Source organism: Micromonospora sp. NPDC049523 (assembly GCF_040676775.1).
Taxonomy (GTDB): domain Bacteria; phylum Actinomycetota; class Actinomycetes; order Mycobacteriales; family Micromonosporaceae; genus Micromonospora_G.
Window position 1 is genome coordinate 285,100 of record NZ_JBFAPP010000005.1, and the last position, 57,671, is coordinate 342,770.

A 57,671-nucleotide genomic window follows, 5' to 3' on the forward strand; every position below is an offset into this window, starting at 1 on the left:
GGTGCTCGCCGCCGCCTGCCTGGCGGTCGTGATCGGGCTGGGTACGGACCAGCTGCTCGGAGGCAGTCCGGGGACCCCCGAGGCCGCCCCGCCCAGCGCCAGCCCGACCACCACCGACGTGCAGGTACGGATGGTCGCGATGGAGCCGGTGGCCGGCGCGGTGCCGGTACGGGCCGAGATCGGACTCAACGGCACCAGGTGGGGTACGGAAGTGATCATGCGCTGCGAGTACATCAGCAGCGGCACCCACCCGAGGACGTACACCTACCGCCTGATGGCGTACGGACCGGACGGTGCCGCCGAGCAGGTCGGATCCTGGCTGGCCGCCCCCGGCGAGGAGGTCACCTTCACCGGGGCGACCCGGTTCTCCGGCCTGGACCTGGTCCGGCTGGAGGTGCTCCGGTCCAACGGCACCCCGCTGCTCGGCTACGACGTGCGCTGAGCCCACTCGGCTACGACGTGCGCTGAGCCCACTCGGCTGCGAGGTGCGTCGAGTTCTCCGTCCCACGGAGTGCCGAGTTTCGGCTTCACCGCGCCGCATCCCGTACCCTTGGTCCTTCAGGTCGAGAGGCGCTGCAACGGGCGAAGACGCCCGCCACGCTCGACCCGGCTTCACCGCAGACTGCAAGGGCGCCTCCGTTGAACAGCGGAGGTGGCCTATGCACACGACTTCGAGCCGCGACCACGATCGGGCGTCCCGTACGCGGGCGCTGCGTGAGCTGCTGGACCAGCGCATCGTGGTGCTGGACGGGGCCTGGGGCACGATGTTGCAGGGTGCCGGGCTCACCCCCGCGGACTACCGGGGCGAGCTGCTGCCGAACCATTCGCACGACGTGACCGGCGACCCGGACCTGCTGAACCTGACCCGGCCGGACGTGATCCTCGACGTACACCGGCAGTACCTGGCGGCCGGCGCGGACATCACCACGACGAACACCTTCACCGCGACGAGCATCGCCCAGGCCGACTACGGCCTGGAGTCGCTGGTCCGGGAGATGAACCTGCGCGGTGCCCAACTGGCCCGGCAGGCCGCCGACGAAATGGGCGGGCGGTTTGTCGCCGGCTCGGTCGGCCCGCTGAACGTGACCCTGTCGCTCTCGCCGCGGGTGGAGGATCCGGCCTACCGGGCGGTGTCGTTCGACCGGGTCCGGGACGCGTACGCGGAGCAGATCCGGGCGCTGGCCGACGGCGGCGTCGACATCCTGATGATCGAGACGATCTTCGACACGCTCAACGCCAAGGCGGCGATCGCGGCGGCCCGTGAGGTCGCGCCGGACCTGCCGCTGTGGATCTCGGTGACGATCGTCGACCTGAGCGGCCGAACCCTGTCCGGGCAGACCGTCGAGGCGTTCTGGAGTTCGATCGAGCACGCCGAGCCGTTGGTGGTCGGGGTCAACTGCGCGCTCGGCGCCGCCGAGGTGCGCCCGCACGTCGCCGACCTGTCCCGGCTCGCCAACACCTACGTCGCCTGCCACCCGAACGCCGGCCTGCCGAACGCCTTCGGCGGCTACGACCAGCAGCCCGAGGAGACCGGTCGGCTGCTGCGCGAGTTCGCCGACGACCGGATGGTCAACATCGTCGGCGGCTGCTGCGGCACCAGCCCGGCGCACATCGCGCAGGTCGCCGCCGCGGTCGCCGGGCGCCCGACCCGGCCGGTACCGGCACCGCCGGCCCAGACCCGGTTCAGCGGGCTGGAGCCGTTCGCGATCGGTCCCGACACCGGCTTCGTCATGATCGGCGAGCGGACGAACGTCACCGGCTCGGCCCGGTTCCGCCGGCTGATCGAGGCCGGCGACCACCAGGGCGCGGTCGACGTCGCCCTGGAACAGGTACGCGGCGGCGCCAACATCCTCGACGTCAACATGGACGCCGACCTGCTCGACAGCGAGCGGGCGATGACCACCTTCCTGAACCTGATCGCGACCGAGCCGGAGGTCGCCCGGATCCCGGTCATGATCGACAGCTCGCGGTGGAGCGTGCTGGAGGCCGGGCTGCGCTGCGTACAGGGCAAGGGCGTGGTCAACTCGATCAGCCTCAAGGAGGGGGAGGAGTCCTTCCTCGCCCAGGCCCGCCGGATCCGCGACTACGGAGCCGGCGTGGTCGTGATGGCCTTCGACGAACTCGGCCAGGCCGACACGGTCGAGCGCAAGGTGTCGATCTGCGCCCGCGCCTACGACCTGCTCACCCAGCAGGCCGGCTTCGCGCCCGAGGACATCGTCTTCGACCCGAACGTACTGGCCGTGGCGACCGGCATCGCCGAACACAACGGGTACGCGAAGGCGTTCATCGACGCGCTGCCGCTGATCAAGGAGCGCTGCCCCGGGGCCAGGACCAGCGGCGGCATCTCCAACCTGTCGTTCTCCTTCCGGGGCAACGACGTCGTACGCGAGGCGATGCACTCGGCCTTCCTGCTGCACGCCGTACGGGCCGGGCTGGACATGGGCATCGTCAACGCCGGTCAGCTCGCCGTCTACCAGGACATCCCCGCCGACCTGCTCGAACTCGTCGAGGACGTGCTCTTCGACCGGCGCCCGGACGCCACCGACCGGCTGGTCACGTTCGCCTCCACGGTGACCGGCTCCGGCACCCAGCGCACCGTGGACCTGTCCTGGCGCGAGACGCCGGTACGCGAACGCCTGTCGTACGCACTCGTGCACGGCATCGTCGACTTCATCGAGGCCGACACCGAGGAGGCCCGGCAGCAGGCGGAACGCCCCCTCGACGTGATCGAGGGGCCGCTGATGGACGGCATGAAGGTCGTCGGCGACCTCTTCGGCGCCGGCAAGATGTTCCTGCCGCAGGTGGTCAAGAGCGCGCGGGTGATGAAGCGCTCCGTCGCCTACCTGGAGCCGTACATGGAGGCGGAGAAGGAGCAGGCGCGGCTGGCCGGGCGCGTCGACACCGGACGCGGCCAGGGCAAGGTGGTGCTGGCGACGGTCAAGGGCGACGTGCACGACATCGGCAAGAACATCGTCGGGGTGGTGCTCGGCTGCAACAACTACGAGGTCGTCGACCTCGGCGTGATGGTGCCGGCCGCGCGCATCCTGGACACCGCAGTGGCCGAGGGCGCCGACGTGATCGGCCTGTCCGGACTGATCACCCCGTCGCTGGACGAGATGGTCTCGGTCGCCACCGAAATGCAGCGCCGCGGGCTCAAGCTGCCGCTGCTGATCGGCGGCGCCACCACCTCACGCCAGCACACGGCGGTACGGATCGCGCCCGCGTACGACCACAGCACCGTGCACGTGCTGGACGCGTCCCGGGTGGTCGGGGTGGTGTCGGACCTGCTGCACCCCGAGCGGGCCGGGGAACTCGACCTGCGCAACCGGGCCGAGCAGGAGCGGCTGCGGGTGCAGCACGAGGGACGGGAACGGGTGGCCCTGCTGACCCTCGCCCAGGCACGGGAGAACCGGGAACAGGTTCCGTACGACGAGTTGCCCGTACCCGCGTTCACCGGCGCCCGTACGGTCCGACCGGAGCTGACCGAACTGCGCGAGATGATCGACTGGCAGTTCCTCTTCTTGGCCTGGGAGTTGAAGGGCAAGTTCCCGGCCATCCTCGACCAGCCGGTGGCGCGGGAACTGTACGACGACGCGAACACCCTGCTCGACCAGATCATCCGGGACGGCTCCCTGCGCGCCGAGGGCTCGTACGGCTTCTGGCCGGCGCACGCCGACGGCGACGACATCGTGCTCGCCGACCAGGGCGACGGAGTGACCGGGCCGCACTTCCCGATGCTGCGTCAGCAGACGGCGAAGCCCGCCGGCCGACCCAACCGGTGCCTGTCTGACTACCTGGCTCCGGCCGGGGACCACCTGGGCGGCTTCGCGGTCGCCGTGCACGGTGCCGAAGAACTGGCCGCGACCTTCGAGGCGCAGCAGGACGACTACCGGGCGATCATGGTAAAGGCGCTGGCCGACCGGCTCGCCGAGGCGTTCGCCGAGTACCTGCACCTGCGCGCCCGGCGGGACTGGTTCGAGCCGGACGCCGAGCCCGCGATCGAGGACCTGCACGCCGAGCGGTTCCGGGGCATTCGCCCCGCGCTCGGCTACCCGGCCAGCCCCGACCACAGCCTCAAGCAGCGGCTGTTCGACCTGCTCGGCGCCGAGACCATCGGCATGGGCCTGACCGAGTCGTACGCGATGACCCCGGCCGCCAGCGTCAGCGGCCTGATCTTCGCCAACCCGGCGTCGCGCTACTTCACCGTCGGCCGGCTCGGCCGGGACCAGGTCGAGGACTACGCGAAGCGGCGCGGCATGGACCTGTCCGAGGTCGAACGGTGGCTGCGCCCCAACCTCGGCTACGAACCCGGACAGTGAGCCGGCCGAACCCGTGGATCCGGATGAACACCCGGGTCCACGGGGTGGCGGCTAGACCGGTTCGGCGACCGGGGTGATCGGGGCGGCGGACCGGGCGGGACGACGGGCGTTCCGGATCGCGTCGACGGTGAAGACGATCAGCGCCAGCCACACCAGGGCGAAACCGGCCAGCCGGGCCGGCGGCATCGGTTCGTGGAAGACCAGTACGCCCAGGCCCAGTTGCAGGATCGGCGCGGTGTACTGGAGCACGCCCAGGCTGGTCAGCGGCAGCCGGTTCGCGGCACCGGCGAACAGCAGCAGCGGGATGGCGGTGGCCGCACCGGCGAACACCAGCAGCAGGGTGTGTCCGGCCGAGCCGTTGCCGAAGCTCGACCCGGAGTGCCAGGTGAGCCAGCCGAGGTAGCCCAGCGCGGGGAGCGCCAGCAGCGCGGACTCGACGAACAGTCCCTCGGCGGCGGGCAGGCCGAGCCGCTTCTTCAGCAGGCTGTAGCCGCCGAAGCTGAGGGCCAGCGTGAGCGCGATGTACGGCGGCTGGCCGTAGTCGATCGCGAGGACCACCACGGCCAGGCCGCCGATGCCGAGCGCGGTCCACTGCACCGTACGAAGCCGCTCGCTCAGCACGGTGACGCCGAGCAGGACCACCACCAGCGGGTTGATGAAGTAACCGAGCGCCGTCTCCACCACCCGGTCGGAGTTCACCCCGTAGATGTAGGTGCCCCAGTTGATCGCGATCAGCGCGGCGGCGGCGGTGATCCCGGCCAGCAGCCGGGGCTGCCGGACCAACCGGCGCAGGAACGCCCAGTGCCGGGTGACGGCCAGGACCAGCGCGACGAACACCACCGACCAGATCACCCGGTGGGCCAGGATCTCCACCGGCCCGGACGGCCGGAGCAGCTTGATGTAGAAGGGGAAGAAACCCCAGAGGACGTACGCGCTGAGTCCGAAGACATAGCCGAGGCGGAGCTGGCTCACTCCCTCACCGTAAGGGGTGAACCCGCCAGCTCCTCCTTATCGGTGACTGGTGTCACCAGATCGGCGGTGGACCCCGGTGACCCGTCTGTCAGCCGGGGCCGGATCAGTTCCATCAGCATGTGCGGCGTGGCCGGCGGGGTGAAGCCGATCCTCGCGTACACGTCGTGCGCATCGACGGTGACGAGCATGATCCGGTGCACGCCGAGTTCGAACACCGCGTCCCGAGCCGTCTCGGCCAACCAGCCACCGAGCCCGCGCCCGCGATGCGCCGAGTCCACGAAGACGTCACAGAGCCAGGCGAAGGTGGCCCCGTCGGTCACGATCCGACCGAACGCCACCTGCGCCCCGTCACCCGGGCGGTACACCCCGAACGGCATCGAGCCGGCGACGGCGCGGACCGTCACCTCGTACGGCCGACCCAACGCCCAGTAGGACTCGGTGGACAGCCAGTGGTGCACCCGGTCCAGGTCGAGCCGGTCGGGATCGCTGGAGATTTCGTAACCGTCGGTACGGGTGATGGTCAACACCGGCAGACCGTATCGCTACCACCGGTGGTGCGCGCCAGGCCAATTCCCGAACTCTGGACCGGCCGGGCGCTCAGTCCCGGTTGGTCACCATTCCCAGCACCCAGGTCACCACGCTCACGAACAGCGCACCGAGTACGGCGGACGGCCAGAACCCGTCGACCGAGAACGGCAGGTCCAACTGGCCCGCGATCCAACTGGTCAGCAGGAACAGCAGCCCGTTCACCACGATCGCGATCAGACCCAGGGTGAGCAGGTAGAACCCGCAGCCCAAGGTCTTGATGACGGGCTGGAGCACCCCGTTCACGACCCCGAAGATCACGGCCACCAGGAGCAGGGTGAGCACCGCCTCGCCGATCGAGTCGGTACCCAGGGTGATGCCCGGAATGACCAGCGTCGCCAGCCAGAAGGCGAACGCGGTGGTGGCAAGCCGAATCAGCAGCCCGGTCAGGAAATTCATGCCGCGGATCGTGCCACGACCGGCCGCGCTCCGCTGCCCTGGCCCCGGCCAGTCACGCCGTCGGCGGGTCGATCGTCAGTTGCGCGTGGGCGGACCGATCAACTGGACCTCGATCGGGGTCGCTGACAGCAGCGCCCAGCGCAGCGCCCGCCGGTTGACCACGCCCACCATGTCGCCGCGGATCCGGGTCAGCCACTCCGCCGAGTCACCGAGCCCGAGCGCCACCCCGGCCAGCGCCGCCTCGTCCGGCCGCAACGGCTGCAACACCACCAGGTCGGCGCGGGAGACTGCATCGGTGTCGGCCGGGGTCAATCCGTCCCGGACCACCAGGCTGGCCTGCCAACCGGGTCCGGGCTGGGCGTCCGCGTTGACCGGCCCCACGTCCACCACCACCAGCAGCGGATGCAACGGGGTGCCGGCCGGGCCGCCGAACTGCCGACCCGGCGGGATCAGCGGGATCGTCTCACCCGGCGCGCTCACCGCCCGTACGAACGGTTCCCAGGCGCGTGGCCGGGCCGTCTGCACCACCACCCGCGCACCCAGGGCCATCGCCCGCAGCGCGATGAGCTGTGCCGCAGCCACCCCACCGATCAGCATCACCCGGGTCGCCTCGGCCCGGAACAGGCGGACCGTCACCGCCGCCCCGTGCCGGTTCGCGCCGATCATCAACCCGGCCGTACCGAAGGGCAGGTCGAGGACGTCCATCAGGGCGTTCGACGACTGCCGGGGTGGACCGGTCTCGGCCGTACCCATCGGCAGGGTGGCCGAGAAACCCTCCAGGTGCTCGCCGTCGAGCCGCCGGCCGGTCGCGTTCTCGGCGGCGAGCAGCCTGCGCATCGCCTGCATCGCGGTGGACAGACCGGCCGCGTTCTCGGCGGCCAGCCGTACGGTCAGGTCCAGCGGCAGCGGGTCGGTGGCGGCGCCGACCCGCGGACCGGCGCTGATCGAGACCGTGGTCGCGGTGGCCGGCAGCGCGAGCAGCCGCGGCACCAGCCGGCGCGCGGTCTCCGAACGGGCCTCGGGCCAGCGGCGCAGCCGGAACGTCGTCTGCAACAGGCCGCCCAGCCGCACCGCCTGCCAGCTTTCCTGGGCCGGTGACGCGCCGTCGTGGTGGGCCAGTTCGGCGAGTACGCCCAGCGCCGCCCGATCCCCCAGCGGACGCGCCGGCACCGGGGCGAGCCGGCGGCGTACCTTGCGGACGGTGCTCGACAGGGCCCGGCGCAGGTCCGTTTCGGACCAGCCCTCGGCCCGCAGTACCCGGACCGCGAGCAGGGCCCGTTCGTGCCCGAGCAGCCGCCCGTCGGTGAGTTGCCGGTACGACGTCGCCGGGGTGCCGCCACCGGCACGCAGGGTCGGTGCCGGTGCTCCGGTGAGGACCAGTTGGATCCGGATCGGCGGGGTCTGCGCGCCGGGAGCCGGCAGCAGGCTCGCCGGACTGGGCAGGGACAGGGGTGTGTCGGCGAGCAGCCCGGTCGGATCCCCGAGTTCCAGTACGGCGGTCAGGCCGTACCCGTCGCTGATCACCGCAGCCGCGTCACCACCGAGCTCGGCCGGGAACACCAGCGCACCGGGGACCAGCAGGTCGAGCAGGGCCGCCGGCTCCGCGGTCGGGGCGAGGGCGTGCCGGCGCAGCGAGTAACGCACACCGATGCGGATCCACTCGAACAGCCACCGGCGGCGCAGCCGCAGCCACGCGGTGAGCAGCAGCACGGCGGCGCCGAGCACGGCCGCGACCATGGCGAGTGGGCCGCGTCCGGCGGCGGCGAGCAGCAGCGCCACCGCGGTCTGGGCGGCCACGATCTGTCCGGCCCGGACACCAAACGACCGGCGGCGGACCGGACCCGACGCGGTGGCGGTCCGGACCGGGTCAGCCGCCCGAGGGTCGCCGCTCCAGCCGGTCGCGCCGGACCCACCGGTCCGGGCCACGTCGTCCGCCACACTCACCGTCACCGCGATAGCCTCCCGTGCATGGGCCCGCCCCACGGGCGTCCCCCCGCGACACTCCCGCAGGGGCCTATCGTATGGGCCGGACACACCGGGGAGGGGCCCGCATGCCGTCTCGGCAGGACCAGTTGCACTCTTACCAGTTCATGGTCCAACGCGTGGTGGCCGCACTGGTCATGCGGGAGACCGACCCGGCGCAGTCGCCGTTCCGGCGGGCGGCCGGTGCGACTCTGGCCAGCGTGCTGATCGCGGCGATCGCGCTCGGCGGGGTCACCGTGTACGGCGCGATCGTCGGCGGTGGCGGCAAGAGCTGGCGCGATTCGGCGGCGGTCATCGTGGAGAAGGAGTCCGGCGCCCGGTACGTCTACCGCGAGGAAAAACTGCACCTGGTGCTCAACTACGCGTCCGCCCTGTTGATTGTCGGCGGGGCGCAGCCGAAGACCGTACTGGTGTCGCGTAAGTCGATCGAGGGAGTGCCGCGCGGGAACACGCTCGGCATCAGCGGCGCCCCCGACTCGTTGCCAGCCGCCGACCGGCTCTCCACCGCACCGTGGACGGTCTGCTCCACCCTGGTCACCAGCGACGGCCCGGTGGCGCCCCGATCGGCGCTGCTGGTCGGCGGCGACATCGCCGGTGGTACGCCACTGGGCGACAGCGGTGTGCTGGTCCGGCACCCGGATGGCAGCCTGTACCTGATCTGGCACAACCGCCGGCACCTGATCCGGGACTCCGACCTGGTGCTGCCCGCGCTGACCTGGGCGAGCGAGCGTCCGGTGCCGGTCGCCCCGGCGTTGCTCAACGCGCTGCCGGCCGGCTCGGACCTGGGCCGGGTGCCGATCGCCGACCAGGGCCGGCAGTCGCAGATGGTGGACAACGCCCGGGTCGGTGAGGTTTTCGTGGTGGAGAGCCAGGGCGGCGGTCGCCAGTACGCCGTGGCCAAGCGCGAGGGTCTGGCCGGGATCACCCAGGTGCAGGCGGACCTGCTGCTCACCGCCGGGCGTCAGGACGACCCGACGCAGATGTCCCAGGGCACGTACGCGCGGGTCCCGAAGGTGGCGTCGTTGGTTTCCGAGGATCCGGGCGCACCGCCGGCGAACCGGCCGGAACTGGTGCCGGCCGAGAGCGGCGGGCTCTGCGCCCAGGTCCGCGACGACAGCGGCGTACAGCAGATGCTGGTCGGGGCTGACCTGCCGGACCTCACCGACGCCGCGCGTACGGCTGCCCAGTCGGCGCAGGGCGCGGCGCTCGCCGACCACATCCTGGTGGAGCCGGGCCGGGGCGCGGTGGTGGAGGCGGTGGCGGCGCCGGGTCTGTCCGGTGGAGCCATCTCGGTGGTCACCGACCTGGGCCGGCGGCACGCGGTGACGAGCGCGGAGGTGCTCGGCATGCTCGGCTTCGGCAACGCGAAACCGCTGCGCCTGCCGGCGAGTCTGGTGGCGCTGGTGCCGGCCGGCAAGGCGTTGGATCCGGCCGCGGCCCGCTCACCGGCCACCCAGGACTGAGCCGCTGATCGGCGCTCCCATCCGTGACGCCGATGCGGCCATGAGGGCCGGAGTTTTCCACAGGCCGCTGGCAGGGGCTACCGGGCATGGTCCCGGCCCGCTACGGTCAGCGACGGAGTTCGCCGTACCGGCGCGGGTGCCGGTCGACGGGCGGACCGAAACGCCGCGGCGTCCACAGTGGTCGCCGGGGGTGCCACGATCGAGGGAACGGGGTGACGTCCGGGGTGTCCCAGACGCAGGCAGAAGCCGCGGTGATGCAACAGACCGCGAAGAAGTTCGAAGAGGTCGACCAGTCTCTCCAGTCGATGCTCAACAGCCTGATGAGCGAGCTGGAAGGGCTCCAGCAGGCCTGGCAGGGCGCGGGTGGCCGCTCGTTCGGGCAGGTCAAGCAGCAGTGGGCGAGCGACCAGGCGAAGCTGGGTCGGGCGCTGCGGGAGACGGCGGGCGCGGTCCGTACCTCCGGTCAGCAGTACGACGCGTCCGACAGTGAGGCGGCCAGCCGGGTCGCCAACACCAACCGCGGCATCACGCTGCCGCTCTGATCCTCGGGGGAGGACAAGACCGATGAACGATGGCGTACTTGTTGTCAGTTTCACCGCGCTGCAGCAGGCGAGCGCGGACATCCAGCGGGCGCTGAACACGCTCGACTCGCAGCTCGGCCAGCTCGAACGCGACGCCGCACCGCTCGTGGCGAGCTGGAGCGGCGAGGCCAAGGAGGCCTACGAGCAGCGGCAGGCGGCCTGGCGTTCGGCCTCGCAGGATCTGCAGAGCATGCTCCGGGACATCAAGATCGCGGTGGACGACTCCGCGGCCGACTACCAGAGCACCGAGAAGAAGAACACCAGCCTGTTCCAGTAGGCGGATTGGCGGACCGGCCGGCGTCGCTTATCCGCGCCCGGCCGGCTGCCAGCCCCGCCGTGCACCCCGGGGTAGCACCACGGCCAGGAACAGTGCCAGCGCGGCCAGCCCGCCGGCCACCCCGGCGAGCCAGAGCGACCGCACGCCGGCCTGGTCGCGTCGCTGCTGCACCGCGACGGCGACCGGATCGCCCTGCTCGGTCGGCAGCGCCGCGGCGGTCGGCGCCGCCCCCGCGGGCCTGGTGTCGGTGAGCGCACGGTACGGGTTGAGCACGCCGCTGCCGTACGCGTCGCTGCGCCCACCGTCCGGTGCCGGATCGGTGCTGGCCACGATCCTCGCGACCACCTCGGCGGCCGGCAGTTGTGGCTGGTACTGCCGCAGCAGCGCGGCCGTGGCGGCGACGAACGGTGCCGCGTAACTGGTGCCGTCGTGCTTGCTGTGTCCCGGGCCGGCGGTGGCCGCCAGCACCCCGACGCCGGGCGCGACCAGGTCCACCCACGGGCCGGTCTGCGAGAACGACGCCCGTACGCCGTTCTCGTCGATCGCACCGACGCCCAGCACCCCGTCGTAGGAGGCGGGGTACGGGCGCGCGTTGCCCTTCTCGTACCGGTTGCCCGCGGCGGCGACCACCACCACGTCCCGTTCGAGCGCGTAACCGATCGCGCCGCGGATGGCCGGGTTGTCCTCGTAGAGCACGACCGAGAGGTTGATGACGTCCGCGTCGTGGTCGACCGCCCACCGGATCGCCTGGGCGAACCCCTGCTGGGTGACGTTGCGCGCCTTCTGCTCGCCGTCGAGGTCCTGTTGCTCGCTGACCCGTACCGGCAGGATCCTGGCCTGCGGGGCGAGCCCGCGGAACCGTACGCCGTCACGCGGGGTGGCGGCGATGATGCTGGCGACCGCCGTGCCGTGGTAGACGCAGTCGTGGGTGCCGTCGCCGCCGGAGTCGAGCAGGTCGGTGCCGTCGGCCACCCGCCCGCGCAACTGGGGATGGTCGACGTCCACCCCGGAGTCGATGACGGCCACGGTGACCCCGGCACCGGTGGCGAGCGGGGCCAGCCGGTCCGGCGGATAGCGCCGCTGGGCCCAGGGTTCCTCGGCGACGAACTTGGCGGGGGTGGCCCTGGTGTCGCAGGCGGGTGCGGCCCGGCGGGTCACCGGAGCCGGTACGGCCGCCGCGGGCGCCGGGCCGAGGGGGAGCACGACGGCCGCCAGCGCGACGTACGTGAGTGCGAGAAATGATCCGCGCCCCGGCATCGTCCGCCTCCGAATGTGTGTCGGTTTCGCGACCGGATGCTATCTGTGTGCCACTGCGTACGGCACCCACCGCCGGGCTGACATCGTGATCTTGTTCCAACCTTGTAGGTTGTACGCGATGCCTGTGGCCTCTTCGTGGAAAGGAAGGTGGCCGTGACGGAATGGGAGCCGGCCACCGAGGCCGAGGCGGCAATGCGGGACGCGCTCCGCGCGAATGACCAGGAGCGCTACTTCCGGATTCTCGCCCGTACGGAGCTGCTGTTACCCGTCTCCGCGAACGCGTTGGCCGGACACGCGCCGATGGGCTGGGGCACCTGGACCACCAGCGGGCGGACGCACGTGCTCGCGTTCACGTCCGTCAACTCGTTGCGCGCCTGCCTCGGCGAGAACGCGGGCTCGACCCGGCGGACCCCGTACCACGAGTTGGCCGGTAACTGGCCGAATCTGGAGTGGTGGCTGGCGGTGAACCCCGGCCTGCCGGTCGAGGGATATCTGCCCGCCTGGTTCGTCTCACAACTCGCCCGGGGCGACGTCCGGTTGCCGGGGCGCACCATCGGTGCCCGCGCACGGTTGGAGCGCGCCGAGAGCGCCGCACGGGCGCGCGCGACCGCGGTCGTGCCGGGCCGTCCGCCGCACGAGCAGGCCGAGCAGCTTCCGGCCGCACCGGACCAGCAACCGGCGCTGCCGACACGGCAACCGGCCGCCGACGGCCTCAACGGTACGAACGGCGGTTACGCCGGCCAGCGACCGGACTCCGGATACGCATCGGGCGGTAGCTTCGCCGCTCCCGGTAACGGGCGTGGTCCCGCTGCTCCGGAACGTACGACGGACTTCTTCACCGCCGCGCCGCGTCAGCCGAGGGTCCCGCCGCCCCCCGCCCCGGTGACCCCGGCCGCCGCGGTCACCCAGGAGCTGTCCGGCTGGTACGCCGCAGCCGCGAAGGCGACCGGTCAGGCCCATGCGCCGGACCCGGGCACGACAATGTTGCCGGCGATCACTCCGGCCACCGGCCCACTCGTCGAGGCCGAGGCGACGATGGCCCTGCCGCCGCCGGCCGCACCGACCTTCCGCGACTACGCCCCGGCCGATCCGGCCTTCGCCGACTACGCCGTGCCCGACCACACGGTCACGCCGCACGGCCCGGCCGATCCGGCCTTCGCCGACTACGCCCCGGCGGCCACAGACCCTGCTCCGGCGGTGTCGGACCACGCACCGGCCGACCAGGGCATCACCGACTACCTGCCGGCGGATGCGGCCGTCACCGACTACCTGCCGGCGGATGCAGCCGTCACCGACTACGTGCCGACGCAGCAGGGTGGCACCGACTACGTACCGGCGGAGTCGGTGGCGCAGCGGCAGGCGCCGGCCGTCGGTTACATCCCCACGGCCGCCGGTCACGTCCCGGCCGACCTCGGTACCGCGGAGTACAACCGGGTCGATCCCGTGGGAGCGGACTACACCCAGGTCACGCCCGCGCCGCCGGCCGAACCGGTCTACCCGGACTTCTCGTCGGCGGCTGCGCCGTACTCCGACGTCGCCCCGGTGCAGCCGGAGCCGGTCGCGCCGGCCCAGGTGTTCCCGCCCGACTTCATTCCCGCGAACGATGTCGAGGAGAGTCTGCTCACCGCCGCCGGTGACGGCAGCACGGACACCTTCCTCTCCACGTTGCTGCTGGCCAAGGTGTTGTTGCCGGTGTCGGCCGTCGCCGTGCCGGGCAGCCGACCCGGTGACGACGGGTTCGTCTGGAACACCGAGCGGATGGACGGCGAGACGTACGTGGTGGTGTTCACCTCGCCGGAGCGGATCGCGGACCACCACCCGGATCTCCCGATCGAGACGATCAGCGTCAAGTTCGTGCAGATGATCCGTAAATGGCCCGACATGGAGTGGTCGTTCGCGGTCAACCCCGGCACGCCGGTCGGCGCCAAACTCCCCGGTACGCAGATCGTCGCGCTGGCCAACTGGGCCGCCGAGGTGGGCCTCGGTGACGACACCGGGGTGATCGAGCCGACGGCGTCCCCGGTCGAGGAGACGCCCCGCTCGACGTACGCGCCCGCGCAGGAGGATCCGGGCCGGCCGACGATGATGCAGAAGACCATCGCACCGAGCCAGGTCATCTACTACCTCGAACGCGGCTACGACCGGGTCTCCGGCTTCGTGCACCGCGCCCCCGAGGTGGCGCACCTCAACACCCCGGCCAAGCTGCACGCCGCGCTCGGGCTGGGTTACGCCGGTTCGCCGTTCGCCCGCGACGCCGACGAGATCTACGTACTGCGCTGGCCGGCGTACCGGCCGAGCCTCTACCGGATCCCGTACGGCGGCCAGAACGAGGCCGCGATGCGGGCGATGGAGGGCTGGGTGATCGAACGGCCGCCGTTCCGGGGCAACGGGTTCGCCCCCGGCGAGAGCAGCGACGTGGTGGCGGAGTTCAAGGTGGACAGTGCCCGGCTGCCGCACGGCGCCGAACTGTGGCGGATCGGCTCGGACGGCACCGAACAGCTCATCGCCACCTTCGACGGCGACGCCCCGAGCTGGCAGCGGGTGGAGGCACCGTGATGCGCGACGGTTACGTCGCCCGCTGGCGCGGCCAGGAGTACGAGGTCAGCCCCGACCAGGACGAGATCCGGCTCTACCAGGGCACCCCGGCCGAGGGCTTCACCGAGGTACGCCCCGGCCGGTTCGTCCGGGTGGTGCCGGCCGCCGAGGTCGACGAGCTGGCGTACGTGCGTACCACCTGCTGGTGGAAGGGCGAGCCGTTCATCGTGCTCGCCGAACACGACACCTGGCTGCGGGTGGAGTACACCGGCGGGCGCTGGCCGATCGCCGAGGCGATGGGCCTGGAGGCGTTCGACTTCGGCGTCTACCAGGGCTGGGCCCCGGCCGCCGAGGTCATCGACCTGCGCGAACAACGGGCCTGACCGCGATCGTGTCCGAGTCGGTGCACCAGCTCGCCGGTGTCCTGCTGGTCGACCCGTCCGGCGCGGTGCTGATGCAGCTACGTGACGAGTACGCCCCTCGCCATCCCAACCTCTGGGGAATCCCCGGTGGGCACGTGGAGTCGGGCGAGACACCCGAGCAGGCCGCCCACCGGGAACTGCTGGAGGAAACCGGTCTGCGCGTCGACGGCCCGCTGGAGCTGTTCTGGAGTGGGTCACGGCCCGACGACAACAGCCACTGGTACGTCTACTGCGCGCCCACCCGGGCCCGCCAGGACCAGGTGGTCCTCGGCGAGGGCGCCGCCATGGTGTTCCTCTCCCCGGACGAGATCCTCGCCCGCCGGATGACCCCGGGCGTGACCGAGGTCGTACGCCGCTTTCTCGTCTCACCCCAGTACCACGCGCTGATCCGATAGCGCGACCGCCCACCGACGCTGTACGGGATTGTCCCCTACGGCTTTTCGATTGCCCGACGGCGCGGTACGCGGTAAAGCGTCATCCTCCGAGTTCTCCCGAGGCACACCGCCGAGGGAAAATAGAGGATGACGTTTTTGTCGTGGAACCGAACGCCGATCAGGACTTGGGTCGAGGCTTGCAGGGTGTACGAGCACCGGTGTAGACTGAATCACGGTAGCCGATCATGATTCAGTGCTGGGGGTGGGTCGTGAGCAGGATGGACGTGGGTGCGTCAATTGAACGCGCCCGGGCGGCCGCAGGTCTGAGTCAGCGTGTCCTCGCGGACAGGACTGGCATTTCCCAGCCGACCCTGTCACGGATCATCTCAGGCGACCGTGCGGCAAAGATGCCTGAGATCGTGTCGATCGCATGGGCCACCGGGCACACGGTGGCTCAGCTCACCGGGGCGCAGACCGTGGCCGACCGAGCCCAGTGTGTGGCCAGGGCCACCAACGGCTCGGGCATGGAAGACATGCGCCAGGCACTTCTGCATTTCCTGGAACTAGACGATTACCTAGCCGAGCAGGCAATTCCTGCCGCCAACTGACTTGGTGAAAGACCGTGGATGCTGAAGCCGGCGGTTGTAGTCGCGCCGAACGGTTCCGGAAAGACCACCGCTTGGGCGTGCAGCCTCTGGGTGATCTCGTAGCGATCATCGAGCAGACGACCGGGATCGATGTGGCCGTGCTCGACGCGGGGCCGGACGAGCATGGCCTGACGATGCGGGACCCGAAGCGCGACACCATGTTCATCGGTGTCGCGCGTACCCGCAATCCGATGCGGCAACGCTTCACGCTTGCTCACGAACTCGGTCACGTCCAGTTCGAGGATTGGGCGGAGGTCGATGCGGGCAACTGGAGCGATCGGTCGCCGGCCGAGGTCCGGGCCGACGTCTTCGCCAGACATCTACTTCTCCCCGTGGACGGCCTGCGGGAATTCCTCGGGGAAGGAAAGCCGGTAACCCGGTCCACTCTCTCCGGGATCGTCCAGCGATTCCTGGTTTCGCCCGCCGTCGCTGCCATCGCGCTGCACCAGGACGGATACCTCGACGCGGCCACGAAGAGGGAGTGGATGACCCTGTCCACGGCTCAGTTGGCTGTCCGCTTCGGGTGGATCGATCAATATCACGCGTTGCAGGCCGACTCCGACAGGCGGAGGGCACCACAACGGCTGCTCGCCCGTGCGACCAGGGGTTACGCAGAGGGCGTGCTTTCCGCACAGGCGATCGCCACCTTGCGCGGCATCGCGGTGGAAACCGCTGAGGCGGAGCTTCGGTCGGCGGGGATCGTGTCCGTCGAGACTCCGATCGCCTGGGCCGACCCAGCCGAACTGCCAGACGTGCCGGTGGACTGGGTGGCACTGGATGCGGACCTGAGTGCATCGGACGAGCCTCAGGATCCGGCGGCCGAGACCGACGCACGATGAGCCCACGGCCGATCATCGACGCCGGACCCGGCCTGAACTTCTTCTCGATCAACAGGGAGCGGCTCCTCATCGGAGTTCTCGGGGCGCTCAGTGCCCCCGAGACGGTCCAGGCCGAGGTAATGCGCAAGTCCCAGGAGGACAGGCGCTTCCGCGCTGCCGCAACGGTTTGGCGCAAGTTGTCCCCACGCTGGCTCCAGGTACTCTCCGACGACGAGACACCCGAGCTTTCCGCAGTCGTTCACCGGATCACCCAGCAACCCATGCAACAGCGGCTGAGGCAGCCAAGAGATCTGGGCGAGATCATGGTCGTTGCGCATGCTGTCGTCGCCGCCGAGGCGGGCGAGACGATGACGGTGCTCATTGACGACGGGTCCGGCGCGCGGATCGCCACCCGCGAAGCGGGCCGCCTGCAACGACTTCGCGCTCAAGGGGGTGCTGTGGGATCGATCAAGCTGGTGAGCACGCTGACAGTTCTGGAGCGCGCGGCAGGCAGCGTGCACATGCCGGACAAGGCCGCGATGCACGACGTTTATCAGCGGCTCCGCGGCCTCGACGACGGTCTACCGCCGATTGACACAACGAACCTCTTGACGTCCCCCCGCTGGCGGTAAGCCGTTGCCCATGCGCAGTGGGGAGTCCGAGGCGTCAGGACTTGGCCCAGCGGAGGATTTCGCCGAGGACCAGGTCAGGTGCCTCCAGGTGGGGAAAGTGGCCGACGTCGTCCAGCAGGCGCCACTCGTACGGGGCGGTGACGTAGCGGCTGGAACCCTGGGCGGTACGCGGCAGCACACCCCGGTCCAGTGCGCCGTGCAGTTGCAGGGTCGGTGTGACCAGCGGCTTCTGCATCAGCCGGACGAACCGGTAGCCCTGCAACCGCAGCACCGAACGGAACGCCCAGCGGTAGCCCTCCAGGGCGCAGAACGCCGCCTGCGGGATCTGCATCGCCTCCCGGCAGCGGTCCGCGTACGCCTCGAACGAGTCGCTGGCCACCCACCGCTGGCCACCCAACCGGCGCAGGAATTCGCCGGCCAGGGCGGCGTTGTCCCTGGTCAGCACGTGCTCGTAGCGGGGGAGCTGGAACTTCAGCGTGGGCGTCGAGGCGAGGAACTGACCACGTGGGTCGGCGAAGACGGCCGTACGCAGCCGCAGCGGGTGCGGTGCGCCGAGCACCACGAGCCGCCGGACCAGTCCCGGATGGAACGCGGCGGTGGTCCAACCGACCATGCCACCGAAACCGGCACCCACCACCACGGCGGAACGTTCACCGAGTGAGCGGATCAGTCCTGCCACGTCGGCGGCGAGCGTGTAGCCGTCGTACCCCCGGGGTGGCTTGTCGCTCGCACCGTAACCGCGCAGATCCACCGCGACCGCCCGGTAACCGGCGTCCGCGACGGCGGGCAGCATCTCGTGCCAGGCCCACCAGAATTCCGGAAAGCCGTGCAGGAAGAGGACCAGCGGGCCGCTGCCCGCCTCGACGACATGGAACCTGCTGCCGTTGGCGCCGACGAAGCGATGCGTCCAGGGCCCGTCCACCAGCACACGGGATTCGTCGACGACCGGCTTGCGGCCACCGCCTCGCTGATCGCTCATGTCGCACAGCCTAGGCCCCGGACCTGCACCTGCGTCCCGTACGGCGGGACAGTTCAGGGGATCGTCGGGGATGTCACGGAAACGGGGCCGGATTTTCCGGTGAACGTCTTCGACCGATGCGGATATGGTGCGGACATGATTTCCGCTGACGACGGAACCTTCTCCTACCTGCCCGTGCCGGTGATCCGGGTGCAGGGCACACCCGAGCACTGCGGATTCGAGTACGGCGTCGCCGCCCAGCCGCTCATCGCCGCCAACCTGGACCTCTACCTACGCAGGTTCCGAGTCGAGGCGGGACTCGACCTGGACGCCGTACGCGCCGCCGGTGAGGCGTTCCGGCGTACCACCGTGCAACTGCACCCGCGGGTGGCGCAGATGCTCGACGGGGTGGCCGAAGGCGCCGGGGTCGGGGTCGGCGAGATCTACGCACTCAACGCCCGCACCGAGCTGATCTACGGGACCACGACGGCGCCGGCCGCGGTGGACGGTCGCGACGGCGGTTGCACCGCGGCGGGGGTCCTCGGCACCCACACGGCCAGCGGCAACCTGCTGCTCGGGCAGAACTGGGACTGGCATCCGGACCAGCGGGAGGCGATGGTGCTGCTCGCCACCCGCGACGAGCGGGGGCTGACCGTACTCGCGCTGGCCGAGGCGGGCATGCTGGCGAAGACGGGGCTCAACTCGGCCGGCGTCGGGGTCTGCGTCAACATGCTCGGCTGCGACCGCGACGGCCTGCCGACCGACGGTACGCCGCCCGGTGTGCCCTACCACGTGCTGCTGCGGGCGGCGCTGGAGGCGGACAGCCTGGCCGGGGCGTTCAAGGCGGCGATGCGGGGGACCCGGAACAGCTCCATCAACCTGCTGCTCGGCCAGGCCGGCGAGTCCGGTGGTGAGCTGATCGACCTGGAACTGGTGCCGGGTGACGCGGGCTGGCTGCACCCGGTCGACGGCCTGCTGACGCACGCCAACCACCTGGAGTCCGGCGTACGGGTGCACGACACGATGAAGGACTTCGGCGGCTCGTCCATGTTCCGTTCGGCGCGGGCCCGGCGACTGCTCGCACCCGCCGCCCTAGCGGGCAAGGTCACCGAGGACGACCTGGCCGAACTCTTCGGCGACCATGCCAGCTTCCCGCACGCCATCTGCCGGCACGTGGACGAGCGCGACGCGGTCGCGGACCGGTCCGAGACCGTCTACTCGGTCCTGCTCGACCTGGACGACCTGCGGCTTGGCATCGCCGCCGGACCGCCGTGCGGCCACGAGTACGGCTGGCTCAGCCTGACCCGCTGACCCGCTTCCACGACGAGCAGGGCCGGTGCCGCAGTACGCGGCACCGGCCCTGTGGTTCTCGATCAGTGGTTCTACCTGACGGAGGTCAGCGCCGAGGGGTGCTCACCTTGATCAGGCTGGTGCCGATCGGCATGCCCAGCTCCAGCACAACCTCGATCTTGGTGCCGGTGCCGGCGACCTTGACCGATCCGGTCGGGTTCGCCGCGGACCAGTAGCGGTTCGGGTCCGAGTCGTCGAAGGTCGGGATGCCCGGCTTCGACGGGATCGCCAGCGGAACACCGAGGCGGTGCAGGGTGAGCGCGTCCGTCTTCTGCCGCCCGAAGGTGGCGTCGAACGGCTGCCGGCGGTTGGCCAGCAGGCACAGCCCCTGCGGGTTGTACGGCGTCACGGCGCAGGTGCCCGGCCACGCGATCGGGGTCGGACGGGCGTCGATCGGCAGCACCAGACCCTGGCCCGGGTGGGACGAGGTGTTGTTGTCTTCCTGGCTGTAGTCGACCTGCCAGATCAGCAGACCGTCCTGGTACGGGAAGCGCTCCACCCAGTCCGGCTTGGTGTCCGTCCAACCGAAGTTGTACGGGCCGACCTTGAGTCCCTTGTCGTAACCGATGTACTGCCGGTTCTCCGCGATGTAGAAACGCGGCACCTGCTCGTCCACGGTGCCGCCGAAGCGGCTCCAGCCGGCCGGGACCCAGCCGTTGTCACCGGACTCGACGTCGTCGCTCCACGCCACCGCACCGTTCTTCAACAGCTTGATGTCGTCGAGGAAGGCGCCGGCCAGGTGGTAACCACCGTCGGTGTAGTAACGGAACCGGAACTTGATCGTCTGACCCACCCACGGGGTCAGGTCCCAGCTCAGGTCCTGCCAGCCGCCGGAGTTGCCGTCGATCCGGTCACCGACCTGGATCCAGTTCTGCCCGCCGTCGACCGACACCTGGCCGAAGAGGAAGTCGTAGCCCTCCTCGATGTCGTACCAGGCCTTGGTGGTCAGCGAGGCCGAGGTGGCGCCCGTCAGGTCGAGGTCCCTGGTCAGCTTGATGTCCAGGTCGTCGGCGCTGCCGGTCCACCACTCGTTCTGCCCGGAGGTGGGGGTGTTGTACTCGATGTACTTCCGGGCACTGGGCAGGTTGACCACCACGGCCTGCGGGAGCAGACCGTCGTTGTCACCCGCCGGGCCGAGGATCTCGTACTTCGTACCGTCGCCCTGGTTGACCGTCTTGTAGTCCAGCCAGCCGAGGAACAGCTTCTCCCACGGGCCCATGTAGCCGGGGACGGAGCCGATGTTGTCGCCGCCCTTGTTCAGCCACGACCCACCGGACATCAGCGACCAGAAACCGGTGCCGTTCTCGGCGCGGTTGGTGGTGTCGTACAGGTCCGGCAGACCGAGGTCGTGGCCGAACTCGTGCGCGAACACGCCCAGGCCACCGTTCTCCGGCTCGGTGGTGTAGTCACCGATCCAGATCCCGGTGTCGCCCAGCGGCACGCCGCCCCGCTCGTTGTACGACGGGCCGGTGTCGCCCATCCGGGTCGGGTACGCGTACCAGCGGTGCGACCAGATCGCGTCCTCACCCTGGGCGCCGCCGCCGGCCTCTTCGCCCTCACCGGCGTGGATCGCCTGGAAGTGGTCGATGTAGCCGTCGGGCTCGTTGAAGTTGCCGTCGCCGTCGAAGTCGTACCGGTCCCAGATGTCGAACTGCTTCAGGTACTCGGTGACCTGGGCCTTGGTCTTGCCGGACGCGATCTGCGAGTCGTACCACGCCTGCGCGGTGTCCTCGACGAACGGCCAGTAGACCTCACCCTCGGTCTCGACGACGTTGTTGCTGCCGTAACGCGCCTCGTTGTAAGGCACGGTGACCCAGTCGCTGACGTCGCCGCCGACGGTGTACTTGCCACCGGACTGGTCCAGGTAGAAGGAGGCCATGGACTCCTTCTTCTTGGAGTACATGAGGTCCAGGTAGCTCTGGCGGTTGAAGTTCTCCTGCCAGATGGTGGAGTTGTTGTCGGTGGCGTCGCCGTTCCAGACCCGGTCCGGCTCGGCGATCTCGTTGTGCTTCGGGCCCGCGTCGCCGCCGTAGAGCGGGTTCACCTGGTCGCCGAACTCCACCAGGATCGAGAAGATGGGGTCGACCTTGGCCGGCTTCTTCTTCACCTCGACCCAGCGGTTGCCCTTGACCTTGACGACCTCGGAGCCGTTGCGCTGCTGCGGTGCCGACTTGCCCGAGAGCAGGTCGGCGATCGCCTCGCGACGCAGGGCGTCCTGCTGGTCACCGAGCGGGTGGGGCAGGTTGTCCTCGCGGTGCGAGGCCGTGGGGTCACCATCGGCGCCGGCTACCCGTGCGGATGACGTGGGCGACGGCTTGGGGGCGCCGTACGCCGGAACGGAAACGAAACCAGCCGCCAGGACGGCTGCGGCAACGCTTGCCATGCCTGCTTTGACGTCTCTCCTCAAAGGGTCCTCCTCCCTTCGTGGAATGTGACAGGAACTCTGCGCAGGGCGCGACACCTGTCACTCATGATCGTGACTACCTTTGCAGATGGATGCACCGATGTCACGAGTTGGAGATCGATGGTGCTGCGATGTTTACCCGGACTCACGCCGGGTGGGGCAAGTCGTCGGAATGTTCAGTCCGTTGAATCGATCAACTTGACAGCAACCGGACCACCGTACGGAAATGGGCGCGGCCCCTCGCGGAGCCGCGCCCATCCGGGTCTTTCCCTTGCCGGTCAGTCCTCGTCGGACTTCCCGGACTGCAAGCCCGAGGAAATCATTTCCATTACCGAGGAGTCCTGGAGCGTGGTGACGTCACCGAGTGAACGGTTCTCGGCCACGTCCCGTAGCAACCGGCGCATGATTTTGCCGGAGCGGGTCTTCGGCAACTCCGGTACGAGCATGATCTGCCGAGGCTTCGCGATCGGCCCGAGCGTACGGGCGACGTGGTTGCGCAACTCGGTGATGAGCGCCTCGCCGGCCTCGCCCGCGGTGTCGACGTTGCCGCGCGGGATGGTGAACGCCACGATCGCCTGACCGGTGGTCGGATCGGTGGCGCCGACAACCGCCGCCTCCGCCACCGACGGGTGCGACACCAGCGCCGACTCGACCTCGGTGGTGGAGATGTTGTGCCCGGAGACCAGCATGACGTCGTCCACCCGGCCGAGCAGCCACAGGTGCCCGTCGTCGTCCTTCTTCGCCCCGTCACCGGCGAAGTACATCCCCTGGAACCGGGACCAGTACGTGTCGACGAACCGCTCGTCGTCGCCCCAGATGGTGCGCAGCATCGACGGCCACGGCTCACGCAGTACGAGGTAACCACCGCCGCCGTTCGGCACCGACTCGCCCTGGTCGTCGACCACGTCGGCGGTGATGCCCGGCAGCGGGGACATGGCGCTGCCCGGCTTGGTGGCGGTCACCCCCGGCAGCGGCGAGATCATGATGGCGCCGGTTTCGGTCTGCCACCAGGTGTCGACGATCGGGGACTTGCCCCGGCCGACGTGCTCCCGGTACCACATCCACGCCTCGGGGTTGATCGGCTCACCGACGCTGCCGAGCACCCGCAGCGACGACAGGTCGTAACCCTGCGGGATGTCGTCGCCCCACTTCATCATCGTGCGGATCAGCGTCGGGGCGGTGTAGAGGATGCTGACGCCGTACTTGTCGACGATCTCCCAGAAGCGGCCCTTGTGCGGGGTGTCCGGGGTGCCCTCGTACATGACCTGGGTGGCGCCGTTGGCGAGCGGGCCGTACACGATGTACGAGTGCCCGGTGACCCAGCCGATGTCGGCGGTGCACCAGTAGACGTCCGTCTCCGGCTTCAGGTCGAACACCGCGTGATGGGTGTACGCCGCCTGGGTCAGGTAACCGCCGGTGGTGTGCAGGATGCCCTTCGGGCGTGCGGTCGTACCGCTGGTGTAGAGGATGAACAGCGGGTGCTCGGCGTCGAACGCCTCGGCGGTGTGCTCGGCCGACGCGGTTTCCACCGTCTCGTGCCACCAGTGGTCCTTGTCGGTCCAGGCCACCTCCTGCCCGGTACGCCGGACCACCAGCACGTGCTCGATCGTCGAGGAGGCGGCGACCGCCTCGTCCACGGTCGGCTTCAGCGCGGACGGCTTGCCCCGCCGGTAGCCACCGTCGGCGGTGATCACCACCTTGGCGCTGGCATCCTGGATCCGGTTGCTGAGCGCGTCGGCGGAGAAGCCACCGAAGACGACGCTGTGCGTGGCGCCGATCCGGGCGCAGGCCAGCATGGCGACCGCGGCCTCGGGGATCATCGGCAGGTAGATCGCGACCCGGTCACCGGCGGTGACGCCCAGGTCGGTCAGCGCGTTCGCCGCCTGGCAGGTCAGCCGGTGCAGGTCGGCGTAGGTGAGGGTACGGGTGTCGCCGGGCTCGCCCTCCCAGTGGATGGCGACCTTGTCGCCGCGACCGGCGGCCACGTGCCGGTCGAGGCAGTTGTAGGCGACGTTGAGCTCCCCGCCGACGAACCACTTGGCGAACGGCGGGTTCGACCAGTCCAGGATCTGCTCCCACGGCTTGGCCCAGTCCAGCCGGCGGGCCTGCTCCGCCCAGAAGGCGAGCCGGTCGTCGGCGGCCTCGGTGTAGGCGGCGGCGGTGACGTTGGCGGCGGCGGCCAGTTCCGCCGGGGGCGGGAACTCCCGCGTCTCCTGCAACAGGTTCGCCAGGGTCTCGCTCATGCGCGGTGCTCGCTCATCTGCTCGCTCATCGGTGGGGCTCCTCGTGGTCAGCGTGAGATGCGTCTCGGTAGGAGGTTAACGGCGCCCTCACCGGTGGTGCGAGCGCTGGTCGGGTCGCTGGGCCGTCCCGCGCGCCGAGTGAACGCCGTCGAGCGCCGGCCGGTCCGCCCCGGTCGGGGGCTGTCGGCCGGCTGCCGCCGCCGTCCACGTGGCGGGTCGCTAGCGTGAACGTCGTGACCACCGACCCGCTCGCCCCGCTGCTCACCCTCGCCGACGTCGGGCCCGCCGTCGACCGGGCCCGCGAGCGGGTCGACCAGGCCCTGCGACACCGCGCGTTGCGCCGGCACGGCGGCCAGGTCGCGGCCGAGATCAGCCTCCGGTCCGCGGTGGCCAGCGCCGCCCTGGAGGGGTACGAGCACGAGCGCGAAGCCGTACGCGCCGGCACCGTCACCGACCCGGTGCTCCAGGGTGCGCTGCGGGTCGCCGGCTCGCTGCCCGGACTCGCCGACCTGTGGACCCGGGCGCCCCGGCAGGTGCTGGCGAAGCTGCACGTGCTCGCCGCCCGCGACGTGGTGCCGGAGCACGAACTCGGCCGCCCGGTGGCCGACCCGGCGACCGGCGCCCGGCTGGACGGCCTGGCCGGGCTGCTGACCGGCGGTACGAAGGTGGATCCGTTGGTACTGGCCGCCGTGGTGCACGGCGAACTGCTCGCCCTGCGCCCGTTCGCCGGGCCGTCCGGGGTGGTGGCCCGAGCCGCCGCCCGGCTGACCCTGCTCGCCAGCGGGTTCGACCCGCGCGGGCTGGTCGCGGTCGACGTCGGCCACCACGAGCGGTCCCCCGAGTACGTCGGCGCGGCCGGCGCCTTCGCCACCGGTACGCCGGACGGGGTGCGCTCCTGGCTGCGGCACTACGCGACGGCGGTGGAGGTCGGCGCCGAGCAGGTCGCCCTGGTCGGTGACGAGGTCCTCGCCGCCGCCTGAGCCCGCGGCCGATCTCGCCGGGCTCGGTTCCGCCGCGCGGAGCGGGGTGTCAGCTCTTCTGGGCGGAGGTGGTGCGGGTGCGGCGGTGGCGGCCGTACCAGGCGATGCCGATCGCGACGCCGACTCCGACGCCGAGCGCGGCGGCGGCCACCGGCACGGCCGGACGGTCCCGCAGCCGGCGGCCCAGCGGCACCGGGTGCCGGAACTCCAGCACCGGCCAGGCGTTTTCGGTGGCGAGCTTGCGTAGCGCCCGGTCCGGGTTCACCGCCGTGGGATGCCCGACACACTCCAGCAGCGGCCGGTCGCTGATCGAGTCGGAGTACGCGTACGACTCGGCGAGGTCGTAACCACGTGCCTCGGCGAGCTCGGCGACGCCGCTGACCTTGGCCGAACCGGCTGCGTAGAACTCCACGTCGCCGCTGTAGCGCCCGTCCTGCACCGCCATTCGGGTGGCGATCACGTCGGTCACCCCGAGCAGCTCACCGATCGGGCGGACGAGTTCCTCGCCCGAGGCGGAGACGAGTACGACGTCCCGGCCGGCAGCCTGGTGCTCCTCGATCAGGGCGGCGGCTTCGGCGTACACGTAGGGGTTGATCAGCTCGTGCAGTGTCTCGGCGACGATCTGGCGGACCTGGTCCACCGACCAGCCCTTGGTGAGCGCGGCCAGGTAGTCCCGGGTACGCGCCATCGTCTGGTCGTTCATCCCGCCGAGCCGGAACATCAGCTGGGCGTACGCGGACTTGACCACGTCGCGGCGCGAGATCAGGCCGTCCCGGTAGAACGGCCTGCCGAACGCCAGGGCGCTCGACTTCGCGATGACGGTCTTGTCCAGATCGAAAAAAGCGGCACTTCGGCCCACGGCGCGCAAGTCTAGCCGGATGGTCTATGGTCGGCGGGTGCGCGGGGTCACCCGGCCGGCTGTGGCCCCGGACACCCTGGTCCCGGAGCCACCGGTAGTGAGCGTGATCACGTCGGACCGCCGGGGTTTTGCGGTGAGTGGAGAGTGCGCCACTCGACGTATACAGGTCGGCTCAGGCATGCTTGTATTCACGACACACTTTCATATCCCGTGTGCTCGGCAGCTCTCGGCGGTTGCACCCCCCGTGACCGCTGAGTGGGTTCGGCTCGACCCCCCCGGAGCCGAACCCCCAGACGACCCCCGTCTCCCCCCGACGGGGGTCGTCGCCTATCCGGGATCGGGGGCGGGAGTCCAGAACCGAGGGGATGCTGGACCCCCGCGCTCACGCGATCGGCTCGTCGTGGAGCACGGCCATGCTCAAACGATGTGTACCCGCTCGACTTCCCCGTCCGGGTGGACGACCCTGATGCTGCCGCCGCCTCGCTTGGACAGCTCCTGGATCAGGGCGTAGACCTGTAGGGCACGGTTGACCGTGTCCGTTTTCGAGTCCCCGGACTCCGTGCTTGCCTTGTCGAGCGCCTCGGCTGCCCGGGGTGTGAGGTTGACGGTGAGGCGCACTAGCTGACCTCCTGTGCCTGAGTTCCCTGGCGGGAGATCGTTGGCCTTAGGCGTGTCGCGGCGCCGCGTCGAGGGGGAGGACACTTGCGGGCCATCCTCGTCGGGTTGGGTGCGGGTGTGTTCTTCAGCGCCGGCTTGACGATCGAGCACGTTCGTCTTTAGTGGCATTGTAAGTTCATCCCCTTTCATACCCTTTCCTTGCTTGGGTCGTGGCTGGGATTGACGGTTTCGGCCCGTTCTCTCGGAGGGCTCGCTCGTCTAGGTCGACCGTCCGCAACCCTTCACGGAATGTAACGACATCATCGCCTCCATGGTTCGGAATGTATGGCACTTACGCGCCAGTAGTATGCGTCTTTGCAGTATGACTTACCTACCCCCGACCTGCCACCCTAACGTTGGTGGATGAGGTATCCTGGCCCGTTTGCCCTCGACGTTCAGGCTGTCCGGCGCTGTGCGTTGACCGAGTAGGCGCTGTACATCAGCATGATCACAGTATGAACGTACGCTTGATGCGCGTACCCACGTGGTCGTGAGATATGAGTGCCGGTGTACCCTCGGTGACGTTCTACTGGCACCCAGCGCGGATCCCTCGATCCGGGGGCGCCACGGTGGCAGCCTGAGAAAGTTGGCCTCAAGAAGGGGTTGGAGCATGGCGGAACCGCCGCCGCAGGACCTGACGGCATCACCTGGGGCAGGCGTCCCGGGGGACCGGGCTGATCCCAAGATCCATCGGACCATGCTCGACATGAAGGTCAAGATCAGCAAGGGTGCGGCCTTCGAACTCGGTCTGCACGAGTCGGAGGAGAACGCCCACACGGCGGCCGCACTCCATTTCGTGATGATCATGCTGTCGGCGCTGGCCACGTTCGCCCTGATCTGGGGCTTCAGCCAAAGCGTGGCGCTCGGCCTCGTGGCCGGCGCCATCGTCATGTCGGTGGGGATCATCTTCGTCCGCAGCGCGCGTGCGCAGAAGCGGAGCAACTGAACCCGATGTGACCGGCGGGGCGCCGCCCCGGTTGTCGGTGGACCGGGGCGGCGCCCGCGTATCGGAGCGGCTAGTGGTCGGCGTGCAGCGCCGTACGGAGCGTCTGGGCGCCCTGTGCGGTGGCGGCGCGGGCGGCACTCGTCGTGGCCAGCGTGTCGAGCATGACGAAGTCGTGGATCATGCCCTGGTAGCGGACCTGGGCGACCGGTACGCCGGCCTGTCGCAGCTTGGCCGCGTACGCCTCGCCCTCGTCGCGTAGCGGGTCGGCCTCCTCGGTGATGACCAGCGCGGGTGGCAGTCCCCGGAGCTGGTCGATGCTGGCCCGCAACGGTGCGGCGGTCGGGTCGTTGCGCCTGCTGGCGTCCGGCAGGTACTGGTCCCAGAACCACATCATCTGCTCCCGGCTCAGGTAGTAGCCGCTGTGGAACTCCCGGTAGCTGCCGGTGTCGAAGTCCGCGTCCGTGACCGGGTACCAGAGCACCTGGTGACGGAACTGCGGTCCGCCACGCTGCTTCGCCAGCAGGGTGATCACCGCGGCGAGGTTCGCGCCGGCCGAGTCCGCGGCGATCGCGATCCGGGACGGATCGAGGTCGAACTCGGTGCCCTGCTCGCTGATCCACTGCGCTACCGCGTAACACTCCTCCAGCGCCGTCGGGAAAGGCGCCTCCGGCGAGCGGCTGTACTCCGGGAAGACCACCGCCGCGTCGGCCTGGACCGCGATCTCCCGGATCAGCCGGTCGTGGGTGAACGAGTCACCGTAGACCCAGCCGCCGCCGTGGATGTAGAGGACGACCGGCATCCCGCCCTGCTGGCCGCCGCGCGAGCGCATCATGTCCTGCGCGAGTCCGCGTACCCGGTGGGTCAGTCTGTTTCCGCTGTCCGTTCCGGCGCCGCCGTGCGGCGGTCGCACGATGCGTACCGGGACCTGGCCGGAGGGTCCCCCGGGAATCATCAGGTTCTCCGAGTCGACAGCCGGTTTGGCGATGCCGCTGGACTGCAGGTCGGTGAGCTTCTCGCGGCCCTCGCTCGGCGGGATCTGGTACAGGAAGGGCGGCTGCGAGGTCATCCGGGCGAACTCCTGCGCGGCGGGCTCGAGTACGACGGTGCCGACTGCCTGAGCCATGGTCGCTCCTCTCACGCAGCAGTGGACATGCTGCGGTGGCGGCTTGCTCTTCGAGGTGCGTACCCGAATTCGGCCGGTCTACCGGGCGGATGGTCGATGTCCGGCCGGGACCCGACGGGTGGTTCTTTGCCGACCCGGCCTGTGGATCATCCCGACTCCGGTGTCCGGTTTGGGACCGGAAGTCCGGGGTTTCGTAGCAGATCAAACCCGTTCTCGGGCGTTTTCCACAGGCGGTCGGGTTATCCACAGGCAACGCCGGAGGTGGGGATGGGGACCTGCGAGCCGGTCCAGGGTGTGTCGGTCACCCCGTACCGACGCCGCCGCTGGAGACCGCGATGCCACCCCGTACCCCTGTCCAATCCGGACCCCGCCTGCCACTGGTCCTGACCTCGGACGGCGAGCTGCTCGACGAACTGCTCCAGCTTGCCGCGGCCGGCGGCACGGAGGTCGAGGTGGTCGCCGACCCGGCCGCGGCCCGATCCCGCTGGGCCGCCGCGCCCCTGGTCATGGTCGGCACCGACCAGGCGCAGGCCTGCCTACGGGCACGGCTGCCGCGCCGCCCCCGAGTGGTGCTGGTCGGCCGGTCCGGGCCGGGTGACCCCGGCTGGGAACTCGCCGAGCTGATCGGAGCCGAGCACGTGGCCATGCTGCCGGCGGCGCAACCGTGGCTGGTGGACCGCTTCGCCGAAGGCGTACCCGGATCGGCCGGCGCCGTGCCCGGTCGGGTGGTCGCGGTCATCGGTGGCCGGGGCGGGGCCGGCGCGAGCGTGTTGGCCGGCGGGCTCGCGGTGACCGCCGCGCGGGGCGGGCTGCACACCCTGCTGGTCGACGCCGACCCGCTCGGCGGCGGGCTCGACCTGGTGCTCGGCTGGGAGCAGATCGAGGGGCTCCGCTGGCCCGCGCTGACCGAGGTCGACGGCCGGGTCGACGCACCGGCCCTGGTCCGGGCGCTGCCCAGCCGAGGTGACCTGGTGATGCTCTCCTGGGACCGGGGAGACCTGTTCAACCTGCCGGCCGAGGCGATGGCGGCCACCATGGACGCCGGCCGCCGGGGCCGCGACCTGGTCGTCGTCGACCTGCCCCGCCAGCTCGACGACTCCGCCGTGATCGCGTTGCAGGCCGCCGACCGGGCCTTTGTCGTGGTACCGGCCGAACTGCGGGCGACCGCCGCGGCGGCTCGGGTGGTCGCCGCGGCCAGCCTGCACTGCGCCGAACTGTCGGTGATCGTGCGCGGGCCGGCGCCCGGCCGGCTCAAGTCCCGCGAGGTCGCCCGCGCGCTCAGCCTGCCGCTCGCCGGCACCCTGCGGCCGGAGCCGGGACTCAGCCGTGGCCTGGAACGCGGCGAGGCGCCCGCGTCCTCCGGCCGGGGACCGCTCGCCCTGCTCTGCCAGCGCCTGCTCACCGAACTCAACGACCTGCCGATGGCGGGTGCGGCATGACCGGCCGTGTCCGCGCCGCCGGTCCCGTCGGATCGGGGCCGGCGGACAACCGACCCCCGTCCGCCGGCCAGGGCGCTGCCGCCGGTGGTCAACTCGCCAGCCGGGTCCGCCGAAAGTTCGCCACCGACGGTACGGCGATCACCCCGGCCGCCGTGGTGGCGGCCGTACGCGACGAGCCCGCCGCCGCGGTCCTGGGCGACACCGCCGTGCTCCGGATGGCCGGACAGGTCCACGACGACCTTGTCGGCGCCGGCCCGCTCGCCCCACTGCTCGCCGACACCGAGGTCACCGACGTGCTGGTGAACGGCGTACGGGTCTGGGTCGACAGGGGACGGGGACTGCAACCGGTGTCGGTCGCATTGGGCGACCGCGACGACGTACGGCGGCTGGCCCAGCGGCTCGCGGCCGGTTGTGGGCGGCGCCTCGACGAGGGATCCCCGTACGTCGACGGGCGGCTGCCGGACGGGACCCGCCTGCATGCCGTACTGCCACCGGTGGCGACCGACGGGCCGTACCTGTCGCTGCGTACCTTCCGGCAGCGCCCGTTCACCCTCGACGAACTCGTACGCCACGGCACCGTGCCCCGGCCGGCGGCAGCACTGCTCGCCGCCGTGGTGGCCGCCCGGTTGGCGTACCTGGTGGTGGGTGGCACCGGATCCGGCAAGACCACCCTGCTCAACACGCTGCTCGGCCTGGTTCCGCCGACCGAACGGATCGTCCTGGCCGAGGACGCCGCCGAACTGCGCCCGGTGCATCCGCACGTGGTCGGCCTGCAGGCCAGGACCGCCAACGTGGAGGGAACCGGCACCGTCGGGCTGAGCGACCTGGTCCGTCAGGCGCTGCGGATGCGCCCGGACCGGATCGTGGTGGGCGAGTGCCGGGGCGCCGAAGTGGTCGATCTGCTCGCCGCGCTCAACACCGGACACGACGGCGGGGCGGGAACCCTGCACGCCAACACCCCGGCTGACGTACCGGCCAGGCTGGAGGCGCTCGGCCTGCTCGGTGGGCTACCCCGAGCCGCCCTGCACGCGCAGGTGACCGCCGCACTCCAGGTGCTGTTGCAGGTACGCCGTACCGAGGCGGGACGGGTGCTGGAAGCCGTCTGCCTACTGCTGCCCAGCGGGCCGGAACGGCTGGTCACCGTCGTACCGGCATGGCGACGAGGTGAGGGTGCGGGACCGGCCGCCACCGCGCTGGCCCGACTCCTCGCCGACCGAGGGGTGCCCGTACCACCGGTGCTGCTCGAACCAGCGGCTCCGGCTCGACCGCAGTTGCCGGCTCGACCGCAGTTGCCGAGCCGGCCGGCGGGAGGTCGGTCGTGATCTCCGGGTGGTGGCTCGTAGCGGCCTGCCTGGTGGTCGCGGCAGGGCTCGTCGCCTGGTCACCAGCGGGGAACCGGGCGCGCTGGCGGGCGATCAACGGGGCGTCGGCCGCGGACACCGACCGGGCTGCCGTCGGGTGGCGGATGGCGGTGCCCGGCTGGGTGGACGGCGCACCCAGGCGGGGTGCGGTGGTTGTCGCCGGGTTGGCGGCGGTTGCGGCAACCCTGCTGGGCGGACCGGTCGCCGGGTTCGCCGGGCTCGCGTACGGCGGGCTCGCGGGACGGGCTGCGCTGCGTCGGCGTACCGGGAGAGTTGCGGAGCGGGCACGCCGCCGGCAACTGGACGGCCTCTGCGCACTCGCCGCCGACCTACGCGCCGGCCTGCCGATCACCAACGCGCTGCCCGCGACCGCCGATCCTGCGGCGGCAGGTGCCGGCGAGTCCCGCCGACACGGTGGCTCCGGTGGTCGCGTGGTCGCCGGCGCGGCAGGTCGAGCGGGTGCCGGCGCGGGCGCTAGCGGCGGTGGGAGTGGACCCGGCGAGCGGATCGACGCGCTGGCCCGAGCGGCCGTCCGGCTCGCGGAGCAGACCGGTGCACCGCTGGCCGATCTGCTGGAGCGGATCGAAGCGGATGCCCGGGCGATGGATCGTGGGCTCTCCGCTGCCGCCGCACAGGCTGCCGGTGCACGAGCGACCGCGATGCTGCTGGCCGGGCTACCCCTGGGTGGCATCGCGCTCGGCTACGGCATCGGCGTCGACCCGCTCGCCGTGCTGCTGCGTACGCCGATCGGGGCCGGCTGCGCGGTCGGCGCGATCGTGCTGCAACTCGCGGGCCTGGCCTGGGCCGACCGGCTGGCCGGCAGCGCCTTGCGGGCGGCCTGATGTCGACCTCGGCGGTGATGGTCCTCGGCCTGGCCGGTGCGGCCGTACTCGTCCTCGTCGCCGGCCGACCCACCGGATGGTCGACCCGGCGCAGGCTGGTCCGACTCGACCTGCTCGGCGACCAGGACACCGCCGGTGGAGACGGTCGGGCTGCTGGAGGCGACGCGACTGCCGCTGCCGGGGACGGCCGGCGGGGTCCGGATCTGATCCGGCTCGGGTCGCTGTTCGGGGGCGTGGCCGTGGCGGTTGTGCTCGGCGGTTGGTCCGGGGCGGTCGCCGGGGTGCTGGCCGGCATCGTGAGCGACCGGCTGTTGCGCCGGCTCGAACCGGCCAGCGCCCGTCGGCACCGGCTGCGCGAGGTCGCCGACCTGCCGCTTGGCGCGGACCTGCTGGCTGCGGCGCTGCGTGCCGGCGCCCCGGTCGACCGGGCGGTGCTGTCCGTTGCCGAGGCTCTCGGCGGTCCGCTCGGTGACCGGCTGCACCGGGTCGGCCGGACCCTGCGCCTCGGTGGCGAACCGGCGGAGGCCTGGGCCCATCTCGGTTCGGTGCCCGGCGGGGACCGGCTCACCTCCGCCGCCGTCCGTACGTCCACCAGCGGTGCGGCGCTCGCCGGAGCGCTGACCCGGCTCGCCGACGACCTGCGTGCCGATCGGGCCGTCACGGTCGAGGCGGCGGCGCGGCGGGCCGGTGTCCTGATCGTGCTGCCGCTCGGGCTGTGTTTCCTGCCCGCCTTCATTCTCGCCGGCCTGGTGCCGGTGATCGTCGCCGTACTCGGCGACGTGCTCTGAAGAATCCCGACGAGGAAGGAAAGACCGTGATCCGCAAACTGAGGGCCCGGCTGCGCGGCGACGCCGGCATGAACACCGCCGAGTACGCCGTCGGCACGCTCGCCGCCGTCGCGTTCGCCGGCATCCTGCTCAAGGTACTGACCTCCGGAAACGTCCAGTCGGCGCTGACTGCCGTGATCGACCGGGCGCTGAAGTGATCGGGCGCCGGTGGGCCGAGGGCGACCGGGGCTCGTTCACCGCTGAGTTGGCGGCCGGCCTGCCGGCGCTGGTGATGCTGCTGCTCGTCGGGCTGGCCGCCGTCGGTGCGGTGACCATGAAGGCCCAGTGTGTGGACGCGGCTCGGGAGGCGGCACTCGCCGCCTCCCGAGGCGAACCCGGGGTGCCGGCCGGAGCGGGTTCCGCGCCGCCGGGCGCCACCGTGTCGGTCGCCGTCGCGGGCGAGCGGGTTGTCGCGACCGTACGCGCACCGATCCGTGTCTTCGGCACCCGACTGCCGAGGCTGACCGTCACCGCGAACGCGGTGGCCGCCGTGGAACCCGGAAACCCGGAGCCGCTGTCATGACCAGGTCCGTGTTCGGGCACAACGATCGGGGGAGCGCCTCGCTGTGGCTGCTTGCGGTCGGGTTGACGCTGGTCATGGCCGGTATGGCCGGGGCGTCGGTGGGTGCGGCCAGGGTCGCCAAACACCGGGCGAGGGTGGCCGCCGACTTCGGCGCGCTGGCCGGCGCCGCCCGTACGCTCGACGGCCCGGCCGCGGCCTGCGCGCGAGCGGCCGAACTGGTCGACGTCAACGGTGGCCGGATGCTCGACTGCACAGTGGACGGACTCGACCTGCAACTCGTGGCCGAGATCGCGGTGACCCCACTACCTGGGCTGACCCGGGTCGCCCGAGCTTCCGCCCGCGCCGGCCCGGCACGGGGCTGACGCACCCCCCGCTAATCCCCGAAGACAAAGTGGCAGACCTGCCGGTTGGCAGGTCTGCCACTGGGCCGCTTCGAGTTGAGCCGTCCGAGGCGCCCTCGCCGAGCTGCCCGAATCGGTCAACCTCGGGTCGGAATGACCTGACGCGGCGGCTCGGTCACGACCCGGGGCTGGGGATCAACCTGGACCGGCAGGGCCGGCCGGAGGTGCCGCTGCCGGGCGAGCAGCACGCTCGCGACAATGACCTGCACCGCCAGGATGGCTGCCTGCGTCCCGGGTGACTTGACGGTCAACAGTGCCATTGTCATGTTCACGCCGAGGTGGACCGCAATCGACGCCGTGACCCCGGCAAGCTCGTACGCGTAACCGGTGAGCAGCGCCATCGGGAAGACGCTGAGCGTGAACAGCAGCCCGCTCCAGCTGACCAGACCGAATTCGGCCTGGAGAGTCCCGTCGATGAAGAACAGCGGCAGATGCCACACCGCCCAGGCGGCACCGAGCAGCAGACCGGCCTGGAGGCGGCCCAACGACGCGAGCAGTCGCGGATAAGCGGTGCCACGCCAACCGGGCTCCTCGGCCAACGGACCGGCGATCAGCATGCTGACGAAAAACGGCACCGGTCCGCCGACGGTGGCGATGAGATCCCGCCCCTCGGTCAAGCTCACCACGGGACCACCCAGGAGTTCCGCGAGCAGCGCGGCCGCCACCACGGTTGCCGAAGCCAGCACCAGCATCGGCAGCGCCCAGAACAGTCGTACGCCCAGCCGGGTCCGCACCGTACGAGCGGGTACGGGTTCACGGCGGCGGGCGCGGCGCGTACGGACCACTATCGCGCCGACCACCGGGCCGAAGCCGCCGAGCAGGTACGGAACCGCGGTGGGGGAACTCGTCGCCGATCCACCGAGGACGATCGCGAAGAGCCAGAAGACGAAGGTCCAGCTGAACGTGACAGCCCAGAAAATGGCAAGGCCGGTTCGCTGACGAACGGGGGCTGCGATAGTCACGCCGTTTTCCCTTTCATGAGTGGCGCAGGACGGGATTCCGAGTTCCCGCCATGCCGGGGACGTGCGGAAACTGCGACTGAAGGCATTCGATGGAACGGTCCGACTTGAGGCGTTCGAGTTTCCGAACCGTCAGGGAGAATCCGTCCGCGGTGCGGTTCGGACCTCCCGGGATGGTTCCCTGAGCCGGTGCGCGAGCCAGCCGCTCACCTGCGCGAGCAGGTCGGGGTCGACCGGTTGGCGCAGCAACCGTGGGTAGGAGCGCACCGACGCGGGACCGGGATCACGGCGTAGCGAGTGGGTCAGGTCGGGAATCCGGTGCACGTTGACGTCGCCGCGTACGAGCCGGCGGATCTCGTCCAGGTCCGCCGGGTCGACCTGGATGTCCTTGCCGCCGGTGATCGCCAGGACGGGGACCTCGATCCTCGCCAGGTCCGGACGCGGATCGTGGCGGAGCATCTCCCGCATCCACCGGGCGTTCGTCCGCATCCCGGCGACCCGCACCACGTCGGCATCGCTTGCCTTGATCCGAGCGAGCTGCCGGTTGGCCAGTGCTCGCAGCGCCGGCAGCAGCAGCCGTACGGGCGCAGGCAGATCGCGGGCGATCATCGCGGCCTGCCAGCGCAGCGCGTCCTCGCCCAGGCGGGCGAAGCCGGCCAGCAGCACCACCGCGCCAACCTCCGGACACGAGCCGAGCGACATCGCGTGGACGGCACCCTCGCTGTGCCCGACCACCGCAATCGCATCCGCCCGAATGTCGGGTCGCCCGGCCAGGGCACGCAGTGCGGCGGCGGCGTCGCGTCGGTTGTCGACGAACCCGGTCGTACGCCAATCGCCAGCGGTGGCTCCGACGCCGCGCCGGTCATAACGCAGCGTCGCGATGCCGTTGTCCGCGAGCGCGGCGGCCAGCGGCGGTCCGAGTTCCATCCGGGGCCGGCCGGGGATGTTGGCGTCACGGTCCAGGCGCCCCGAGGCGTGCAGCAGCAGGACGGCCGGGTGCGGTCCGGCGCCCGTGGGCAGGGTCAGCGTGCCGACCAGGGGAAGTCCGTCGTCGGCGGTGGCGGTCATGTCGACGTCCCGCATGTCCCACCTCCCATCATTCTCGGCTTTGGGAACATTATCAGCGATGAGAACATTATCGTATGTGGGAACATGGGGTCATGGCAACTGCGGACCTTCTCCTGCATCCCGTCCGGATGCGCATCCTGCAAGCGCTGTTCGACGCCGATCCGTTGACCACCGCACAGCTACGCGACCGCCTACCCGACATCCCACCTGCGACGATGTACCGGCACATCGCCGTGTTGACCGACGCGGGCGTGCTTGAGGTGGTGGACGAGAAACGCGTACGCGGCACGGTGGAGCGCAGCTACCGGGTACGCAAGGAGGAGGCGGTGGTCGACCCCGCGGCGCGGGCGGCCATGACGCGGGAGGACCACCTGCGGGCGTACACCACGTTCTCGGCATCGCTGATGGGGGACTTCGACCGCTACCTCGCCCACGAGAACGCCGACCCCAACGTGGACGGCGTGGTCTACCGGCAGGCAGCGGTGTGGCTGACCGAGGAGGAGTTCGCCACGCTGGTCGAGGAGATCGAGAGCGCCGTCCTCGCCCGGGTCGGCCACCCCAGGGGCGACGGCCGCATCCGTCGGGTCGTCAGCCTGGTTGTGGTCCCGGACCAACCCAGGACGAAAGCGGACACGAAGCGGCTGGCCGACTGAGCCGGTCCGGGCCGCTGGCTCGGAGCGCGGGCTGTGGTCGATCACTGCCCCTGGAGGGGTAGGAAACAACCACAGCCGGCGACGTCACCAGGTTGGTGTCAGGGGCGGGTGCCGGGTCCGAAGTACGTGGTGGCGACATGGTCGAAGGCCTCGGTCGCGAGGCCGGTGCCTGTGGGGCCAGCCGTGGTCAGCGGCCGGTGCCGTCGGCAGCGGCGCGCAGCGCCGAGGCGCTGAGGATCTGGTGGATGCCGTGCAGTTGCTCGTTCATCCGGTGCAGCTGCTCGGCCTGGGCCAGGGTGGCGTACGCCTGACTGAGCGAGATCTGCTGGTCCACCGTGAGGTTGTCCTGGTCGACGCCGTAGAGCAGGTCGACGGTCTCGGCGATGGTGTCGGCCACCTCGTCCTCCTCGGACAGCTATGGAAGCGCTCCCAAGCAGGGTACCCATACGGGCGGTCATCCATACAGATGAATCAGGCGGATTCCTCGGCCAGGTTCGTCAGCACCACGTCCAGCACCTTGACCGCCTCCGCCTTGGCCAGCGGGTTGTTGCCGTTTCCGCACTTCGGCGACTGTACGCACGACGGGCAGCCGGACTCGCAGCCGCACTCGCTGATGGCGTCCCGCGTCGCCGTCAGCCACTCCGCCGCCGCGTGGTACGCCCGCTCGGCGAAACCGGCCCCGCCGGGATGCCCGTCGTAGACGAATACCGTCGGCGCACCGGTGTCCGGGTGGATCCCGGTGGAGAGCCCACCGATGTCCCAGCGGTCGCAGGTGGCGATCAGCGGCAGCAGGCCGATCGCGGCGTGCTCGGCCGCGTGCAACGCACCCGGTACGTCGGCCACCTCCACCCCGGCCTGGGTGAGGGCGTTCAGCGACACGGTGAACCAGACCGCGACCGTACGCAGCTCGCGGGCGGGCAGGTCCAGCGGGCGGGTGTCCAGCACCTCGCCGGAGGCGAGCCGCCGCCGCTGGTACGACACCACCTGGCTGGTCACGTCCACCTCGCCGAGGAACAGCCCGACCGGCCCGGCGTCCCGGTACGACCGCACCGACACCACCCCGAGCGAGGTGACGTCCCGGGCGTGGGTGGACCAGTCCGGCTCCTCGGCGTGCACCAGCGCGCACGCGTCGTCCAGGTCCAGGTTGTCCACCACGTACGAGACGCCCTGGTGCAGGTAGACCGCGCCGGAGTGGAGCATGAAGTGGGACGAGGCCGGGTCGACGGTGCCGAGCAGCCGCCCGGTGGCCGTCTCGACCACCGAGATCGGTGCGCCACCCGTGCCGCGCAGGTCCACCTCGGGGCGCCCGGTGTGCCGCCAGTACCAGCCGGTCGGGCGCTGCCGCAGCGCGCCCGACTCGACCAGGGCGGCCACCGCCTCCGCCGCCCCCGGCCCGAACAGCGGCAGGTCGGCCTGGGTCAGCGGGGCCTCGGAGGCCGCGCAGCAAAGCTGCGGCCCGAGCACGTACGGGTTGGCCGGGTCGAGCACGGTCGCCTCGACCGGTCGCCCGAACAGTGCCTCCGGATGGTGCACCAGGTACGTGTCCAGCGGGTCGTCCCGTGCCACCAGCACGGCGAGCGCCTCGCCGCCGGAACGCCCCGCCCGCCCGGCCTGCTGCCAGAGCGACGCCCGGGTCCCCGGCCAGCCGCAGATCAGCACCGCGTCCAGTCCGACCAGGTCGACGCCGAGTTCGAGCGCGTTGGTCGAGGCGAGTCCGAGCAGGTCACCGTGGAGCAGCGCCCGTTCCAGTTTCCGCCGGTCCTCGCGCAGGTAGCCGGCCCGGTACGCGGCCACCCGACTGCCGAGGCCGGGCACCGCCTCGTCCAGTGATCGGCGGGCGGTGCTGGCGACCACCTCGGCGCCGCGTCGGGACCGGACGAACGCGAGCGTACGCACACCCGCGGCGACGGTGTCGCTGAGCAGGTCGGCGGTTTCCCGCAGGGCGGAGCGCCGGACCGGTTCCGCCTCGGTGAGTTCGACCGCGTCGGGCGAGGGCGGCAGCAGCGGCGGCTCCCAGAGCGCGAACGTGACCCCGCCCCGGGGGGACGAGTCCTCGGTGACCGCGGTCACCGGCAGCCCGGTCAGCCGCTCGGCGGCGTTCGCCGGGTCACCGGAGGTGGCCGAGGCCAGCACGAAGACCGGGGAGCGGGGCACACCGTCGACGGTGGGTCCGTACCGGGCGGCCTGGCGGCGCAGCCGGCGCAGCACATGCGCCACGTGCGAGCCGAACACCCCCCGGTACGTGTGGCACTCGTCGACCACCACGAACGCCAGCCGGCGCAGGAACGTCGCCCAGTGGCCGTGTCCGGGCAGGATGCCGTGGTGCAGCATGTCCGGGTTGGTCAGTACGAACCGGGAGTGCTTGCGGATCCACTCCCGCTCGGCGCGCGGGGTGTCGCCGTCGTAGCTCGCCGGGCGTACGCCGTCGAGGTCGAGGGCGGCGATGGCGCGCAACTGGTCGGCGGCGAGTGCCTTGGTCGGTGCCAGGTAGAGCACGGTCGCGCGCGGGTCGGTGAGCAGGGTGGCCAGCGCCGGCAACTGGTACGCCAGCGACTTGCCCGATCCGGTGCCGGTGGCGACGATCACGTGCTGGCCGCCGTACGCCAGGGTGGCCGCCTCGGCCTGGTGCTGCCAGGGGGTGACCACGCCGCGCCCGACGAACGCCGCCCGCAGTGGCTCCGGCACCCAGCCCGGCCACGGTACGGACTGCCCGGCGCTGGCCGGAACCCGCTCGACGTGGGTGACCGGATCGGTCCGGGTTCGGGCCCGTAGCTGTCGCAGCAACTCGGCCGGGCCGGGGGTGGGGCCACCGGCCGGACGGGGCCGATCGGCCTCGGCGGATACTGTGGCTGCGGTGGTCACGCCCTGCACTCTCGCACCGACCCGCCGGAATCGGAAAGCGGGGGCACGGGACGGGCAGTGGGCACCGAGGGTCAGGTAGGCGACGCTCCGGCTCGGTGCGGCGCCGGCCGGACGATGGTTAGATGCCCATGAGCATTCCTGGCGGGAGCCGCCCGGTCGGGCCGGCATCAGCCGGAGAGGTAGTCGAGGAGGACGGATGGAGCTGTCGCTGACGACCCGCACCATCGCCGAGCACGCGGTGCTGGAGGTCGGTGGCGAGGTGGACGTCTACACCGCCCCTCGACTCCGGGAACGGCTGATCGAGATGGTCGACGGCGGTGCCCGGCAGGTCGTGGTGGACCTGAGCCGGGTCGACTTCCTCGACTCCACCGGTCTCGGTGTGCTGGTCGGCGCCCTGAAGCGGCTGCGCGCGGTCGGCGGCACCTTCGGGCTGGTCTGCGACAAGGAACCGCTGCTCAAGATTTTCCGGATCACCGCGCTGGACCAGGTATTCCCGCTCTACCCCACGATCGACGCGGCGACGGCGCCGGGCGCGGCGAACCCCACCGCGTGATGTCGACCGTCCGGTTGTCTTTCTCTCCGGCGCCGGTGCACGTCCGCACCGCGCGCCTGGTCGGGGTCGCGGTCGCCCGCCGGGCCGGCGTCGCCGAGGAACTGCTCGACGAGGTACGCCTGGCCATCGGCGAGGCCTGCACCCGCGCGGTCGCCCTGCACCGCCAGTACGGTCTCAGCGACCTGGTGCAGGTCGAGATGTCCGACGGCGGTTCCTACACGGTGCGGGTCACCGACCGGGCACCGATCGAAGCCGGCCTGGGCCTGGCCGCGCTGCCCCCGGACGAGTTGGCCGACGAGTCGCTGACCGACGAGGCGCTCACCGTCGGCGTGGGCTTCGCCCTGCTCGCGGGCTTCGTCGAGGACCTTCAGGTGCGCCCGGTGGACGAGGGCATCGGCACCGAGGTGCGGATGGTCTGGCCGGTCGGCCGCTGACCGGTCACCCCCGGTCGCAGTCTCCATAGCAGATCAACTCCACTAGTACAGCGACGAAGATCATTGCGACACGGTGGGTGGTAATTGTGACCTCCAACACTGCGGACGGCTAGAGTACCCGGGGTTATCAGCAAGTGCCCTGGTCCCGCGCTCGCGTGATCGGGTGGTCACCGCTGAGCTGAAGCCTGGCCCGGCGGAGACGCTTGCGAACCGTGACTCCACGTGTGGAGAAGCCGGGCCGGTCTCGTCCGCCGGCCGGCGCGAGTGTTGGGTACAGGAGGACATAGATGTCCACGACCTTCGCCGCCGAAAGCGGCGGGTTGTCCCTCACCGATCAGAACCTGTCGTACGTCATCATCGCCGCGGTCATCGCGCTGGTGGCGCTCGGCTTTGCCGCCGCCCTGACCAGGGCGGTACTGGCAACCGGTAGGGGCACCACAAACATGCAGGAGATCGCGGCAGCGGTCCAGGAGGGCGCGTCGGCGTACCTCTTCCGACAGTTCAGAACCCTCGCGATCTTCGTCGTACTGGCGGTGGTGCTGCTGTTCCTGCTGCCGGTCCACGACACCGACAACGAGACCCTGGTGAAGATCGGCCGCTCGGCCTTCTTCGTGGTCGGCGCGGTGTTCAGCGCGTTCATCGGCGGTGCCGGAATGGCCCTGGCCACCCGCGCCAACCTGCGGGTGGCCGCCGCCGCCCGGGAACACCAGGGGGGCAGGGAGAAGGCGATGCAGATCGCCTTCCGGACCGGTGGCGTCGTCGGCTTCCTCACCGTCGGGCTCGGCCTGTTCGGTGCCGCGCTGGTCGTGGTGCTGTTCCGGGCCGACGCGCCAACCGTGCTGGAGGGCTTCGGCTTCGGTGCCGCGCTGCTGGCCATGTTCATGCGGGTCGGCGGTGGCATCTTCACCAAGGCCGCCGACGTCGGCGCGGACCTGGTCGGCAAGGTCGAGCAGGGCATCCCCGAGGACGACCCGCGCAACGCGGCGACCATCGCCGACAACGTCGGCGACAACGTCGGTGACTGCGCCGGCATGGCCGCCGACCTGTTCGAGTCGTACGCGGTGACCCTGGTCGCCGCACTGATCCTCGGCCGGGCCGCGTTCGGCCAGGACGGCCTGGTCTTCCCGCTGATCATCTCCACCATCGGGGTGATCGTGGCGATCGTCGGGGTGTTCATCACCCGGCTGCGCGCCTCCGACCGGTCCGGGCTGACCGCGATCAACCGGGCCTTCTACGCCTCCGCGGTGCTGTCCGCGGTCCTGGTAGCGGCGATGTCCTTCGTCTACCTGCCGGCGACCTGGGCCGAACTGCTCGGCGCCGAGTGGCGTACGCAGCTCGGCGTCACGGGTGACCTGCCGCTCGGTCCCCGCTGGGTGGCCATCGGCGCAGTGGTCATCGGCATCGTGCTCGCCGCCGCCATCCAGGCGCTGACCGGCTACTTCACCGAAACCAACAAGCGCCCGGTGCAGGACATCGGCAAGAGCTCGCTGACCGGCCCGGCCACCGTCGTACTCGCCGGCATCAGCATCGGGCTGGAGTCGGCGGTCTACTCCGCACTGCTGATCGCGGCCGGCGTCTTCGGCGCGTTCCTGCTCGGCGGCACCTCGATCGTGCTCTCGCTGTTCGCGGTGGCGCTGGCCGGCACCGGCCTGCTCACCACCGTCGGCGTGATCGTGGCCATGGACACCTTCGGCCCGATCTCGGACAACGCCCAGGGCATCGCCGAGATGTCCGGCGACATCGACGAGGCCGGCGCCCGTACGCTCACCGAGCTGGACGCCGTCGGCAACACCACCAAGGCGATCACCAAGGGCATCGCGATCGCCACCGCGGTGCTCGCCGCGACCGCCCTGTTCGGGTCGTACACCGACACGCTGCGTTCGGCGTACGCCGACGCTGGTGTGGGTGACGTCGGCGCCGAGATCCTGAACGCGCTGAACGTGGCCAACCCGCGCAACCTGGTCGGCCTCATCATCGGTGCGGCGGTGGTCTTCCTCTTCTCTGGGCTGGCCATCAATGCGGTCTCCCGCTCGGCCGGTGCCGTGGTGATGGAGGTACGCCGGCAGTTCCGTGAGCTGCCCGGCATCATGGACCGCACCCAGCGCCCCGAGTACGGCAAGGTGGTCGACATCTGCACCCGGGACGCCCAGCGCGAGCTGGTCACCCCCGGTCTGCTGGCCATCCTCGCCCCGATCGCGGTCGGCTTCGGCCTCGGTCCGGGCGCGCTGGCGTCGTACCTGGCCGGTGCGATCGGTGCCGGCACCCTGATGGCGGTCTTCCTGGCCAACTCCGGTGGGGCCTGGGACAACGCCAAGAAGCTGGTCGAGGACGGCGCCTACGGCGGCAAGGGTTCCGCCTCGCACGAGGCGACCATCATCGGTGACACCGTCGGTGACCCGTTCAAGGACACCGCCGGTCCGGCGATCAACCCGCTGATCAAGGTGATGAACCTGGTCTCGCTGCTGATCGCGCCGGCCGTGGTGGCGTGGAGTGTCGGGGGTGACCGGAACACCCCGTTGCGGATCGCGGTGGCGCTGGTCGCCGTACTGATCGTGGTGGGTGCGATGGTGTGGAGCAAGCGCAAGCCGATCGCGATGTCGGACGACGACTCCGGTTCGGGTGCCACGGGTAGCGCCGAGCAGCGCACCGAGACGATCACCGCCTGATCCAGGGTTCGTGGCTCGGGGACGGGCCCCTCGGCACCGCTGCGGCGGTAACGAGGGGCCCGTCCTTCGGGCTCGGGCGGCGAGGGCGTACGGCTGTGCCACCGCAGCGTCCGGCGCAACCCGTACGCTGCAACGCATGCGTACGCCCCGCGCGCCGGCCGCCGGGATTCTCCCGGCGGTCCTGTGCACCCTCGTGTTGCTGACCGGATGTGCTGGGGGCCCGACGGCACCGGCCTGGGCGGCGTCGGTCTGCGAGGCGTTAGCCCCCTGGCGACTTGAGATCAATGCCCTGACCAGCAGCGCTCAGCAGCAGATGACGGCGCAGACGACACCCGCGCAGGCCAAGGAGAACCTGGTCCGGATGATGGCTGGTGCGGAACAGGCGAGCGAGACGGCCCGCCGTGGGGTGGCCGACGCGGGTGTACCCGACGTTGCCCAGGGTGAAGAGGTCTCCCGTGGTTTCCTCGACTCGCTCACCGAGGTCCGCGACGCGTACGGCAAGGCCAGGCGGACGATCGAGGGGCTGAGCATCGGCCAGTCGGGTCCGTTCTACGACGGGGTGAAGGCGGCCGTGGACACCCTCAACGAGGAGTACGACGCGAGCTCGCTGGACACCAGCAAACTTGATTCACCCGAGTTGAAGCAGGCCTTCGACGAGGTCCCGGAGTGTCGCTGACCACGCCATCCCCTGATTCACCGCCGGTGGAGTCCTCCGGACCACCGGCGGGGGAGGCGCTGGCACTGATCCCGCCCGATCCACCCGATCCGCCGGTTTTGCTCGACCCGGTGCATCCACCCGAGCCGATCGACCCGGCAGAGCCGGCCGAGCCGCTGGAGGCGGCAGAGCCGGCCGAGCCGCTGGAGGCGGCCGAGCCGCTGGAGGCGGCCGAGCCGCTGGAGGCGGCCGAGCCGCTGGAGGCGGCAGAGCCGGCCGAACCGGTGGAAGCGGTGGTCGGGGTCGGCCCGTCGGCGTCGTCGGAGTTGGTGGTTCCGCCGGTGCGGCAGTTGTCGCTGTTCGGGGTGGAGGCGACCGATCCGTCGCCGGCCGATCTCACCGGACTGCTCGTCGGCCCGGGACAGGTGGTCCGGATGGGTGGGACGGCCAGGGTCTCGGTGGTGGTCGACGCCGCCTGGCGGGTGCACGTGCTCGTCGCCGAACTGGCCCTGCGCGGCCTGCACGCGAGCTGGGAGCCGACCGAGGACCAACAGCACGAGGTACGCACGTCGTACGCGACCACGCTCGCTCCGCTCGCCCGGAGTTGGTTGCGCGGTACGGCGAAACGACCGCCAGCCGGACTGCACCTCAACGGGCGCCGGCTGCGACTGTGGGTGGCCGCGGCGGGCAGCCCCGAACCGCCCGGTTTCCTGCTCCGGCTCGGCGACACCGAGGAGAGCTGCTGGGAGGCGGTCGGGGCGGCGCTCGCCGCGATCGGGCTGCCGGCCGTACTGTTGCTTCCCCGGGCCGGGGGTCCGGCGTACCGGATCACCGGGCGACGCCGGTTGGCCCGGCTGGTGGAACTGGTGGGTGAACGGCCGGCGGCCGCGCCCGCGGCCATCTGGCCGACTCTTGCCGTTTAGAGGGCTTTTGGCGGTTTACCGCCTTTCAATCCCGTTTTTCCGCTTTAATACTTCCAGTGTTCATTCGGGGGCAATCCGGCTCACTGTCCGATGGCGGACAGCCGATCGGAGATTTGGGAGTTAATCCACCAAATAACGGCATTCAGCGGAGATCGTAGCGGCTAATGGATCCAGGCCGATTCATCGTCGGTGTACGGTGTCGCCGTCCGGGATGAACCACCGAGCCGGCTCCGGGGTACAGCGTTCGCCCTGCTCCACGGGGGTCTTCGCGGCCCGCGCAACCCGGACGCCGCGCAGCGCGTTACGTTGGACGTTCAACGCGGCGCCGCAGTGTGGCAGCCCGGTCGGAAGGCGGACCACGGTGGTCCGCGGGACGAGAAGTCGTGAGTGAGGTCGGGGAGAGACGTGCCGAGTAACGCCAAGAGCACCCGTCTGGTCATCGTCGAGTCACCGGCGAAGGCCAAGACGATCTCGGGCTATCTCGGCCCGGGCTACATCGTCGAGGCCAGCCTGGGGCACGTCCGTGACCTGCCGCGCAACGCCGCCGACGTACCCGCCAAATACAAGAAGGAACCGTGGGCCCGGCTCGGCGTCGACGTCGACCACGGCTTCACCGCGCTCTACGTCGTCTCCGCCGACCGCCGCCAGCAGATCGCCAAGTTGACCAAGCTGGCCAAGGAGGTCGACGAGGTCTACCTCGCCACCGACGAGGACCGCGAGGGCGAGGCGATCGCCTGGCACCTGGTCGAGACGCTCAAGCCGCGCGTCCCGGTCAAGCGGATGGTCTTCCACGAGATCACCCGGCCGGCGATCCAGGCCGCGGTGGCCAACCCCCGGGAGATCGACCAGGACCTGGTCGACGCACAGGAGGCCCGCCGCATCCTCGACCGGCTGTACGGCTACGAGGTCTCCCCGGTGCTCTGGAAGAAGGTCATGCCGAGGTTGTCGGCAGGCCGGGTCCAGTCGGTGGCGACCAGGATCGTGGTCGAGCGGGAACGGCAGCGGATGGCCTTCCGTACCGCCGAATACTGGGACATCCTGGCCACCCTCGCCGTGGCCCAGGCCGGCGAGGGCCCACGTACGTTCCACGCCACCCTGATCGGACTCAACGGCGACCGGATCGCCACCGGCCGGGATTTCGAACCGACCACCGGGAAGGTGAAGCCGGGCGCCGGGGTGACCCACCTCGACGGCGACGGTGCCCGTGGGCTCGCCGCCCGCCTCGACGGGCGGCCGTTCACCGTCACCCGGGTCGAGGAGAAGCCCTACCGGCGCCGGCCGTACGCGCCGTTCATCACCTCCACCCTCCAGCAGGAGGCGGCCCGGAAGCTGCGCCTGTCGTCCCAGCAGACGATGCGCACCGCCCAGCGGCTGTACGAGAACGGCTACATCACCTATATGCGTACCGACTCGGTGAACCTGTCGGAGACCGCCATCGCGGCGGCCCGCCGGCAGATCGCCGAGCTGTACGGCGAGCGCAACGTGCCGCCGGAGCCGCGCCGCTACACCGGCAAGGTGAAGAACGCCCAGGAGGCGCACGAGGCGATCCGCCCGGCCGGCGACCACTTCCGTACCCCGGGTGAGGTGGCGAACGAACTGTCCGGCGAGGAGTTCCGGCTCTACGAGCTGATCTGGCGCCGGACCATCGCCTCCCAGATGACCGACGCGGTCGGCTCCAGCGTCTCGGTCCGGATCCGCGCGGTCACCACGGCCGGCGAGGAGGCCGACTTCGGCGCCACCGGCAAGACCATCACCGATCCGGGCTTCCTGCGGGCGTACGTGGAGTCCTCCGACGACGAGAACGCCGAGGCGGAGGACGCCGAACGGCGGCTGCCGAACCTGGTCAAGGACCAGCCGCTGACCGCCGAACAACTCGCCGCGACCGGGCACACCACCCAGCCGCCGGCCCGCTACACCGAGGCGTCGCTGGTCAAGTCGCTGGAAGAACTGGGCATCGGCCGGCCGTCGACGTACGCGTCGATCATGCAGACGATCCAGGACCGGGGGTACGTGTTCAAGCGCGGTCAGGCGCTGATCCCGTCCTTCCTGGCGTTCGCGGTGGTCGGCCTGCTGGAGCAGCACTACCCGCGCCTGGTCGACTACAACTTCACCGCCGCGATGGAGAACGAGCTGGACGAGATCGCCGGTGGCGACCACGCCGCGGTGGACTTCCTCACCTCGTTCTACTTCGGCAGCGACGTGGCCGGCGACGACTCGGTGGCCCGCTCCGGTGGGCTGAAGAAGATGGTCACCGAGAACCTGAGCGACATCGACGCGCGCAGCGTCAACTCGATCCCGCTGTTCCGTGACGACGAGGGCCGCGACGTCGTGGTCCGGGTCGGCCGCTACGGGCCGTACCTGCAACGCACCCTGGCCGGTCCGGAGGTGGAGGCGCCCGCGCCGACCGCCGCACAGACCGGTGGCGAGGACGGCGGTCAGCCGGAGGACGGTGGACCGTCGGGGGACAGGGTGTCGATCCCGGAGGGTGTCGCGCCGGACGAGCTGACCCCGGAGAAGGTCAACGAGTTCTTCCTCGGCGGCGGTGGTGAGCGCAAGCTCGGCGAGCACCCGGAGACCGGTGAGCCGATCCTGCTCAAGTCCGGCCGCTTCGGCCCGTACGTCTCCAGTGGTGACCGCAAGTCGTCGCTGCTCAAGTCGCAGTCGCCGGACGACATTTCGCTCACCGAGGCGTTGCGGTTGCTCACCCTGCCCCGGGTGGTGGGGCTGGCGCCGGACGGTGCGGAGGTGCTCGCTGCCGCCGGCCGCTACGGCCCGTACGTCAAGCAGGGCGACGAGTTCCGCTCGCTGGACTCCGAGGACAAGATCTTCACGGTCACGTTGGAGGAGGCGCTGGCGCTGCTCGCCGCGCCGAAGACCCGACAGCGGCGGGCTGCCGCACCGCCGTTGCGGGAGATGGGTGCCGACCCGTTGACCGAGAAGCCGCTGGTCATCAAGGACGGCCGGTTCGGCCCGTACGTGACCGACGGGGAGGTCAACGCGTCGCTGCGGCGGGGCCAGACCCCGGAGTCGCTGACCCTCGAAGAGGCCTCGGAGATGCTCGCCGACAAGCGGGCCAAGGGGCCGGCGCCGAAGAAGGCCGCGGCGAAGAAGACGACGGCCAAGAAGGCTCCGGCGAAGAAGGCGACCGCGGCGGCCGGGACGGACACCCCGGCGAAGAAGACGACCGCGAAAAAGGCCGCACCCCGGAAGGCGGCGCCGCGAAAGGCGACGGCCGCGAAATCGACCACCGCGACGAAGAAGGCCGCTCCGGCGAAGGCGACCGACCGGGCCGAGTAACTGAACGGGTGAATGGCCGCCGGATCGGATTTTCCGGTTCGGCGGCATGCCTTACGCTCCACCGGTGGTGCGACGGGGGATATTCGGTGGACATCGGCAGACAATGCTGTTGTTTTCGGCCGCATTGGCAGTGGTGCTGATCGGTCTCGGTGGTGTCGGTCTCAGCACCGGCTGGTGGGGTGGTTCGGCACCGGGTACGTCGGTGTGGGTGGGTGCGCCGTCCGGTTCGCCGGGGGCATCCTCCGGTGGCGCGGCGACGTCGAACGTGCGGCTGGACGCGCAGGGCCGGCGGTTGTTCACCGTGCTGGGCGCGGGTGACGTACTGGTCCATCCGGCCGTGTCGGAGCAGGCCAAACGGGATGCGGCCCGGACCGGCCGACCCGGCGGCTTCGACTTTCTGCCGATGTTCGAGCCGGTCGCGCCGGCCATCGCCGCAGCCGACCTGGCCATCTGCCACCTGGAGATCCCGCTCGCGCCGGCTGCCGGTCCGTTTCTCGGCTATCCGCAGTTCAGCGCCCCGCCCCAGGTGGTCGACGGCCTGAAGCGGGCCGGTTTCGACGCCTGCTCGACCGCCTCGAACCACACCATGGACCAGGGCGCGCAGGGGGTGACCCGGACGCTGGACGCGCTCGACGCGGCCGGGCTCGGCCACTCCGGGAGCGCCCGCAACGCCCAGGAGGCGGGCACGCCGAGGATCTACCAGGCGGCCGGGGTCAAGGTAGGGCACCTGTCGTACAGCCTGAATTTCAACGGGTTGCAGCGGCCGGCGGGCAAGCTGTGGATGGCCAACCTGATCGAGCCGGACAAGATCCTGGCCGCGGCGGGCCGGCTGCGTGCGGCCGGCGCCGAGATCATCGTGCTCAGCCTGCACTGGGGTACGGAATACCAGCATCTGCCGGACGCCGCCCAGTTGAACTGGGTGCAGCCGCTGATCAACTCTCCCGATATCGACCTGATCCTCGGACACCACGCGCACGTGGTCCAGCCATTCGAGCAGTTTGGCGACAAGTGGGTTGTTTACGGCATGGGTAATCAATTAGCGCGACATTCCGACCCGGTGAACGACAACCGCGAGGGTGTCATGGCGAAAATTACCTTTACGGAAATTGCCCCGAAAAAGTGGAAGATAACCGAGGCTGCGGCAATTCCGATCTGGACCGAACTCACACCCGACATCCGGCTGGTCGACCTCGCCGCCGCACTCGCCGACCCGACCCTGCCGCAGGCCCGTCGCGAGGTCTACCAGGGTGCGTACGAGCGGATCACCGGCTACCTGAACGCGCGTGGCGCCGCCGACGACGGGCTGAAGGTGCTGTCCCGTACCGGCTGACGGTGCGGGACCGCCCCGAGGCGACGGGCATGGGCTCAGGCGCCGAGGACCCGCTCGGTGTAGGCGTTGGCGAAGACCCGTGAGGGATCGAGCCGGTCCCGTACGGCCACGAAGTCGTCGAACCTCGGGTACGCCGGCCGCAGCGACTCGGCGTCCCGGTAGTGCAGCTTGCCCCAGTGCGGCCGACCGCCCCACTCGATCACGAGCCGTTCGAACGCCCGGAAGTACGGCTCGTACGGCGCCCCGACGTACTGGTGGATCGCCAGGTACGCGGACTCCCGCTGGTAGCCGTGCGACAGCCAGATGTCGTCCGGCGCGGTGAACCGCACCTCGACCGGGAACAGCACCTTGAACGGCAGTCCGTCGACCACCCGGCGCAGCGCCGCTAGCGCCTCGGGCAGGACGGCGCGCGGCACGCCGTACTCCATCTCGGTGAAGCGGACCCGGCGCGGGGTGCAGAACACCCGGTCGGAGCGGCCGGTGTAGGTCCGGGCGGTGAGCGCGCGGGCCGAGATCGCGCTGATCGGCGGCACCAGTGCGGGCACCGCCCGACCCAGCCGGCAGGCCCCGGCGAAGACGGTGTTGGACAGGAACTCGTCGTCGAGCCAACCCCGGAACCGGGGCAGCGGCCGGTCGTCGGCCGGCACCCGGTTGTTCGTCTTGACCTGCACCCGGTCGGTGTACGGGAACCAGTAGAACTCGAAGTGGTCGTTGCCGGCGATCAGGTCGGGCAGGTCGGCCAGGACCGCCGCCAGCGGTGCCGGCCGCTCGTCGGCCCGCAGCACGAACGCGTCCACGCAGCGCAGGGTGACCTCGGTGATGACGCCCAGCGCGCCCAGTCCGACCCGGGCGGCGGCGAACAGCTCGGGGTCGTTCTCGGCGGAGCAGTGCCGTACCTCCCCGGTGCCGGTGACCAGGGTGAGCGCGGTGACGAAGGTGGAGAGGCAGCCGTAGCCGGCTCCGGTGCCGTGGGTGCCGGTGGAGATGGCACCGGCGATGGTCTGGGCGTCGATGTCACCGAGGTTCGGCATGGCCAGGCCGTGACGGGCCAGCAGTACGTTGAGTTCGCACAGTTCCAACCCGGCCGGCACGGTGACCAGACGCCGCTCGGGGTCGACCCGGACCGGCCCGGCGAGGTTCGTCAGCTCCACCCGCCGGTCGTCCGTACGGGCGATGTCGGTGAAGGAGTGGCCACTGCCGACCGCCTTGATCCGGTGCCCGCCCGACGCGGCGTCCCGTACGACGTCCGCCAGCTCCTCCACGCTCGACGGTCGGAGTACGTGGGCGGCGGTGGCGCGCTGGTTGCCGGCCCAGTTGCTCCAGCCCGGCGCGGGCGCGGGCGGGGATGGCGTCGCGCCGAGCGGCGACACCGCGCCGGATGGCGATGGGGTGCTGGCCATGCAGCCTCCAGAGCCGAATATGAGTAGCATTCATATCAGGCTTCGATGCGATGAGTAAACATCGCACACCAGGTCCGATCGTTAATCCAGGTAACGTTTCGAACTCGCGACGTGCAGACACATCTCATCCGTCGAAGGGGGAGTGGCGACGCGTGTCCACATCAACCGCCACGAGTGGTCCACTACGCCGCGTCCCGGTGCAGGGCCGCAGCGTTGCCCGGGTCCAGCGCATGCTCGACGCCTGTGCCGAACTGGTCGACGAGGTGGGCTACGAGGGGCTGACCACGACCCTGCTCGCCGAGCGGGCAGAGGTGGCGATCGGCTCGGTCTACCAGTTCTTCCCGGATAAGCGGGCCATCGTGCAGGCGCTCACGCTGCGCAACATGGAGGCGTACCTCGAACGGCTCGCCGAACGGTTCTCCCAGGGCAACCTCGCCCACTGGTGGGACGGGGTCGACGCCGGGATCGACGAGTACATCGCCATGCACCGGGTGGTGCCCGGTTTCCGTACGCTGCACTTCGGCGACGTGGTCGACGTGCACCTGCTCGACGAGCAGCGGGACAACAACGGCGTGATCGCCGAACAGCTCGCCCGGGTGCTGGTCGAACAGTTCGGTATCACCGACGGCCCGGCCCTGCGGTTCGCGCTGGAAATCGCGGTCGAGGCCGCCGACGCCCTGATCAAGCTCGCCTTCCGGCGGGACCAGGACGGCGACGAGCGAGTGCTCGCCGAGGCCAAGGCGCTGATCCGCGAATACCTGCACCGGCAGGTCGGCACCGCGTCAGCCGCGTCAGCCGCATCGGCCGTACCGGCCGTACCGGCAGTGCCGGAGCAACCCGGTGCGGGTGCCGGCGCGGACGGCCCGGTCGCGATCGGGGTCGCCGAACCGGCGGACAGCCCCACCGGCTGACCGGCCCGGGTTCGAGGAACGCGTGCTGCCCCGTATCGGGTAAAGGACCGTGTGGGTCAGAGGAACGCGTGGCCCTCGCCCCGGTAGCTCGGCACCGTCGCCACCACCTGCTCACCCTCGATCAGGTGCAGCTCGTTGACGTGCTCGCTCAACTCGCCGGCCTTGGCGTGGCGGAACCAGACCCGGTCACCGACCGCCAGCGTGTCCGCCACCTGCCCGGACAGCGGGGTCTGCACCTCGCCGGCACCCTCCGAGCCGGTCAGCCGCAGCCCGGCGGGTAGCCAGGGATCGGGCAGCCGGCTGGGGTCGGCCGGACCGGAGGCGATCCAACCACCGCCGAGCACCGTCGCCAGGCCCGGCGCTGGGCGGCGTACCACGGCGAGGGCGAAGAACGCGGCCGGAACCGGTCGCCAGGCGCGGTAACCGTCGAACAGGGTCGGCCCGTACAGGCCCGAGCCGGCGGTGATCTCGGTTACGGACGGGTCCGCCCCGGTCGCGGCCACGCTCCCGGTGCCGCCGCCGTTGACGAAGGCCAGGTCGGCGTACTCGCGTACGGCGGCCACCGCCGCGCCGCGCCGCGCCAGCAGTTCCGGGTACGACCAGTGCTGCAACGCCCGGATCACCATCCCGCGCACGGCCTGTCCCGGCGGGGCGTCGGCGAGCCCGGCGATCTGTGCCTCGTACGCCATCAGTCCGACCAGCCGGAACCCTCGGCGGGCCGTCACCCGCGCCGCCAGCGCGCCCGCGGCGGCGGCCGAGTGCACCGGGGAACGGCGTACCCCGATGTGCAGCCGACCCCGGGCCGGGCGCCACGAGGCGTCGAGATCGAGGCAGACCCGGATCGGCTCCCGCCGCTGAGGCGGTGCGACCGAGTCGATCAGGTCGAGCTGGTCCGGGCTGTCCACCATCAGGGTCACCGCCGAGGCCAGCTCGGCGTCGGCGGACAGCTCGGCCAGCGCCGCCCGGTCCGCACTCGGGTACGCCACCAGCACGTCGTCGGTGACACCGGCCCGGACAAGCCAGCTCGCCTCCCGCACCGTGTACGCCATCACCCCGTGCCAGCCGGGGCGGGCCAGCGTCCGGCCGAGCAGGTCACGGCAGCGGACGGACTTGCTCGCCACCCGCAGCGGCTTGCCGGCGGCGCGCGTGGCGAGCGCCTCGGCGTTGCCGTCGAAGGCGGTCAGGTCGACCGCCGCGAAGGGCGGGTCGAGGTGGGCGGTCGCCCGGTCCAGGCGGTTGCGCAGGGTGTCGCGGGCGATTGCTTCCTCGGTGGGCACATGTGCACGCTAACGGGCGCGCCGCCAATGCGAAACACCCTCGCGTCTTGCCGGCTCGGTTCGCTCTCCCGTACGCCCTCGGCGCCAGGATCAGGGGAATGTCGGGGACCAGGCCCGCTCGGGCCGCGATTAGAGTGTGTCCGGGGGAGCCCAGCGATGGGCCGGGCACTCGGAGGTACGGCCATCGACACGAACAGCAGCGGCGAGCCAGGGGCGACACCCTCGGCGGCGTCGTCCACCACCCAGGTCGACCGGACGGGCTACCAGGCTCTCCGGTCGGTGCTGCGGATCCGACCCTTCCGCCGGCTCTGGCTGGTGCTCGGTGCGGCTTCGTTCGGTGACTGGCTCGGCCTGCTGGCCACCTCGATCTTCGCGGCCACCCAGGTCAGCGGCGACACCGCGAAGGGTCTGGCGTTCGGTGGTGTGATCGCGGTCCGGCTGCTGCCGGCGCTGCTGCTCGGCCCGGTGGCCGGTGTGCTCGCCGACCGGTTCGACCGGCGCCTCACCATGGTCGTCTGCGACCTGCTGCGCTTCGTGCTCTTCGCCTCGATCCCGCTGGCCGCGCTGCTGAACGTCGGCGGCGGGCTGGTCGTCGGCTGGGCGGCGGTGGCCACCTTCCTGATCGAGGCGATCACCCTGATCTGGATCCCGGCCAAGGAGGCCGCGGTCCCGAACCTGATCCCGCGTACCCGGCTGGAGGTGGCCAACCAGCTCACGCTGATCACCACCTACGGGGTTACCCCGGTGCTGGCCGCGGTCAGCATCGCGGTGCTCGACCGAAGCGTGCGCGCCGTCTCCGGCGGACCGCCGCAGGGCTGGAACGACCCGACCCAACTGGCGCTCTACTTCAACTCGCTGAGCCGGCTCGCCACCGCGCTGGTCGTCTTCTTCGGCATCCGGGAGATCAGCGGTCGCGCCGGTGCACGGGAGAGCGGCAGCCAGGAGAGCGTGCTGCGGCAGTTCGTCGACGGCTGGAAGTTCATCGGCAAGACCCCGCTGATCCGCGGCCTGGTGCTGGGCATCTTCGGCGCCTTCGCCGGTGGCGGTGTGGTGATCGGTACGGCGAACTTCTTCACCAAGTCGCTCAGCGCCGGTGAGGCCGCGTTCTACCTGCTCTTCGGCTCGATCTTCGTCGGCCTCTCGGTCGGCATCGGCCTCGGCCCGATGATCGTCCGGGAGATGTCCCGGCGCCGCTGGTTCGGCATGAGCATCGTCCTGGCCAGCGCTTCGGTGCTGGTGCTCGCCGCCGCCATCCACCTGTCGATGGCGATCCTCGGCGCGGTGCTGGTCGGCGCTGGCGCCGGCATGGCCTTCCTGGCCGGCACCACCCTGCTCGGCGGCGAGGTCGCCGACGAGGTACGCGGCCGGGTCTTCGCGGTGGTGCAGACCGGCACCCGGCTGGTGCTGATCCTGGCCATCTCGGTCAGCAGCCTGCTCGTCGGTGTCGGCGGCTCCCGCCAACTGCGCATCGCCGACCTGGGCATCTCCGTCTCGTCCACCCGCCTGTTGCTGCTCGTCGCCGGAGTCGCCGGGATCTTCGCCGGCATCAACGCGTTCCGCCAGATGGACGACAAGCCGGGTGTGCCGATCCTGGCGGACCTGTGGGGGTCGATCCGGGGACGCCCGCTCTCCCCGGCCGAGCCGTTCGCCTCGACCGGCGCCTTCGTGGTCTTCGAGGGCGGTGAGGGGGCCGGCAAGTCCACCCAGGTCACCGCGCTGGCCGAGGCACTGCGAGGAGAGGGCCGGGAGGTCCTGGTGACCCGGGAACCGGGCGCGACCGACGTGGGCGTACGGATCCGTTCCCTGGTGCTCGACAGTGTGGCGGCCGGTGCCGTACCGCTGTCCCCGCGGGCCGAGGCGCTGCTCTACGCCGCCGACCGGGCCCATCACGTCGCCACCGTGGTCCGCCCGGCGCTGGCCCGGGGCGCGGTGGTGATCAGCGACCGGTACGTCGACTCGTCCCTGGCCTACCAGGGCGCCGGTCGTACGCTCCCGGTCGACGAGGTCTCCTGGCTCTCCTCCTGGGCCACCGGCGGGCTCAAGCCCGACCTGGTGGTGCTGCTCGACGTCGACCCCCGAGCCGGGCTGGACCGGGTGGCCGCCCGGGGCGAGGGCGCGGACCGGCTGGAGGGCGAGTCGCTCGACTTCCACGAACGGGTCCGGGACGCGTTCCTCGACCTGGCCGCCGCCGACCCCAAGCGTTACCTGGTGCTCGACGGGAGCGGGCCGATCGAGCGGATCTCCGACACGGTCGCCCAGCGGGTCCGCGGCATGCTCACCGATCCGGACAGCATCGTGCACCCCGACCCGGCGAAGCCGCTGGACCCGTCGGTGGAACCGAGGGCGCCGGAGATCGACCTTCCCCGGCCCGGCGCCGCCGCCGACGGCGGTCCCGCTGGTGACGGTTCCGGCGGTTCCGGTTCCACCGGCTCCGGCTCCGGCTCCGGCTCCGGTTCCGGCGACGGGGCGGGTGGCCTGGAGTTGGAGCGGCGGTCCTGATGCCCGACGTCTTCGCGGACCTGGTCGGCCAGGACGAGGCGACCGTGACCCTGCGTCGGGCGGCTGCCTCGGCGGCCGAGGTGGTCCGGCTCGGTGCCGCGATCACCGACCCGACCGCCGTCACGAACAGCGCGATGACCCACGCGTGGATCTTCACCGGGCCACCGGGATCCGGCCGGTCCGTCGCCGCCCGCGCGTTCGCCGCCGCGTTGCAATGCGAACGGGGAACCGGCTGCGGTGACTGCGCCGGCTGCCACACCACACTCGCCGGCACCAACGCCGACGTACGGTTCGTGGTCCCCGAGGGCCTCTCCATCGGCGTCGGCGAGATGCGGGCCCTGGTGCTGCGGTCGGCGAGCACCCCGTCCGGCGGGCGCTGGCAGGTGGTGGTCATCGAAGACGCCGACCGGCTCACCGAAGCCGCCGGGAACGCCCTGCTCAAGGCGATCGAGGAACCGCCCCCGCGTACGGTCTTCCTGCTCTGCACCCCGTCCACCCACCCGGACGACGTCTCGGTGACCATCCGGTCCCGGTGCCGGGTGGTGCCGCTGCGCCAACCGGCGGCCGAGGCGGTGGCGGCCGTACTCGCCGAGCGGGACGGGGTGGCCCCGGACCTGGCCAACTGGGCGGCCGCCGCGTCGCAGGGGCACGTCGGCCGGGCCCGCCGGTTGGCGCGTGACCCGGAGGCCCGCAAGCGGCGGGACGCGGTGCTCGCCGTACCACGGCGCCTGACCGGGGTCGGCGCCTGTTTCGACGCCGCCGCCACACTGATCGACTCCGCCGAGGCGGAGGCCGAGGCGGCGGTGGCCGAGTCGGACGCGAGCGAACGGGCCGCGTTGCAGACGGCGCTGGGCGCGGGTGGGACCGGCAAGGGTGCCGCCGGTGCGGCGCGCGGTTCCGCCGGGCAGCTCAAGGACCTGGAACGCCGGCAGAAGTCGCGGGCCACCCGGGCGCAGCGCGACGCACTGGACCGGGCTCTGGTCGACCTGGCCGGCTTCTACCGGGACGTACTGGCGGTGACCCTCGGTGCCCCGGTCGCGCCGGTGCACACCGACACCGCACCGCTGGCGGGTGCGGCGGCGGCGAAGTGGGCCCCCGAGGCCGCGTTGCGCCGGCTGGAGGCGGTGCTCGCCTGCCGTACGGCGATCGACACGAACGTCAAGCCCCGGATCGCCGTCGAGGCGATGATGCTCGCGCTCTGGCGCGGCTGAGCACCGCCGTCCGTACGGGGTTCCGCTCGGCGGAAGCAACCGGTACGGTGCGGTGCTTGGTGCAACAGCGACGGCACAGTCAGTGAATGGCTGCCGGGAGGAGCCCATCGATGTCGCGGGAGATCGACGAGGCCTGGGTCGAGGAGGCGGTCGAGCGCTACCGCCGGATCGAGTCGTTGCAGGCCGAGTTCGACCAGGCGGTACGCACGGTCGAGGTCAGCGTACGGTCGCCGGACGGGCTGGTCGAGGTGGTGGTGACCGCCGCCGGGACGATCACCGACGTCCGTTTCCTGGCCGCGGTGCAGAACCGGGGCAACGCCGAACTGGCCCGCTCGGTGCAGGCGGCGGTGACGGCCGCCGCGGATGCCGCCCGGTGGGCGCGGGAGAAGCTGCACACGGAGACGTTCGGTGCGTACCGGCGGCTGGCGGAGGCCTGAGTGGAGAGTCTGCGCGAACTCGCCAACCGGCTGGACGAGACGGCCGGCAGCCTCACCGACATCGGCCGTGAACTGGGCCGCGTCGACCGCACGGCTCCGGCGCCCGGCGGGGAGGGGTCGGGGCGGCTGGCCGAGACCATCCGGGCGCTGACCGAGCAGTGGTCGGCCGCGACCGGGGCGCGGGCCACGGAGGCGACGGTGACCGCCGACCGGGTGGCCGACCTCGCGGCCAGGCTGCGGGTGGTGGCCGACGGCTACACCGACACCGACGAGGCCGCCCGGCGCCGGCACGCCGAGGAGGCGTGATGGATTCGCTGGACCACCTCGCCGGACCCGGCTCCGAGCTGCTGCGCCGGGTG

At 71.1% G+C, this 57,671-nt stretch carries 51 protein-coding genes, 1 pseudogene and 1 riboswitch (2 of these 53 only partly in view); of the genes and pseudogenes, 35 read left to right on the forward strand and 17 right to left on the reverse strand.

The annotated features are described in order from the left end of the window. Positions 1-442 carry the 3' portion of a zf-HC2 domain-containing protein gene (locus tag AB0J90_RS10055; protein ID WP_363594134.1) on the forward strand. Its footprint begins 302 nt before the window's first position, so only the last 442 of its 744 coding nucleotides appear in the window; its start codon lies beyond the left edge, outside the window; its stop codon occupies positions 440-442. A 117-nt stretch (positions 443-559) separates the two neighbouring features. Then, a riboswitch (S-adenosyl-L-homocysteine riboswitch) is annotated at positions 560-643 on the forward strand. Positions 644-659: 16 nt separating this feature from the next. Further along, on the forward strand, positions 660-4,319 hold the full coding sequence (gene metH, locus AB0J90_RS10060; protein ID WP_363594136.1) for a methionine synthase: 3,660 nt from the start codon (positions 660-662) through the stop codon (positions 4,317-4,319). 51 nt (positions 4,320-4,370) lie between these two features. On the opposite strand, the gene rarD is transcribed toward metH, so the two are convergent. From rarD to eccE, 4 genes are all read right to left on the reverse strand, one after another. Then, entirely contained in the window at positions 4,371-5,291 is a 921-nt protein-coding gene (rarD, locus tag AB0J90_RS10065; protein WP_363594138.1) for an EamA family transporter RarD, read from the reverse strand. Continuing rightward, positions 5,288-5,818 carry a GNAT family N-acetyltransferase gene (locus tag AB0J90_RS10070; RefSeq protein WP_363594140.1) on the reverse strand — a complete coding sequence of 177 codons (531 nt, stop codon included), beginning with the start codon at positions 5,816-5,818 and terminating at the stop codon, positions 5,288-5,290. The genes rarD and AB0J90_RS10070 overlap by 4 nt, the downstream gene beginning before the upstream one ends. Positions 5,819-5,888: 70 nt before the next feature. Then, positions 5,889-6,275, reverse strand: coding sequence for a phage holin family protein (locus AB0J90_RS10075; protein WP_363594143.1), 387 nt, complete (start codon positions 6,273-6,275; stop codon positions 5,889-5,891). Between the two features lie 75 nt (positions 6,276-6,350). After that, entirely contained in the window at positions 6,351-8,225 is a 1,875-nt protein-coding gene (eccE, locus tag AB0J90_RS10080) for a type VII secretion protein EccE (protein WP_363594145.1), read from the reverse strand. Positions 8,226-8,326: 101 nt separating this feature from the next. Between eccE and eccB the strand changes: the two genes are divergently transcribed. From eccB to AB0J90_RS10095, 3 genes are all read left to right on the forward strand, one after another. Next, positions 8,327-9,721 (forward strand): type VII secretion protein EccB, encoded by a 1,395-nt coding sequence (gene eccB, locus AB0J90_RS10085; RefSeq protein ID WP_363594147.1) that lies wholly within the window; start codon positions 8,327-8,329, stop codon positions 9,719-9,721. Positions 9,722-9,945: 224 nt separating this feature from the next. Beyond that, complete coding sequence (locus tag AB0J90_RS10090) at positions 9,946-10,263, forward strand: WXG100 family type VII secretion target (protein WP_363594149.1); 318 nt, start codon at positions 9,946-9,948, stop codon at positions 10,261-10,263. 22 nt (positions 10,264-10,285) lie between these two features. Then, positions 10,286-10,579: a WXG100 family type VII secretion target gene (locus tag AB0J90_RS10095; protein ID WP_363594151.1), complete on the forward strand. Its 294-nt coding sequence runs from the start codon at positions 10,286-10,288 to the stop codon at positions 10,577-10,579. A gap of 27 nt (positions 10,580-10,606) precedes the next feature. Here the strand turns inward: AB0J90_RS10095 and mycP are convergent, their stop codons facing one another. Then, positions 10,607-11,836, reverse strand: coding sequence for a type VII secretion-associated serine protease mycosin (mycP, locus tag AB0J90_RS10100; protein WP_363594153.1), 1,230 nt, complete (start codon positions 11,834-11,836; stop codon positions 10,607-10,609). A gap of 153 nt (positions 11,837-11,989) precedes the next feature. On the opposite strand from mycP, the gene AB0J90_RS10105 reads away from it, so the two are divergent. The 6 genes from AB0J90_RS10105 to AB0J90_RS10130 all read left to right on the forward strand — a co-directional run bounded on the left by AB0J90_RS10105 (position 11,990) and on the right by AB0J90_RS10130 (position 17,264). Then, complete coding sequence (locus AB0J90_RS10105) at positions 11,990-14,392, forward strand: SseB family protein (RefSeq protein ID WP_363594155.1); 2,403 nt, start codon at positions 11,990-11,992, stop codon at positions 14,390-14,392. After that, a complete protein-coding gene (locus AB0J90_RS10110) occupies positions 14,389-14,754 on the forward strand; it encodes a hypothetical protein (RefSeq protein WP_363594157.1) in 366 nt (121 codons plus the stop codon). Before AB0J90_RS10105 ends, AB0J90_RS10110 begins: the two co-directional genes overlap by 4 nt. An 8-nt stretch (positions 14,755-14,762) precedes the next feature. Further along, complete coding sequence (locus AB0J90_RS10115; RefSeq protein ID WP_363594159.1) at positions 14,763-15,188, forward strand: NUDIX hydrolase; 426 nt, start codon at positions 14,763-14,765, stop codon at positions 15,186-15,188. Between the two features lie 257 nt (positions 15,189-15,445). Further along, positions 15,446-15,775 (forward strand): helix-turn-helix transcriptional regulator, encoded by a 330-nt coding sequence (locus AB0J90_RS10120; protein ID WP_363594380.1) that lies wholly within the window; start codon positions 15,446-15,448, stop codon positions 15,773-15,775. A gap of 14 nt (positions 15,776-15,789) precedes the next feature. Then, positions 15,790-16,653: an ImmA/IrrE family metallo-endopeptidase gene (locus AB0J90_RS10125; RefSeq protein WP_363594161.1), complete on the forward strand. Its 864-nt coding sequence runs from the start codon at positions 15,790-15,792 to the stop codon at positions 16,651-16,653. Next, positions 16,650-17,264 carry a hypothetical protein gene (locus AB0J90_RS10130; protein WP_363594163.1) on the forward strand — a complete coding sequence of 205 codons (615 nt, stop codon included), beginning with the start codon at positions 16,650-16,652 and terminating at the stop codon, positions 17,262-17,264. Before AB0J90_RS10125 ends, AB0J90_RS10130 begins: the two co-directional genes overlap by 4 nt. Positions 17,265-17,298: 34 nt before the next feature. On the opposite strand, the gene AB0J90_RS10135 is transcribed toward AB0J90_RS10130, so the two are convergent. Then, positions 17,299-18,243 (reverse strand): alpha/beta hydrolase, encoded by a 945-nt coding sequence (locus AB0J90_RS10135; RefSeq protein ID WP_363594165.1) that lies wholly within the window; start codon positions 18,241-18,243, stop codon positions 17,299-17,301. Between the two features lie 135 nt (positions 18,244-18,378). On the opposite strand from AB0J90_RS10135, the gene AB0J90_RS10140 reads away from it, so the two are divergent. Continuing rightward, the gene (locus tag AB0J90_RS10140; RefSeq protein ID WP_363594167.1) at positions 18,379-19,533 is read left to right on the forward strand and encodes a C45 family peptidase; all 1,155 of its coding nucleotides are present in this window, start codon (positions 18,379-18,381) and stop codon (positions 19,531-19,533) included. An 85-nt stretch (positions 19,534-19,618) separates the two neighbouring features. Here the strand turns inward: AB0J90_RS10140 and AB0J90_RS10145 are convergent, their stop codons facing one another. Then, on the reverse strand, positions 19,619-21,955 hold the full coding sequence (locus AB0J90_RS10145) for an immune inhibitor A domain-containing protein (RefSeq protein WP_363594169.1): 2,337 nt from the start codon (positions 21,953-21,955) through the stop codon (positions 19,619-19,621). A 299-nt stretch (positions 21,956-22,254) separates the two neighbouring features. Continuing rightward, on the reverse strand, positions 22,255-24,219 hold the full coding sequence (gene acs, locus AB0J90_RS10150) for an acetate--CoA ligase (protein WP_363594171.1): 1,965 nt from the start codon (positions 24,217-24,219) through the stop codon (positions 22,255-22,257). Between the two features lie 233 nt (positions 24,220-24,452). Here acs and AB0J90_RS10155 point away from each other — a divergent pair, with 233 nt between their 5' ends. Beyond that, positions 24,453-25,199, forward strand: a complete 747-nt coding sequence (locus AB0J90_RS10155) for an oxidoreductase (RefSeq protein WP_363594173.1) — start codon at positions 24,453-24,455, stop codon at positions 25,197-25,199. A 49-nt stretch (positions 25,200-25,248) separates the two neighbouring features. Here the strand turns inward: AB0J90_RS10155 and AB0J90_RS10160 are convergent, their stop codons facing one another. Next, positions 25,249-26,067, reverse strand: coding sequence for an HAD-IB family hydrolase (locus tag AB0J90_RS10160; protein WP_363594175.1), 819 nt, complete (start codon positions 26,065-26,067; stop codon positions 25,249-25,251). A gap of 408 nt (positions 26,068-26,475) precedes the next feature. Beyond that, a complete protein-coding gene (locus tag AB0J90_RS10165) occupies positions 26,476-26,676 on the reverse strand; it encodes a hypothetical protein (protein ID WP_363594177.1) in 201 nt (66 codons plus the stop codon). Between the two features lie 745 nt (positions 26,677-27,421). Here AB0J90_RS10165 and AB0J90_RS10170 point away from each other — a divergent pair. Further along, positions 27,422-27,661 carry a hypothetical protein gene (locus tag AB0J90_RS10170; RefSeq protein ID WP_363594179.1) on the forward strand — a complete coding sequence of 80 codons (240 nt, stop codon included), beginning with the start codon at positions 27,422-27,424 and terminating at the stop codon, positions 27,659-27,661. Positions 27,662-27,731: 70 nt separating this feature from the next. Here AB0J90_RS10170 and AB0J90_RS10175 read toward each other — a convergent pair whose 3' ends face one another. Beyond that, entirely contained in the window at positions 27,732-28,784 is a 1,053-nt protein-coding gene (locus AB0J90_RS10175; protein ID WP_363594181.1) for an alpha/beta hydrolase, read from the reverse strand. A 383-nt stretch (positions 28,785-29,167) separates the two neighbouring features. On the opposite strand from AB0J90_RS10175, the gene ssd reads away from it, so the two are divergent. The 7 genes and pseudogenes from ssd (at position 29,168) to AB0J90_RS10210 (ending at position 34,138) form a co-directional block, all read left to right on the forward strand. After that, complete coding sequence (gene ssd / locus AB0J90_RS10180; RefSeq protein WP_363594382.1) at positions 29,168-30,223, forward strand: septum site-determining protein Ssd; 1,056 nt, start codon at positions 29,168-29,170, stop codon at positions 30,221-30,223. Further along, the gene (locus AB0J90_RS10185; protein ID WP_363594183.1) at positions 30,220-31,545 is read left to right on the forward strand and encodes a TadA family conjugal transfer-associated ATPase; all 1,326 of its coding nucleotides are present in this window, start codon (positions 30,220-30,222) and stop codon (positions 31,543-31,545) included. Before ssd ends, AB0J90_RS10185 begins: the two co-directional genes overlap by 4 nt. A 170-nt stretch (positions 31,546-31,715) precedes the next feature. Next, positions 31,716-32,426: pseudogene (locus tag AB0J90_RS10190) on the forward strand (hypothetical protein); the annotation flags it as partial. Next, positions 32,426-33,214 (forward strand): type II secretion system F family protein, encoded by a 789-nt coding sequence (locus AB0J90_RS10195; protein WP_363594185.1) that lies wholly within the window; start codon positions 32,426-32,428, stop codon positions 33,212-33,214. The pseudogene AB0J90_RS10190 and the gene AB0J90_RS10195, both read left to right, overlap by 1 nt. A 29-nt stretch (positions 33,215-33,243) precedes the next feature. Then, on the forward strand, positions 33,244-33,411 hold the full coding sequence (locus AB0J90_RS10200) for a DUF4244 domain-containing protein (protein WP_285791757.1): 168 nt from the start codon (positions 33,244-33,246) through the stop codon (positions 33,409-33,411). Further along, positions 33,408-33,776 (forward strand): TadE family type IV pilus minor pilin, encoded by a 369-nt coding sequence (locus AB0J90_RS10205; RefSeq protein ID WP_363594187.1) that lies wholly within the window; start codon positions 33,408-33,410, stop codon positions 33,774-33,776. Before AB0J90_RS10200 ends, AB0J90_RS10205 begins: the two co-directional genes overlap by 4 nt. Then, positions 33,773-34,138, forward strand: coding sequence for an Rv3654c family TadE-like protein (locus AB0J90_RS10210; protein WP_363594189.1), 366 nt, complete (start codon positions 33,773-33,775; stop codon positions 34,136-34,138). The genes AB0J90_RS10205 and AB0J90_RS10210 overlap by 4 nt, the downstream gene beginning before the upstream one ends. 116 nt (positions 34,139-34,254) lie before the next feature. On the opposite strand, the gene AB0J90_RS10215 is transcribed toward AB0J90_RS10210, so the two are convergent. Together AB0J90_RS10215 and AB0J90_RS10220 are read right to left on the reverse strand one after the other, a co-directional pair. Further along, the gene (locus tag AB0J90_RS10215; RefSeq protein WP_363594191.1) at positions 34,255-35,139 is read right to left on the reverse strand and encodes a type II CAAX endopeptidase family protein; all 885 of its coding nucleotides are present in this window, start codon (positions 35,137-35,139) and stop codon (positions 34,255-34,257) included. Between the two features lie 129 nt (positions 35,140-35,268). Further along, positions 35,269-36,219 carry an alpha/beta fold hydrolase gene (locus AB0J90_RS10220; protein WP_363594193.1) on the reverse strand — a complete coding sequence of 317 codons (951 nt, stop codon included), beginning with the start codon at positions 36,217-36,219 and terminating at the stop codon, positions 35,269-35,271. Between the two features lie 77 nt (positions 36,220-36,296). Between AB0J90_RS10220 and AB0J90_RS10225 the strand changes: the two genes are divergently transcribed. Then, positions 36,297-36,857 (forward strand): helix-turn-helix domain-containing protein, encoded by a 561-nt coding sequence (locus AB0J90_RS10225; RefSeq protein WP_363594195.1) that lies wholly within the window; start codon positions 36,297-36,299, stop codon positions 36,855-36,857. Between the two features lie 187 nt (positions 36,858-37,044). Here the strand turns inward: AB0J90_RS10225 and AB0J90_RS10230 are convergent, their stop codons facing one another. Both AB0J90_RS10230 and AB0J90_RS10235 read right to left on the reverse strand, forming a co-directional pair. Further along, positions 37,045-37,254 (reverse strand): hypothetical protein, encoded by a 210-nt coding sequence (locus tag AB0J90_RS10230; RefSeq protein WP_363594197.1) that lies wholly within the window; start codon positions 37,252-37,254, stop codon positions 37,045-37,047. A gap of 74 nt (positions 37,255-37,328) precedes the next feature. Beyond that, entirely contained in the window at positions 37,329-39,719 is a 2,391-nt protein-coding gene (locus AB0J90_RS10235; RefSeq protein WP_363594199.1) for a DEAD/DEAH box helicase, read from the reverse strand. Between the two features lie 196 nt (positions 39,720-39,915). Between AB0J90_RS10235 and AB0J90_RS10240 the strand changes: the two genes are divergently transcribed. From AB0J90_RS10240 to AB0J90_RS10270, 7 genes are all read left to right on the forward strand, one after another. Further along, entirely contained in the window at positions 39,916-40,272 is a 357-nt protein-coding gene (locus AB0J90_RS10240; protein ID WP_326561372.1) for an STAS domain-containing protein, read from the forward strand. Beyond that, positions 40,269-40,706 carry an ATP-binding protein gene (locus AB0J90_RS10245; RefSeq protein WP_326561371.1) on the forward strand — a complete coding sequence of 146 codons (438 nt, stop codon included), beginning with the start codon at positions 40,269-40,271 and terminating at the stop codon, positions 40,704-40,706. The genes AB0J90_RS10240 and AB0J90_RS10245 overlap by 4 nt, the downstream gene beginning before the upstream one ends. A gap of 287 nt (positions 40,707-40,993) precedes the next feature. Further along, a complete protein-coding gene (locus AB0J90_RS10250) occupies positions 40,994-43,372 on the forward strand; it encodes a sodium-translocating pyrophosphatase (RefSeq protein ID WP_363594201.1) in 2,379 nt (792 codons plus the stop codon). 136 nt (positions 43,373-43,508) lie between these two features. Next, positions 43,509-44,048: a hypothetical protein gene (locus AB0J90_RS10255; RefSeq protein WP_363594203.1), complete on the forward strand. Its 540-nt coding sequence runs from the start codon at positions 43,509-43,511 to the stop codon at positions 44,046-44,048. A 263-nt stretch (positions 44,049-44,311) separates the two neighbouring features. Then, the gene (locus tag AB0J90_RS10260) at positions 44,312-44,950 is read left to right on the forward strand and encodes a hypothetical protein (protein ID WP_363594384.1); all 639 of its coding nucleotides are present in this window, start codon (positions 44,312-44,314) and stop codon (positions 44,948-44,950) included. 405 nt (positions 44,951-45,355) lie between these two features. Next, positions 45,356-48,247, forward strand: coding sequence for a type I DNA topoisomerase (topA, locus tag AB0J90_RS10265; RefSeq protein ID WP_363594205.1), 2,892 nt, complete (start codon positions 45,356-45,358; stop codon positions 48,245-48,247). A gap of 301 nt (positions 48,248-48,548) precedes the next feature. Beyond that, on the forward strand, positions 48,549-49,577 hold the full coding sequence (locus AB0J90_RS10270; protein ID WP_363594386.1) for a CapA family protein: 1,029 nt from the start codon (positions 48,549-48,551) through the stop codon (positions 49,575-49,577). Positions 49,578-49,612: 35 nt separating this feature from the next. Here AB0J90_RS10270 and AB0J90_RS10275 read toward each other — a convergent pair whose 3' ends face one another. Continuing rightward, positions 49,613-50,977 (reverse strand): D-arabinono-1,4-lactone oxidase, encoded by a 1,365-nt coding sequence (locus tag AB0J90_RS10275; protein ID WP_363594207.1) that lies wholly within the window; start codon positions 50,975-50,977, stop codon positions 49,613-49,615. A gap of 230 nt (positions 50,978-51,207) precedes the next feature. Between AB0J90_RS10275 and AB0J90_RS10280 the strand changes: the two genes are divergently transcribed. After that, complete coding sequence (locus AB0J90_RS10280; protein WP_363594388.1) at positions 51,208-51,888, forward strand: TetR family transcriptional regulator; 681 nt, start codon at positions 51,208-51,210, stop codon at positions 51,886-51,888. Positions 51,889-51,944: 56 nt separating this feature from the next. Here the strand turns inward: AB0J90_RS10280 and AB0J90_RS10285 are convergent, their stop codons facing one another. Then, entirely contained in the window at positions 51,945-53,147 is a 1,203-nt protein-coding gene (locus AB0J90_RS10285; RefSeq protein WP_363594390.1) for an amino acid deaminase/aldolase, read from the reverse strand. Positions 53,148-53,321: 174 nt separating this feature from the next. On the opposite strand from AB0J90_RS10285, the gene tmk reads away from it, so the two are divergent. The 5 genes from tmk to AB0J90_RS10310 all read left to right on the forward strand — a co-directional run. After that, positions 53,322-55,664, forward strand: coding sequence for a dTMP kinase (tmk, locus tag AB0J90_RS10290; RefSeq protein ID WP_363594209.1), 2,343 nt, complete (start codon positions 53,322-53,324; stop codon positions 55,662-55,664). Then, positions 55,664-56,875 carry a DNA polymerase III subunit delta' gene (locus AB0J90_RS10295; protein ID WP_363594211.1) on the forward strand — a complete coding sequence of 404 codons (1,212 nt, stop codon included), beginning with the start codon at positions 55,664-55,666 and terminating at the stop codon, positions 56,873-56,875. The genes tmk and AB0J90_RS10295 overlap by 1 nt, the downstream gene beginning before the upstream one ends. 110 nt (positions 56,876-56,985) lie before the next feature. Then, positions 56,986-57,312, forward strand: coding sequence for a YbaB/EbfC family nucleoid-associated protein (locus AB0J90_RS10300; RefSeq protein WP_363594213.1), 327 nt, complete (start codon positions 56,986-56,988; stop codon positions 57,310-57,312). Further along, positions 57,313-57,618, forward strand: a complete 306-nt coding sequence (locus AB0J90_RS10305; protein WP_363594215.1) for a hypothetical protein — start codon at positions 57,313-57,315, stop codon at positions 57,616-57,618. Beyond that, positions 57,618-57,671 carry the 5' end (the start) of a hypothetical protein gene (locus tag AB0J90_RS10310; RefSeq protein ID WP_363594217.1) on the forward strand. It continues 612 nt past the right edge of the window, so the window shows 54 of its 666 coding nt (coding positions 1-54); it begins with the start codon at positions 57,618-57,620; the stop codon falls past the right edge of the window. Before AB0J90_RS10305 ends, AB0J90_RS10310 begins: the two co-directional genes overlap by 1 nt.

Excerpts from the sequence above, each read along its gene's own strand:
- metH (WP_363594136.1), top strand. The coding sequence starts at position 660 with ATGCACACGACTTCGAGCCGCGACCACGATCGGGCGTCCCGTACGCGG.
- AB0J90_RS10075 (WP_363594143.1), bottom strand. The coding sequence starts at position 6,275 with ATGAATTTCCTGACCGGGCTGCTGATTCGGCTTGCCACCACCGCGTTC.
- eccB (WP_363594147.1), top strand. The coding sequence starts at position 8,327 with ATGCCGTCTCGGCAGGACCAGTTGCACTCTTACCAGTTCATGGTCCAA.
- AB0J90_RS10095 (WP_363594151.1), top strand. The coding sequence starts at position 10,286 with ATGAACGATGGCGTACTTGTTGTCAGTTTCACCGCGCTGCAGCAGGCG.
- mycP (WP_363594153.1), bottom strand. The coding sequence starts at position 11,836 with ATGCCGGGGCGCGGATCATTTCTCGCACTCACGTACGTCGCGCTGGCG.
- AB0J90_RS10120 (WP_363594380.1), top strand. The coding sequence starts at position 15,446 with ATGGACGTGGGTGCGTCAATTGAACGCGCCCGGGCGGCCGCAGGTCTG.
- AB0J90_RS10130 (WP_363594163.1), top strand. The coding sequence starts at position 16,650 with ATGAGCCCACGGCCGATCATCGACGCCGGACCCGGCCTGAACTTCTTC.
- AB0J90_RS10135 (WP_363594165.1), bottom strand. The coding sequence starts at position 18,243 with ATGAGCGATCAGCGAGGCGGTGGCCGCAAGCCGGTCGTCGACGAATCC.
- AB0J90_RS10140 (WP_363594167.1), top strand. The coding sequence starts at position 18,379 with ATGATTTCCGCTGACGACGGAACCTTCTCCTACCTGCCCGTGCCGGTG.
- AB0J90_RS10145 (WP_363594169.1), bottom strand. The coding sequence starts at position 21,955 with ATGGCAAGCGTTGCCGCAGCCGTCCTGGCGGCTGGTTTCGTTTCCGTT.
- acs (WP_363594171.1), bottom strand. The coding sequence starts at position 24,219 with ATGAGCGAGACCCTGGCGAACCTGTTGCAGGAGACGCGGGAGTTCCCG.
- AB0J90_RS10170 (WP_363594179.1), top strand. The coding sequence starts at position 27,422 with ATGAAGGTCAAGATCAGCAAGGGTGCGGCCTTCGAACTCGGTCTGCAC.
- AB0J90_RS10175 (WP_363594181.1), bottom strand. The coding sequence starts at position 28,784 with ATGGCTCAGGCAGTCGGCACCGTCGTACTCGAGCCCGCCGCGCAGGAG.
- AB0J90_RS10185 (WP_363594183.1), top strand. The coding sequence starts at position 30,220 with ATGACCGGCCGTGTCCGCGCCGCCGGTCCCGTCGGATCGGGGCCGGCG.
- AB0J90_RS10195 (WP_363594185.1), top strand. The coding sequence starts at position 32,426 with ATGTCGACCTCGGCGGTGATGGTCCTCGGCCTGGCCGGTGCGGCCGTA.
- AB0J90_RS10210 (WP_363594189.1), top strand. The coding sequence starts at position 33,773 with ATGACCAGGTCCGTGTTCGGGCACAACGATCGGGGGAGCGCCTCGCTG.
- AB0J90_RS10220 (WP_363594193.1), bottom strand. The coding sequence starts at position 36,219 with ATGCGGGACGTCGACATGACCGCCACCGCCGACGACGGACTTCCCCTG.
- AB0J90_RS10225 (WP_363594195.1), top strand. The coding sequence starts at position 36,297 with ATGGCAACTGCGGACCTTCTCCTGCATCCCGTCCGGATGCGCATCCTG.
- AB0J90_RS10240 (WP_326561372.1), top strand. The coding sequence starts at position 39,916 with ATGGAGCTGTCGCTGACGACCCGCACCATCGCCGAGCACGCGGTGCTG.
- AB0J90_RS10250 (WP_363594201.1), top strand. The coding sequence starts at position 40,994 with ATGTCCACGACCTTCGCCGCCGAAAGCGGCGGGTTGTCCCTCACCGAT.
- AB0J90_RS10255 (WP_363594203.1), top strand. The coding sequence starts at position 43,509 with ATGCGTACGCCCCGCGCGCCGGCCGCCGGGATTCTCCCGGCGGTCCTG.
- AB0J90_RS10275 (WP_363594207.1), bottom strand. The coding sequence starts at position 50,977 with ATGGCCAGCACCCCATCGCCATCCGGCGCGGTGTCGCCGCTCGGCGCG.
- AB0J90_RS10280 (WP_363594388.1), top strand. The coding sequence starts at position 51,208 with ATGCTCGACGCCTGTGCCGAACTGGTCGACGAGGTGGGCTACGAGGGG.
- tmk (WP_363594209.1), top strand. The coding sequence starts at position 53,322 with ATGGGCCGGGCACTCGGAGGTACGGCCATCGACACGAACAGCAGCGGC.
- AB0J90_RS10295 (WP_363594211.1), top strand. The coding sequence starts at position 55,664 with ATGCCCGACGTCTTCGCGGACCTGGTCGGCCAGGACGAGGCGACCGTG.
- AB0J90_RS10300 (WP_363594213.1), top strand. The coding sequence starts at position 56,986 with ATGTCGCGGGAGATCGACGAGGCCTGGGTCGAGGAGGCGGTCGAGCGC.